Source organism: Cyanobium sp. ULC082 (assembly GCF_977927535.1).
In genome coordinates, this window is record NZ_OZ376398.1 from 216,219 (window position 1) to 271,407 (window position 55,189).

Consider the following 55,189-nt stretch of genomic DNA (forward strand, 5'->3'; position numbering starts at 1 on the left):
CACTGGCGCGGATCGTGGCGGTGCGGGAAGCCAACCTGCTCGACGATCCACTGCGGCTCCTGCGCGGCATCCGACTCGCCGCCGAGCTTGGTTTCGAGCTCGACGACCAGACGGGTGAGTGGATCCGGGCGCATCACCGCCAGATCACCGAGGTAGCACCGGAGCGGGTGCTGGTGGAGCTGGAAAAACTGGCCGCCTGCCCGGCAGGCCAGCGGGGTCTTGCCGTCGCCTTTGAATCCCGCTTGCTGGACCCATGGCTGAGCGGTCCAGGTCTCCTTGCCCCTCACCAGGCGGAGCCGAACCGGGCGGCCCAGCTGCTCAGCCTGCAGAGGCTCGATGCCGAGCAAACCGGCCGCCTGGGCCTCAGCCCGTCTGAAGCCGTCGCCGCCCTGGGGCTGGCCCGTCTGGCGGTGCTCTTCGACGCCGACGGCCTGGAGCGACTCCGCGCCAGCCGCCAGCTCCAACGGCGCTGCGGGCAGTTGCACCATTGGTGGAATCAGCTGCTCGCCCAGGGCCCCGGCGGGGTCGAGGGGCAACTGCAGACGTTGACGGAGACGCAGCGCCTGAGCCTCCACCAGCAACTGGCCGAGGATCTGCCTTCCCTGCTGCTGTTCTTCCCTCCGGCGGTGGCTCTGGCCTGGATGGAGCGCTGGCGCAACCCCGACGACCCCCTGTTCCATCCCCGCTCCCCCGTGGATGGCTGGACACTGCAGCAGACCCTCGGGCTGGGGCCCTCACGCCAGCTGGGCCAGCTGCTCGCCCACCTGAGCGCGGAGCTGGCCTTCGGCAGGATCAACAAACCTGAAGAAGCCTTGAAGGCTGCACGAATCTGGCTGGAGAGCAGGGGGCTGTGATTTACATTGAGCTGCATAGGCACGATCAGCTGCCTGCTTAGTGCCCGGCAGGTGTCGGTTAGTCATCAGACTTTCATCCATGGATCCAGCGGCCATCGTCATCGGCGATCTGGCTTTGTGATCCGTCTTTTTGATCCGGCGACGTGATCCAGCTTCGTGATCCAGCCCGTCGATCGATTGACCAGCGCCCTCGAGCCAGTTTTTCCAATTTCCCCCCCCCTCCCCATGAGTGTTCGTCTGTACGTCGGCAACCTGCCGCAGAGTTTTGATGCCAAAGAGCTGGACGCTCTGTTCACGGCGATCGGTGAAGGCGTGCGATTCAAAACGGTTCAAGACCGTGAAACGGGCGCCTGCCGTGGCTTCGGCTTTGCCAACGTCGACGACGAAAAGCTCGCTGACGCTGTGATCGAACAGCTCAACGGCCTCGCCTTCGGAGGTAACACCCTTCGCATCGAACGATCCGAGCGCAAGGAAACCCGCACCACCCCCACCGGCAGCGACCGTCGTCCGGCCGGTGCACCGGCGGCGGCCCGCAAGTCCACCAACAAGGTGGTCCACAGCGACACAATCACCGAAGGCGCTCCTGATCCCCGCTGGGCCGGTGAACTGGCCAAACTCAAGGCTCTGCTCGCCAACCAGACCGCAACCGTCTGATCCGGCGGCAGACAGCAGCCAACCAACGATCGCGTGGATGGGGAACAAGGGGTGAGTGCAGCTCTGCGGCCCATGGCTCCCCAGAGCCGGTTCTGGCCGTGGAATGGCCATTCCATCCACCTGCTGCAGGCCTGCCCTCCAGGCAACCCCACCGGGATTTCCACGGTGATCCTGGTCCACGGTTTCGGAGCCTGCTGCGGCCACTGGCGCCACAACCAACCGGCCCTGGCCGAGCACTTCAGGGTGTACGCCCTCGATCTGCTCGGCTTCGGCGCCAGCTCAAAACCCAGCTCCCGGTTGACCGGTGAGCCGGAGCGGCCCGGTTCGGTTCGTTACTGCTTCGACCTCTGGGCCACCCAGGTGGCTGATTTCGTCGAAAGCCTGGGGCCCCAGGAGCGGGATGGTCCGATCCAGCTGGTCGGCAATTCGATTGGTGGGCTCGTTGTTCTGCGGGCCAGCCAGCTGCTTCTGGAGCGCGCTCTGGCGCCGGTTCAGGTGATTCTGATCGACTGTGCCCAGCGCACCCTCGATGAAAAGCGCCGGGCGGAACTGCCGCCGCTCGAGCGGCTGTTCCGCCCGCTTGTGAAGCAACTGGTGCGGCAGCGAAGCATCGTGGCCCCACTGTTCAAGGTCTTCGCCAGGCCCGGATTCATCCGTCAGGTTCTGGCGAAGGCCTACCCCACCGGCGCCAACATCGACGCTGAGCTGGTGGCCATGCTCTACCGGCCCAGCACGGATCCAGGGGCCGCAGAAAGCTTTCGCGGCTTCATCAATCTGTTCGAGGATGTGCTGGCGACGGAGCTGCTGGCCGGACTCAGCCTGCCGGTCCGGATGATCTGGGGGGAGAAGGATCCATGGGAAAGTCCGGCGGAAGCCGAAAGCTGGCAGAGAACCTTTGCCTGCATCCTGGATTTGCGCATCCTGCCTGGCCTGGGCCATTGCCCCCAGGATGAGGCCCCCGATCTCGTTAATCCGATCCTGATCAACTGGCTTCAGCAAGCCGAAGCGGCCAGCGAGAATTAACGGGATTGGGCAATCAGATAGGAGCAGGGCAAGTCGAGAAGCTTTGACCCCCTTGGCACGAAAGCACGCCGATTGAACACATCATAATCCTGGCGCTCGATTGCATCAAGGATGCCGCGATACAGGCGCAGAGAAGCCCAGACTGGCCAGCGGGCATCGGCAGCAAGCCAGCGGACCCCTGCTTCCGAGCGACCGAACCAGTGGCGGGCCCTCTGGAGTTGAAAGGCCATCAGTTGCCGCCAGTTGTCGTTCACCGTTCCTGCCATCAGGTCGGCCTCTGAGTAATTGAAGCGCCGAAGATCCTCCTGGGGAAGGTAGATACGGCCACGGCTCCGGTCTTCACCCACATCCCGCAGGATGTTGGTGAGCTGGTTGGCGATTCCCAGGGCCACGGCAGCCTGGGATGTATCCGGTTTTTCACTCCAGGGGGCTGAGGTGTAAGCGGGATCGAGGCCCATCACCTCCTGGGTCATCAGACCCACGGTGCCGGCCACCCGGTAGCAGTAGAGCTCCAGCTCCTCGAAGCTGGCGTAACGCCGGCGCCGCAGATCCATGCGCTGGCCCTCGATCATGTCGAGATAGGGCTGCAGGGGCTGGGGGAAGCGCTCCAGTGTGTCTTCCATCACCAGATCGAGGCCATCCTCGATCTGACCGTTGAACAGGGCGCGGGTGCGTTCTTCCCAGCGATCCAGCCGCTCGGCCAGCCGGTCCTCGGGCAACGCCTGAGCCTGGGGGCTGTCCATCAACTCGTCGGTACGCCGGCACCAGACGTAGATCGCCCAGATCGCCCGCCGCTTGGCCCGGGGCATCAGCAGGGTGCCGAGATAGAAGGTTTTGGCCCACTGCGCCGTTTCCTGGCGGCAGGCCTCGTAGGCCTGGGCCAGGTTCAGCGGGGAGCGGAGAGCGGCCATCGGGTGGGCGACCAGCACGGTCACACCAGCACCGGCGCAGACTGGCGACTCACCACCTCGGCGCAGAGCTTGCCACTCAGCACAGCACCCTCCATCGAAGCGAGGTAGCGCTGCATGGTGAAATCGCCGGCCAGGAAGAAATTGGCAATCGGTGCATCCTGCGAGGGCCGGAGTTGCTGACAGCCCGGCACCGACTTATAGACCGACTGGGGGGTCTTGACCACCCTTGCCTTGCGCAGCTGGGCCTGGTCGTCACCGCTGAAGTGGACGGGGAACAGCCGTTGGAGTTCGGCCATGGTGGCCGCCACGATGTCCGCATCGCTGCGGCCGATCCAGGCGGCGGCGGGCGCAAAAACCAGTTCCAGCATCGATCGGTGGGGATCGGCATACTCCCGGCAGGTGTTGCTCATATCGGCGTACACGCTGAGCAGCTCGGAACGACTGAACAAAAGGTGGTCGATCGCGGTGAGTTTGCGGTCGAACCAGAGATGAATGTTGATGACCGGAACCCCCTTGAGGCCCTCCAGCTTCTGGAAGTAGGGCATCTGCTTCCAGGGCTCAGGGAGCAACAGCTTGAGCGGATCGACCGGCAGGGCGCTCACGAAGGCATCGGCTTCCACCTCCAGGGGCTCGTTGCCCTTCACCCCGCCGATCCGGAAAGAGGCGACGGAACCATCCGCGGCCAGCTGGATCTGCCGCAGGGGTCGGTTCAGGTGCACCTCCCCCCCCCGCTCACGGATCGAAGCCACGATCGGCTCACAGAGCCGCTGAGGAGGATTGCCATCCAGAAAGGCCATCTTCGAGCCGTTCTTCTCCTGCAGAAAGCGATTCAGAGCGGTAAGCAGGACCGTGCTGGAGATTTCATCGGGGTTAATGAAGTTCAGGGCCTTGCTCATGGCGATGAACACTTCATCATTGACCCGCTCCGGGATGTTGTGCAAGCGCAGCCATTCCGTCCAGGAATACTGATCACAACTTTCGACATAATCCTGGCCACGCAGCATCGCGGGGACCAAGCCAAGTCCAAACTGGATCTTCTCCGGCCATGTCAACATGTCGTTGTTTCCCAGGATGGCCGCCACGCCGTTGAGCGGGGCCGGAAGATCAGGAAAGTCGAAGCGGCTGTAGGTGCCCGGGTCGTCCTTCTGATTGAAGATCATCGCGTGATCTTTCCATTGCAGCCGATCTTCGATGCCAAGCTCCCCGAAGAGCTGAAGCATGTTCGGGTAGGCCCCGAAGAAAATGTGCAGGCCCGTCTCATACCAGTCGCCGTCCTCGTCCTGCCAGGCGGCCACCTTGCCGCCGAGGACGTCCCTGGCTTCGTAGATCACCGGGGTGTGGCCTGCGTCACAGAGGTACTTGGCGCAGGAAAGGCCGGCGAGACCTGCCCCGGCGATGGCGACGCGCATGGAAAATCAAAAACCAGGTCCAACCTTAAAAGGGTCAGGACAGCCAGCGCCGATCACCGGCTTCCTAAAGTCTTGGGGTGCGACCCGATCCGGCACGCCTGCCTCCCCATCCACCATGGCCGACGCTCTCCTGCTCAAGTCCACCACCCGGCATGTGCGGCTGTTCACCGCCCGGGTGGAAGACGATCAGCTCGTCGCGGATCCGTCCCAGCTGACCCTGGACCTTGATCCCGACAACGAGTTCCTCTGGCAGCCAGCCGTGCTCGAGACAGTGCGGCAACGCTTCCGCGACCTGGTGGACAGCTTCGCCGGAGCGGACCTCACCGAGTACAACCTGCGCCGGATCGGCTCGGAGCTGGAAGGCACGATCCGGCAGCTGCTGCAGGCCGGCGAACTCCGCTACAACCCGGATGCCCGGGTGCTGAACTATTCAATGGGCCTGCCCCGCAGCCCTGAAGCCTGATGAGCCGCCCCCCCTACGGCCGCAGTTCCTCCTCCCAGGACCGCGACCAGGATCGTGATGGTTACGCCTACCGATCGACCGCCTACGACGATCGGCCCAGGGGGCGACGGGAAGCGCCGCCCCGCAAAGCTGGTGCGGCGGGCCCAGGAGGGCCGGGCGGCGGCTCTGGCGATCCACCCTTCAAATTCAACGTGGCCACGGTGGCTGTGCTGGCCGGGGTGCTCGTGGTGGGCATCGGCATCGGCACCGCCCTCTCCAGCAACACCGTAGGTAACCAGGGCAACATCGCCAGCAGCCAGCAACTCGATCTGGCCGTTCCCGACCCCGAGTTCTGCAAACAGTGGGGAGCGAGCGCCTTCGTCAATGACATTGAGCTCTACACCACGATGAACCCGAGCAGCAGCTTTGTGACCCAGCCCACCCTGCAACCGGGCTGCGTGATCCGCCGCGAAAACTGGAGTGTGCTCCAGAAGGAAGGGGCGGTCACCGCTGAGCAGGTGCGCCAGTGCAAACAGCGGATGAATACCTTCGCCTACATCGGCTCGATCCGCGACAAGCCTGTGGTGCGCTGTGTCTACCAGACCGACATCGGTGGCAACAAGTTCCAGACCCGTGGCATCGCCGGGGCCGCCGATGACTCGGTGGGCATCACACCGGAAGGGGATCAGTTCTGAGCAGGCTCAGGCCGCCAGCGGGACCGGCTGCCGCAGGGGGCTGTCCGCGCTGGCGAAGACCGGCAGCACTTCACGCCGGAAAGCCTCCGCGGCGCGGGAGCAGTAGCGGGCCGGATGCGTGATCAGCTTCAGCTGACGACGCACCAACAGGTCGGCGATGCAGGCCCGGTGCAGATTGCCCGCCGCCAGCTCCCGCTCGATCGAAACCACCGGCAGAAACGCTGCCCCCAGCCCCGACTGGACGGCATTCTTGATCGCCTCGAAGGAGTTGAGCTCCATCTCGACCTTCAGGCGCTGCACCTCCAGCCCTGAGCGGGCCAGCAGATGATCCACCATCTTGCGGGTGGTGGACTGGGCATCGAGGCAGACGAAGCCCAGCCGGTAGAGATCCTCTTTATGGAGTTCCCCCAGCCGGGCCAGGGGATGCTTGATCGGCAGCACCAGGGCCAGCTCATCACTGGCATAGGGCACCACCTGCAGGAGGTCGTTGAGCTCGGTGGGGAGCTCACCGGCGATGATCGCCAGATCAACCTGTCCATTGGCCACACTCCAGCTGGTGCGCCGGGTGCTGTGCACCTGGAGCTGGACGGCCACATCGGGATACTTCTGCCGGAACAGGCCGATCATGCGTGGCATCAGATAGGTGCCGGTGGTCTGGCTGGCGCCGACGATCAGCGATCCACCCTTGAGATTGTGGAGGTCGTCGAGGGCGCGGCAGGCCTCCTGGCACTGGCCGAGGATGCGATCGCAGTAGCTGAGGAGCAGATGCCCCGCTTCGGTGAGCTGGGCCTTTCGCCCGCCCCGATCGAACAGGGAGACATCCAGCTGCTTCTCCAGGTTCTGGATCTGCAGGCTGACCGCAGGCTGGGTGACATAGAGGCTGTCGGCAGCTTTCTTGAAGCTGCCCTCGCTGGCAATGGCCCGCAGGATGCGCAGCTGATCGAGAGTGAAAGGCAGATCAGCCATCGAATGACCCGTGGGGCTTGCTCCGGCTGGAAGTGGCGACTCTAAGGCGAAAGCTTCGCAGCAGCTCCGGCCGCCGGCGGAGCCACCCTGCTGAAGGCCAGAATCAGCTGCTGCCGCCCCGCCTTTTTGCCGCTCGAACCGCACCGATCCAGCCTGGAGATGCTGGCCCTTCTGCTCGGCTTCGCCGTGCTGCACAGTGGCGGGGCGGCACTGCGGGTCTGGGGGGAGGAGCGGATCGGCGCCCGCGCCTGGCGCCTGCTGTTTGCGGCGATCAGCATTCCATCAGCCGTGCTGGTAGTGGGCTTCTTCCTCGCCCATCGCTACGAGGGGCTCCGGCTGTGGAACCTGCAGGGCACGCCTGGCCTGATTCCGGTGATCTGGCTGGGCACGGCGATCAGCTTCTTCTTTCTTTATCCAGCCACCTACAACCTGCTGGAGATTCCAGCGGTGCTCAAGCCCGAGCAACGGCTCTACGCCACGGGGATCATCCGGATCAGCCGCCATCCCCAGGCCATCGGTCAGGTGATCTGGTGCGCCACCCATCTCCTCTGGATCGGCAGCAGCTTCATGCTCGTCACCTGCTTCGGGCTGATCGCCCATCACCTCTTCGCCATCTGGCACGGTGACCGGCGTCTGGCCAGGCGCTTCGGGGCCTCCTTCGAACACCTGCGGCAGAACACCTCGGTCGTTCCCTTCCAGGCGGTGCTCGACGGTCGCCAGTCGCTAGTGCTGAGCGAATTCCTCAGGCCCTCCCAACTCGGCATCGCCGTGGCGATCGGCATCCTCTGGTGGAGCCATCGCTTCATCGGCCTCGCCTCGGTGGCCTTCCTGAACGGCCCGCTGGGCCGAGTGCTGGGTTAGACGATCCAGTGGGCTGATCGAAGTCCCACACACAGCCGGATCCAGCCGGGAGGCCTGCCTACACTGCCGTGGCCTGCCCAGAACCGGATGACGTCGGCCTCGGAACTTGCCTGGGTTATTCCGGTGCTTCCCCTGCTGGGGGCAGCCCTGGTCGGTCTGGGGCTGATCAGCTTCAATCGCACTATGAACCGGTTGCGAAAACCGGTTGCTCTCTTTCTGATCAGCTGCGTCGGAGCGGCCGCCGTGCTCAGCTTCGCCGTGCTGATCGAGCAGATCGCCGGCCCAGCCCCCACCGAGGTGCTGTTCGACTGGGCCAGCGCCGGCAGCTTCAACCTGCAGATGGGCTTCCGGGTTGATGCGCTCGGCGCCGTGATGCTGGCTCTGGTCACCACCATCGCCCTGCTGGTGATGGTGTATTCCGATGGCTACATGGCGCACGACAAGAGTTACGTGCGCTTTTTCACCTACCTCGCCCTGTTCAGCAGCTCGATGCTGGGCCTGGTGATCAGCCCCAACCTGCTCGAGATCTACGTGTTCTGGGAGCTGGTGGGCATGTGCTCCTACCTGTTGGTGGGCTTCTGGTACGACCGGGACGGCGCCGCCAATGCGGCCCAGAAAGCTTTCATCGTCAATCGTGTCGGCGACTTCGGACTCCTGCTGGGAATTCTTGGCCTGTTCTGGGCCACGGGCAGTTTCGGCTTCGAGGAGATTGGCGTTCGCCTCAGCGAAGCCCTCAGCAACGGCAGTGTGTCCCACACCGCGGCGGTGATTCTCTGTCTGCTCGTGTTCATGGGACCGATGGCCAAGTCGGCCCAGTTCCCCCTGCATGTCTGGCTGCCGGATGCCATGGAGGGACCAACCCCGATTTCCGCCTTGATCCATGCGGCCACCATGGTTGCCGCTGGTGTGTTCCTGGTGGCCCGCCTCCAGCCGATCTACATCCAGTTCGATGAAGTTCAGGCCTTCATCGCCGTGATCGGCACGATCACCTGCTTCCTGGGCGCGAGCATCGCCCTCACCCAGATGGATCTGAAGAAGGGGCTTGCCTACAGCACCGTTTCCCAGCTCGGCTACATGGTGCTGGCGATGGGCTGCGGTGCCCCGGTCGCCGGCATGTTCCACCTGGTCACCCATGCCTTCTTCAAGGCGATGCTTTTCCTGTGCTCCGGCTCGGTGATCCATGCCATGGAAGAGGTGGTGGGCCATGAACCGGTGCTGGCTCAGGACATGCGGCTGATGGGGGGACTCCGAAAGTTCATGCCGGTCACCGCCATCACCTTTCTGATCGGCTGCGTGGCGATCAGCGGCATCCCACCCCTGGCCGGCTTCTGGAGCAAGGACGAAATCCTCGGTCAGGCCTTCAACGCTTACCCGATCCTCTGGGGCGTCGGCTTCCTCACCGCCGGCATGACCGCCTTCTACATGTTCCGGCTCTACTTCCTCACCTTCGAGGGTCCGTTCAGGGGAACCGATGCGGCCCTCCAGGCCCGTCTGCTGGCCGCGGCGGGCAAAGGGGCTCCAGAGCAGGAAGGCCACGGCGAACTGGCCAGCCATCCCCATGAGTCCGGTTGGCAGATGGCCGCACCTCTGGCGATCCTGGCCGTGCCGTCGGTGCTGATCGGTTTGCTTGGAACCCCCTGGCACAGCCGTTTCGCCGAGCTGCTCGATCCCCATGAAGCCGTCGAGATGGCCGAGCAATTCAGCTGGGGGGGCTTTCTGCCCCTGGCCGGCGCCTCGGTGGCGATCTCGCTCACTGGCATCACCGTGGCGGTGCTTGCCTACGCGCTCCACAAGCTGGATCTGGCTGCGGCCGTGGCCTCCCGCTTTCCCAGGATCAATGCCTTTCTCGCCAACAAGTGGTATCTCGATGACATCAACGAGAGGATCTTCGTGAAGGGCAGCCGCAAGCTGGCCCGTCAGGTGCTTGAGGTCGACGCGAAGGTGGTGGATGGCGTGGTCAATCTCACCGGTCTGCTCACCCTCGGCAGCGGGGAAGGGCTCAAATACTTCGAGACCGGGCGCGCCCAGTTCTATGCCCTGATCGTGTTCGGCGGCGTGATCGCCCTCGTGGTGCTGTTCAGCAGCTTCTGAATCCGAGGGCCAACTGTGTGTGTCATCCCGTATCTGGGGGACTCCGGCCCTGTGACCATTTCTACACTCCGGCCAGAACCGCTGACCTGGACTGTGCCGCTCGATTTTGCCGATGCTCAGGGTGCCCTCGGGGTCCTGGGCACCGACCACACCGGGACCTTCCCCTGGCTGAGCGTCTCAATTCTGTTGCCGATCGCGGCAGCTCTGCTCATCCCGTTCATCCCCGATCCCGGCAACGGCAAAACGATCCGTTGGTATGCGCTGGGCGTGGCCTTGGTGACTTTTCTGGTGACCGTGGGGGCCTACCTGAACGGTTACGACCCCTCGGTGGCCGGGCTTCAGCTGATCGAGCGGGTGGAGTGGCTGCCTGATCTGGGCCTGGCCTGGTCGGTGGGAGCCGACGGGCTCTCGATGCCGCTGATCCTGCTGACCAGCTTCATCACCGCCCTGGCGGTGCTGGCCGCCTGGCCGGTCACCTTCAAGCCGCGGCTGTTCTTCTTCCTGATCCTGGCCATGGATGGCGGCCAGATCGCCGTGTTCGCCGTGCAGGACATGCTGCTGTTCTTCCTGGCCTGGGAGCTCGAACTGCTGCCTGTGTATCTGCTGCTGGCGATCTGGGGAGCGAAGAAGCGTCAGTACGCCGCCACCAAATTCATCCTCTACACCGCCGGCGGCTCGGTGTTCATCCTGCTGGCCGCGCTGGCGATGGGCTTCTTCGGGGGCGGCTCTCCGAGCTTCGAGTACACCGTGCTGGCGGCCAAGGAGTTTCCCGCCCGCTTCCAGTTGCTGGCCTACGCGGGCCTGCTGATCGCCTTCGGCGTGAAGCTGCCGATCGTGCCCCTGCACACCTGGCTTCCCGATGCCCATGGGGAGGCCACCGCCCCGGTGCACATGCTGCTGGCCGGCATTCTGCTGAAGATGGGGGGCTATGCCCTGCTGCGCTTCAACGTGCAGCTGCTGCCGGTGGCCCACGCCCAGTTCGCGCCGTTGCTGGTGGTGCTGGGGGTGGTGAACATCATCTATGCAGCGCTCACCTCCTTCGCCCAACGGAACCTCAAACGCAAGATCGCCTACAGCTCGATCAGCCACATGGGCTTCGTGCTGATCGGCATCGGCAGCTTCAGTGCCCTCGGCACCAGCGGCGCCATGCTGCAGATGGTGAGCCACGGCCTGATCGGCGCCAGCCTCTTCTTCCTGGTGGGCGCCACCTACGACCGCACCCACACCCTGCAGCTCGATGAGATGGGCGGCGTGGGCCAGAAGATGCGCAAGATGTTCGCGCTCTGGACGATCTGCTCGCTGGCCTCCCTGGCCCTGCCTGGCATGAGCGGCTTTGTGTCGGAGCTGATGGTGTTCGTGGGCTTCGTGAACAGCGAGGCCTACGCGCTCAGCTTCCGCATCGTGATGGCGGCCCTGGCAGCGGTGGGGGTGATCCTCACACCGATCTACCTGCTCTCGATGCTGCGGGAGATCTTCTTCGGCAAGGAGAACGCCGAGCTCGCCTCCCACTCCCAGCTGGTCGACGCTGAACCGCGTGAGATTTACGTGATCTCCTGCCTGCTGGTGCCGATCATCGGCATCGGCCTCTATCCCCGTCTGGTGACGGACAGCTACCGGGCTTCGATCGAAGCACTGGTGCTGCGGGAAGACGCCGCCATGGCGAGGGTGATCGGTCCGAATCCAACCGGGTTGATCCGCAACGCTCAGCGCGGCGACTGGCTGGCTCCTGCTTTGCTCCAGGCTCCGGCCGTTGGCTGAGCCGCCGAGGCCCCGCGGTTACGAAACCCTGCGGATGGCAGCGCTTGTCCCCACGGGCAGGGTGCCCTGCTTACGCTCCCTGCCACGCACCTTGAGCAGCTGAATCGAGTCATGCGACAGCTGAATTTTCTGCTGATCTTCAGCTTCGGGCTGGCCACGGTGATGTTCACCCTGGAGAACACGGCCGCCACCACCGTTCACTTTCTGCCCGGAGTGAGCACCACCCTGCCCCTGGCGGCGATGCTGCTCCTGGTTGGCGGCATCGGCGCCACGGCAGCCTGGGTGTTCGCCGTCTGGACCGGTGTGGTCAGGAAGGTGGAGCTGGTCTCAAGCCAGGGGGATCGGGAAGCCCAGCAGGTGAGGATCAGCGAACTGGAGGCGGACATCCAGCGTTACCGGGCCACGGTGGACGCCCAGCTCGCCCTGTTGCCGGCGGCCGGCGAGAGTTCGGCCCCTGCAGCCCCTGCCAGCGCTGCGGACTGAACCCGCGCTCCACACAGTCAGGCCAAACCGGTGGCTGGTTCGCCTGCTTGCCGGTACGTTGCTGCTAACGAGGCAAGGAGAGTGGCAGAAGCGGGCGCCAGGCTGGCCATTCGCCTGCTCCAGGATGCAGCCGAGCGGGGTGAGCTGGATCCCTGGGACGTGGATGTGATCGCGGTGGTGGACGGCTTCCTCGATCAGCTCCGCCAACGCATCGAGGTGCCGCGGCTGATCGCCGCGGCCCGGGCCGGCCAGGGGGGGAGCTACGAGCAGGATCTGGCCTCCTCCAGCGAGGCCTTTCTGGCGGCTTCGGTGCTGGTGGGGCTGAAGGCGGAGGTGCTGGAGCGCCAGACCTTTCCTCCGCCAGCCCTGAGCGAGGAGGCGTTCGACTTCGATCCCGACGGCGGCGACTGGGAGACCGCCTCGCCTTACGCCCTGCCGCTGCGGCCCGAGCGACACCTGTGGCGCCGTCCCGTGGCGCCTCCCCCCCTGCTGCGCCCGGTCAGCCTGGGGGAGCTGATCAGCCAGCTGGAGGACATCGCCGAGCGGCTGGAGCAGGGCAGCAGCCGCAGCCGCCCTTCACCCCGCAACCGGCCCTACAGCGAGCGGGCGGCGATCGAGCAGATTGCCGCCCTCGCCCATCGCGAAAAACTGCCTGAAACCACTGCAGCCCTGAGTCTCTTCCTGCAGCAATGGACCCAGGCTCTGGACTGGGTGAACTTCGAGCAACTGGTGGAAGCCTGGGCGGAGCAGGCCCCGGTTGATCTCGATTCTGACCGGGTGGGGGTGTTCTGGGCGCTGCTGTTCCTCTGCTCCCAGGGCCAGCTGGATCTGCAGCAGAGCGGCGGCCTGTTCGGACCGCTCCACCTGAAACGCCCCAGTGAGCTCCAGGCAAGCCACTTGTCAGAAGGGCCAGCTCTCGTGCCGGCTCGGCTACGGCTGGCAGCCTGACTTCTTTCTTAAGGTAGCCTCCGGATTCGACGCAGGCTGGCGCCCATGAAGGCGATGATCCTCGCAGCAGGAAAAGGTACAAGGGTGAGGCCGATCACCCACACCATTCCCAAGCCGATGATCCCGATCCTGCAGAAACCCGTCATGGAGTTTCTGCTTGAGCTGCTCAGGCAGCACGGCTTCAATGAAGTGATGGTGAATGTGTCTCACCTGGCTGAGGAAATTGAAAACTATTTCCGAGATGGCCAACGGTTCGGCGTCGAAATCGCCTATAGCTTCGAAGGCCGGGTGGAAGATGGTGCCCTGATCGGCGAAGCGCTCGGCTCAGCCGGAGGAATCAAGAAAATCCAATCCTTTCAGCGCTTCTTCGACGACACCTTTGTGGTGCTCTGCGGTGATGCGCTGATCGACCTCGACCTCACCGAAGCCGTCCGGCGCCATAAGGAGAAAGGAGCCGTGGCGAGCCTCGTCACCAAACGGGTCCCGAAAGATCAGGTCAGCAGTTACGGCGTTGTCGTCACCGACGAAGACTCCAGGGTGATCACATTTCAGGAAAAACCATCCGTTGAGGATGCCGCCAGTGACATGATCAACACCGGCATCTACATCTTTGAGCCTGAAGTTCTCGATCACATCCCCGAAGGTGTTCCCTTCGACATCGGCTCTGATCTGTTCCCGAGGTTGGCAGCGGCCGGTGCACCGTTTTATGCCCTTCCCATGGATTTTGAATGGGTGGACATCGGCAAGGTACCCGATTACTGGCAGGCCATTCGCAGTGTCCTGCTGGGGGACGTGCGTCAGGTCCAGATCCCAGGCAGGCAGGTGCGACCTGGCGTCTACGCCGGGCTGAATGTGGCAGCGGACTGGGATCAGATTGACATCCGCGGTCCGGTCTATGTGGGGGGAATGAGCAGAATTGAACCCGGAGTCACGATCATCGGGCCGGCCATGATCGGTCCGAGCTGCCATATCTGCGAGGGGGCCACCATCGACAACTCCATCATCTTTGAATATTCACGGATTGGTGCCGGAGTGCGTCTGGTTGAGAAGCTGGTCTTCGGTCGTTACTGCGTCGATCGCAACGGCGACCATTTCGACCTGCAGGAAGCGGCCCTTGACTGGCTGATCACCGATGTTCGTCGCCAGGATGTCGCCCAGCCCTCCCCCCATCAAAAAGCACTGGCCCAGCTGCTGGGCTCCGATTTCAGCCTGAGCCAGGGAGGTAGCTGAACCCTAGTCACAGCAGGGCTGGAGCTGACCAAAGCCTGCCTGTTCAAGAATCATCGGGATTCTCTCCTCCGCCTTGACCGCCATCAGGTGAACACCCTGCGCGATCCCGGCGTAGGCCTGCACCTGCTCGGCGGCGATCCTGATCCCTTCCGCCGCCGGATCGGCCGCTGCCGCCAGGCGATCGATCAGCGACTGGGGAATCATCGCCCCCGGCACCACCCGATTCACGAATGCCGCGTTACGGGCCGACTTCAGCAGGAACACCCCGGCCAGAACCGGCAAATCCAACGGTGCCGCAACCTCTCCGCAGAACCGCTTCAAGGCGTCGGTGTTCATCACCATCTGGGTCTGAATGAAGCGGGCGCCGGCAGCATGCTTGCGGCGAACCCGCGACTGCAGCCCACTCCAGCTGGCGGACTGGGGATCAGCCGCCGCACCGACGAACAGAGAGGTGGGACCGTCCGGCAGGGCCCCCTGAACCGGATCCTCACCCGCATTGAAGCGGCTCACCATCTGCAGGAGCCGAACCGCTTCGAGCTCGTTGACGGGACGGGCGGAAGGCTGGTCTCCTGCCCGCACCGGGTCACCGGTGAGACAGAGCAGATTGGGGATTCCCAGGGCATGGGCACCGAGCAGCTCTGCCTGCAGGGCGATCCGGTTGCGATCGCGGCAGGAAAGCTGCAGCACGGGCTCCAGGCCGATGTCGAGCAGGAGGCGGCAGAGGGCCAGGCTGCTCATTCGCATCACCGCCCTGCTTCCATCGGTGACGTTGACGGCATGGACCAGGCCCTTCAAGGTGGCCGCCACCGCCAGGGTGCGACCTGGATCCCCCCCCCGCGGCGGCATCACTTCTGCGGTGAGGGCGAACTGACCACGCTTGAGAGCCTGTTGCAGCAGCAAAATGGGGCGATTCAGCAGCCCACCATCATGGTGCAAGTGGTGGAGATCGCCAGGCCCGTCGGGCTGAACGGATCGCAGACCTCCCCTGCCTAGAGTGGCTGATGAGAGGTTGGGTGGAGGCCTTTGATGTCGGTTTCAGATGGTCTTGACCCGTTCCAGACCAACCTTTCCGGCCGCGAGCTGGAGATCATCGAGCTGGTTGCCACCGGACTGACCAATCAGGACATCGCCGCTCAATTGATGATCAGCAAACGCACGGTTGATAACCACGTCAGCAACATCTTCAGCAAAACAGGCGCCAAGAACCGTGTGGCCCTGCTGAACTGGGCGATGGATCACGGCAAGATCTGCCGCGATGGCTTCAACTGCTGCCATCTGCCCTCCAGCTGATCCCGGGCTACGGCAGCCGCCTCTGGGCACTGGCTTTGGGCAGGCTGGAACTGTGAGATGGCCGGGGGGCGGCAGTCCAGAGCCAGCTTCAAGCCAGCAGGCGCTGCTCAGCCGCTGTCCAGCTGCCAAAGGGCCGGGAAGCGAGCGCGGCATTGCTCCACTCACCAAGGCCGGTGACCTCCAGCCCACACCAGCCCGGCACATCCAGGGGCTGATCAGCTCTTGTCAACTCCACTTCGGCGAGCACGAGCGGCTCGTTCTCCGCCTCGAACACATCCAGCACCCAGTCCCCGCCCGGCAGATCCAGACCATGGCGGATCTTGCTGAGCCGATGGGGAGAGAGCGTGAACAACGATTCAGCCTCATCCAGCGGAATCGGGTACTCGAACTCATGACGAGCGATTCCGGCAGCTGCCGCCTTGAGGGTGATCCAGGCCTGGCTGTCGGCACTGATCCTGACCCGCACGGTGAACCCAGTCGCCGAAGCCGCCAGATAGCCCTGGCGAAAGCGCTGCTGCCAGCGGCTGTGGGCCATCCATTCACGTCCCCGCACCAGGAAGCGTCGTTCAATCTCCAGGGCCATCGGCACTCCAGCAACGGACACCCCCCATCCTGAAGCTCAGTTGTGGGAAGGCTCGGCGGCAGTGAGGTCACCGGCCCAGTGCAGCTTGTGGCTGAGGGTGCGGTAGTACGAAGGGCTCTGCTCCAACACCACCATCAGGGCGCCATGGTCGGAGCGGCGCACCACACAGCGATCACCTGGCTCGAGCACGGTGGCATGGGCACCATCTTTCCAGAGCTTGACCCGACGGCTGGTCTCCCCGAGGGGCCACACCGCCAGCACCGAGCGGGGGGGAATCACCACTGGCCGGCTCGAGAGGCTCATCGGACAGATCGGATTGACAACGATCGCCTCGATCCCTGGGTGGAGGATCGGTCCACCCGCCGCCATCGAATAGCCGGTGGATCCTGTCGGAGTGGCAATGATCAGGCCATCACCGCGGAACTGATCCACAACCTCCGCATCGATCTCAAGCTCCAGCAGGCAGGTGGGCGACACCTCTTCCAGGCAGGGGCGGAAGTAGAAATCATTCAGGGCGCAATGGACCGATTCATCGGCATCGACCACCCCATCCCCATGGTCGATGCCCGCCTCAAGCATCATGCGGCGCTCAAGAGCGAAGCGGTCATCCCGCAGGCGCTGCCAGAGATTGTCGTCAGAGGCATCCGAGAGCACCAGCAGCTTGCGCTCCTGGGTCAGGAAGCCGAGATGGCCGCCGACGTTGAAGCTGAGAATGGGCACATCCAGTGGAGCCAGATGCCTTGCCGCACCGAGAACCGTGCCATCACCACCGAGCACCACGGTCAGGTCGGGAAGCCGGGCTTCCGTGGCCAGAAGGCCTGGGAAAGGATTGGACCTGAGGCCACTGCTGGCCACGACGACCTGAACGCCCTGCCTTTCGAGATCTTCCCGGCAACGCCGTACCTGACGCTGGGCAGCCTGACTGTTGGCACGAACAATCAGCCATACCCGCTCAAGCTGCATAGGAATGGGTGGGAGTCACCAACGCAGCAGGTTGAAACGCTCCATATCAACAGTTTCACGGTTGCGATAGAGCGATAGCAGGATGGCCAGACCAACGGCGGCTTCAGCAGCTGCCACGGTGATCACAAAAATGGCAAACACCTGGCCACGGATCAATTGGCCATCGATGTAGCTGGAGAAGGCCATCAGGTTGATGTTCACCGCATTGAGCATCAACTCGATGCTCATCAGCACACGAACGGCGTTCCTGCTGTTGATCAGGCCCCAGACCCCTGTGCAAAACAGAATGGCTGCAAGAACCAGATAGGCCTGCAGGGGAACATCAACGGGAATGGAGAGGTTCATCGGGTTGTTTCGAGGGCGGGATTCCGATCGGAAGCCGTTTCCACCAGGAGGGGAGTTCTGATTTTTTCAATCAGGGCCTGGTCAGCATTCTCTCCGGTGATCACATCAACGGTATAGACATCTCTGCGTGCCAGCACGATCGCCCCGATCATGGCCATCAACAGCAGGACCGAAGCGAGCTCAAAGGGCAACAGATAATCGGAGAACAGGTGCATGCCGATCTTGATGGTGGCGTCATCCCCGGCGGGACTGGGACCGGGGACGGCCCAAGGGGTGGTGATGTCAACGCGCAGCAACAACAGAAACAAGCCTGCACAGACACCACCGGAGAGCAACCGGCGCAAAGGCAGCCCGGGAATCTCAGCGAGGGTTTCCTTCTTGTTGACCAGCATGATCGCGAAGAGGATCAGCACATTCACCGCGCCGACGTAGACCAGCACCTGGGCTGCCGCGACGAAGCTGGCATTGAGCATCAGGTAGAGCCCGGCCACCGAAAGAAAGACCCCGCCGAGCAGGAACGCTGAATAAACGATGTTGGGCAACAGCACCACGCCAAGCGAGCCGAGCACAACAGCAGCCGAGAGAGCCAGGAAGCAGATCCACTGGGTGAAGGAGGCGATCGTCATGAGCCGGTGCCTCCGTTGGATTCAGCCTTGAGATCGGCCAGCACCTGTTCGGGCAGCTTGCCTGCCCTCGGACTGGTGGCTGGAACAACGTGGGGATCAAGCTCGCCCTTCGGAAGATAGGCAAGCTCCCGGAGCGGAACAACGGCGGGGTCACTGGTGACGCTGGTCGGCAGGCGGCCCAGGGCCACGTTGTCGAAATTGAGGCTGTGCCGATCAAAGGCAGCCAGTTCATACTCCTCGGTCATGGAGAGGCAATTGGTGGGGCAATACTCCACACAGTTGCCACAGAAAATACAAACTCCAAAATCGATCGAGTAGTTGCTGAGTTCCTTCTTCTTGGTCTGCTTGTTCATCGTCCAGTCGACCACCGGGAGGTTGATCGGACAGACACGCACACACACTTCGCAGGCGATGCACTTGTCGAATTCGAAGTGAATCCTGCCCCGGTAGCGCTCTGAAGGGATCAACTTCTCGTAGGGATACTGCACCGTGATCGGTCGACGACTGAGGTGATCGAAGGTGACCGAGAGACCCTGGGTGATGTAGGAGGCGGCGCTCACCGCATCCTTGGTGTAGTCACCGACCTTCTGAAGAAACCCGAACATGATCAGCGTTGGAGGTGGGGGGACTGGACGAACAGAGGGATCGAAGCTGTGGCCCATCATGGCCGTATCAGGCATCAGCCGCCGAAAAAGGCGGGAAAAGCCAGCTTTAGGCCGGCCGTGACAAGCAGATTGACCAGGGCGATCGGCAGCAGGAACTTCCAACCGAGGTCGAGAAGTTGATCGATGCGAACCCTGGGGAGTGTCCAGCGCAGCAGGATCGCGATGAAGACCAGAAGGTAGGCCTTCAGAACCGTCATCACGATGCCGAGCGAACCGGTGATCACCTGCACCAGGGGAGCATCGACGGACTGGCCGATCGCACCCGCCAGCCACTCGACCGGGATCGGGAAGCCCCAGCCACCCAGGTAGAGCACCGCAACAAGCAGGGCCGAGAGCACAAGATTGATGTAGCTGCCCAGATAGAACAGGGCAAACTTCATGCCGGCGTACTCGGTTTGATACCCGGCCACCAACTCTTCCTCGGCTTCAGGAAGATCAAAGGGAAGCCGTTCACATTCAGCCAGGGCGCAGATCCAGAAGATCAGAAAGCCAACGGGCTGGCGCCAGATGTTCCAGCTGAGGATGCCGGCACCATTCTGCTGATTGACGATGTCGATGGTGCTGAGCGAGTTGCTCATCATCACCACCGCCAGCACGGCCAGGGCCAGGGGGATCTCGTAGCTGATCGACTGGGCCGCCGCCCGCAGGCCGCCCAGCAACGAGTATTTGTTGTTGCTGGCGTAGCCGCTCATCAGCAGGCCGATCGGCTGAATGCTGCTCAGGGCGATCCAGAGGAACACGCCGATGCCCACATCGCTGATCAGCAGGTGCTGGCCGAAAGGCACCACCAGCCAGGAGAGGATCACCGGGATCAGCACCAGAACCGGGCCGAGGGTGAACAGCAGGCCATCGGCGCGGGCCGGAATGATGTCTTCCTTGAAAAGCAGTTTGAGGCCGTCGGCGAGGGGCTGAAGCACGCCGAGGGCTCCGGCGTACTCGGGGCCGATCCGCTGCTGGACGGCAGCCGAGATCTTGCGCTCCAGCCAGACGTTGACCAGCACCCCCACCACCGCGGCGACCAGCACCAGCAACATCGGCAGAGGCAGCCAGAGCAGATGGGCCGTGGCCGGGGTCAGCCCATAGCCTTCCAGGGTCGTGGTGAAGCTGCTCTGAAGGTCAAGCCCTGAACTGACAGCCGCCAGCGGGGCTCTCAGGGCTGTCATGGACTCTGGCGCCGTCATCATCACCACGGTGTGAGCTCACGAATCGGGACCGGTGCAAGCAAGTTAACCGCCGGAGGCGTCATTTCGGGCATCCAGGGGCACCCAGTCGCGGCCGGTGCTGCCCGTGTAGATCTGGGTGGGCCTGTAGATCCGGTTGGCACCGAGCTGCTCCTTCCAGTGGGCCAACCAGCCGGCCACCCGGGCGATCGCGAAGATCGGTGTGAACAGGTCGCGGGGGATGCCGAGTTTCCGGTACACGAGCCCGGAATAAAAATCCACATTGGGGTAAATGCCCTTCGGCCCGAGCCGCACGGCGGCGGCGGCCTCCAGGCTCCGGGCCAGGTCGTACATCGAGTCATGGCCAAAGCGATCAAAGAGTTGCTCAGCCAGGTCCTGAAGGATCACGGCCCGGGGATCCTTCACCTTGTATTCCCGGTGCCCGAAGCCCATGATCTTCTGTTTTCCGGCGATGGCCCGATCCAGATAGGGCTCCACCTGATCCTCGCTGCCGATCTCCTCGAGCATGGCCAGCACATCTTCGTTGGCACCGCCGTGCAGGGGGCCCGCCAGGGTGCCCACCGCCGAAGCCACCACGGCATAGGGATCCGTGAGGGTGCTGGCGGTGACGCGGGCGCTGAAGGTGCTGGCGTTGAGACTGTGTTCGGCGTGCAGGATCAGGCAGGCGTCCAGGATCCTGGCGGCCAGCGGATCGGGGACCCGCTCGGTGATCATGTAGAGGAAGTTGGCCGAATAAGGCAGATCGTCCCGGGGCTGGATCGGGTCCTGTCCCTTGCGGATCAGCTGAAACGCCGCCACCATCGTTGGGATCTTGGCGATCAGGCGCATCACCGCATCGACGATGTACTCGGGATCGTCGAGGGCACGGCGCGAATAGAACAAGCCAAGCGAGGCAGCGCTTGACTGGAGCGCATCCATCGGATGGCCATCGGCCGGGAAGCACTTCATCATGTCGCGGATGCGAAAGCTCACCCGCCTGTGCATCTGCACATCGTTCTCGAAGGCCCTCAACTGATCCGGGCTGGGCAGGTCCCCCCAGATCAGCAGGTAGGCGGTTTCCAGAAAGCTGCTGTTCGCCGCTAGGGCATCGACGCCATAGCCGCGGTAGGTGAGTCGCCCCTTCTGACCATCGATGTCGCAGATCGCCGACTGGGTGGCCGGCACCCCCTCCAGGCCTGGGCGGAAAGCCGGGGTCACCGGAGTTCCGGCTGCCGCTGTCTGCGTTGTTTCCACCACCATGCTGTGCGGCCCGACTGATCTGGGAATTTAGGTCCCGCCCTTCAGGGACGGCGTAGCGCCCCCGACAGGCTGAGGGGTGTGAGCAGCTGGATCAGGCAAGCGCCCGTCAGCGGGGCACCGGACCGTTCGCAGGCGGCCGGCAGCTCGAGCACGGCCACGCCGGCCTTCCTGAGCCGCAGAAAACCGGCCGGGGCTCCGCAGAGACGGCCCGCCAGGAGACTCAGATCAGGCTCGTGGCCCACCAGGCAAAGCCGTTTCCAGCCCGGCTCAGGGGCTGAGGGTCCCAGCCAGCTTGCCAGCAGGGCCAGGGGATCAGCCTCGGGCGCCAGCTCGTCGGCCAGGAGCATCCGCGGCGCCAGGCCGCCGGCAAGGGCGATTTCCGCGGTCTGCAGGGCGCGCGGCAGGGGGCTGGAGAGAATCCAGTCACAGTCGAGCTGCAGGTCAACCAGCCTCTCCACCACCGCGGCGGTGCGTTGCCGTCCCTTTGCCGTCAGGGCCCGCTCCCGCTCCGGCAGACCCTGGGCTGCGGCCAAGCTCCTCTCCTGGGCGATTCCATGGCGCAACAGCAGCAGCTCAACGGCGGGCATCGGCTCAGCCCAGCTCCAGGCGGCCATGGAGCCGCAGAGCCGGCGCAACGCCTGAATCCCGCTCAGGCTCCAGGCTGCAGCCAAAACCCTGAACGCTGTCCCTGAGCGGGCTGCCGGCCAGACCCATCAGCAGGCGCCAGGGCTGCCAGCGGGAGAGCAGCCGCCTCCCAGGCTGGTCTGCCACGGCCACCTGCAGGGCGGCACCCGGGGCCTCCAGCGCCGCCAGCTGGCTGAGCAGTTGACGGGGCGGCCGCCCACCCTCCAGCTGTTCATCGAGAACGGCTAGACCCTCGCCCCACCAGGCGACATCGTTCCGCTCCAAACGGGTCCCAGCCACCCTGGCCAGCAGCTGGTCGGCATCGCGCCTGCCGGCCCGGGCCTCGAGCCGGGTCCAGACCTGAAGCGGCACGCCGGCCCTGCTGAGCGGCGCGGCGATCAGCCCATCCCTGGCCAGGGCAGGCTGGATCTGACTGACACTGGGCGCCCCGGGCGAGGTCCCGAGCAGCCAGCCGCCAGACTCCTGTGCCCAGATCAGCGGACCGGTGGCGTTGGCACCCACCAGGACGGGCAGGGGGCCAGCCAGCCCAGCCAGGGCCTGCCGCAGCGGTGGTCCCAGCAGGCGCTGCCAGGCCTCGGCGGCCACGGTCGTGGTCTCGCTCAGAAGTGCTGCGGGGTTCTGGACCACCACCAGGGAAGAGGCCGGAGCGCTCAATTCCGCCAGCAAGGGTGGCGCGGCAGCCAGGGCGAGGGGCGGGAGGTCCTCTGTCAGGTCGAGGTCAGCCTCCAGCCGCAGGGCTCCCCCACTGGGGGAAAGCGCGGCGACCAGACCCACCACCGCAGGATCCGTGGCGATCTCCGCAGGGATTCCAAGCCAGTCGACGAGGGCCTCCGGCCGGGCGGTGAGCAGAGCCACGCCGTCGCCAAGCCTGACCAGATCAGCCGCCAGGCGAGGGTTCGCCGCCTGATTGAGCTCATCGATCTGGGAAACATCGAGAGCCTGCTCGAGGATGCCGCGACCGGATGCAATCAGCACCATTCGGTCGTTGATCAAGGCCGTGGCCAGGGGCCTGACGGACTGGTCGGCCAGGGCACCGCGACCACTGATCAATCCCATGCCTCGATAACTGCTGATCTGCAGTTCCGCTCCAGCAAGGCTGCGGGTCTGCCAGAAATGCTGCAGGAAGCGGCGGGCTCCCTCCTCATCCCGGCTGCGCAGAGCCAGAAACCAACCCGTGGGCCCGTCTGTTCCTTCGGGAGCCAGCACAGCCAGGCTGACTTCATCCCCCAGCCAATCGGCCAGCTCGCTGGAGTAATCGAGGCCCGCCGTGGCGAAGGCCCCATCGCGAAGGGCTTCGACGGCTGCCACCGCCTGGCGCCGCTTGCCCGGCGCGGAAACGGCCCTGGCATAGGACGCAAGCCGGTCGGGACTGACCAGCAGATGCAGGCTGAGCGGAGCGCTGCGGGGGACGAACCGCGCCTCTTCCGGCATCGAGAGGCTGCGATGCTGCAGGCTGAGCGGGCTCTGCCGCAACACCAGCCACCAGCCCCCCAGGCCCAGGGCCAGCAGCACCAGGGAGAAGCTGAGCACCAGCACCAGGAAGGGGCGCGCCTTCATGCCTTGAACCCAGCGACCCCATCATCTTTATCCATACAGCTTCCTTTCCACCATTCCTGCTTCAACTCCTGCTTCACCGAACCCAGCTGTGATGACCACCCCAACCCCTCAGCCCCCGGGCACACTCACCGCCACCGATCTGCAGGAGCGTCTCGGCCGGGGGGAGCCGTTGCAACTGGTGGATGTGCGCGAAGCGGCTGAGCTGGAGCTGGCCCGACTGGCCCAGCCGGTGCTGCATCTGCCCCTGAGCCGCTCCGCCGAATGGGTTGAGCGGATCGACGAGCTTCTGGACCGGCAGAGAGAGGTGGTGGTGCTGTGCCATGCGGGCATTCGCAGCTGGCAATTCGCCTGCTGGCTGATCGAAACCCAGGGCTTTGATCGGGTCTGGAACCTGCAGGGAGGCATCGATTCCTGGAGCGTGCAGGTGGATCGATCGGTGCCGCGCTACTGAGCCAGGGGCCCGGGGAACTGCTCAGCCCCGGGGGTGCTTGGGTGGATTCGGTGGCCGCATCGGCCGCGGTGCCGGCGGGGTGCCGCCCCAGAACTTCTGCCACAGGGAGGGTTGAGCGGAGCCACGCGGCGGGGCGGGCCTTGGCGGCTGGGGAGGTCGCCTCGCCGGCTTGTTCGGGTCTGGGCGAAAGAGATTGGCGAACCATCCCGTGGACACCTCGGATCCAGGCAGCTGTTCGGGGCGGCGCGGACCAACGACACGAACCGGCTCAAACAGATGCGCCATGAAATAGGGCTTCAGTGCCAGGTTGTAGTAGCCGACCCGACGCAAGTTCTGCTGGCGGAACAACTGCAGGAAGGCAGCTGTGATCAAGGCAAGCAGGACCGTGACAATCGTGCGCTGCAACAAACCAACCCGGGCACCACTGAGTTGATCCCCCTGTCTGTTCTCCAGGGTGACAACAGCCTGATCAAGAGAATCAAACAGGGATTTCTTGATGGATTCGAGCGGTTGAGATGGATTGATGGCAGAGCGGATCTGGGGGAATCTCTGCAGAACCCGGGCGAGCTCGACCGGCGTTGATACGGGCTTGACCGCATCAACGACCTGCCGGCGGAATTGACGGGCCTGCTGCAATTGAACGGTCCCCTGCTCATCAGCACCTCGGTAGGCGCGCAAGGCATCGGTGACCACCAGGGGGGCCAGCAGGGCGTAGCCGAGGGCCAGCGGCAACAGCAGCCGCTGCAGGACCACCAGCAACTCCACCTCCGGCCGGCGCCTGAAGGCATTCCCACCGGCAAAGATCAGACCCAGGCCAAGCAGGAGGAAAGGGGCCGCCTCGGTGAGCGATGAGGCCAGGCCAAGCCTTTGAACCGGAACGGTGAGCGCGGGCCAGGAGAAACCGGAGGCCAGCTTGATGGCGAGCAACAGAATCAGGGCATAGCCGGCCAGGCGCAAGGAATCAGGAACCGCTGTCTGTCTCGCCGGCGGGGAAGTGGGCTCAGGGGTGGCGGGAGCCGGGGGCACCTCGCTGAAATCAATCGGTCCGCGTGACGTCAACTCGGCAGTGTCATCGTTGGAAGCAACCATCGGGCCAAACAGAGATTTCACGCACAGGGATGAAGAATTCAGCAGGACCTGGGCCCAGGGCTGCCACGCCCTGCTGAATGGCTTAAACTTGGTTTGAAATGGCATCATACGCTGCCAAAGTGTTGCCAAAGTGCTCCCAAGCTATTGCCAAAAAGCCTTTCCAACCTGTGTTGCCAGAACTGACTCGGCGGGATCAACAAGTGTTGCGGGCAACCGTTCAGCACTACGTCGACACGGTTGAGCCCGTTGGCAGTCAGACCCTGGTGAAACGATTCGGATTTCCTGCCAGTCCGGCCACGGTGCGCACGGCGATGGGGGTGCTGGAGCAGAGAGGCTTGCTGGTTCAACCCCATCCGTCGGCAGGTCGCGTGCCCAGCCAGCAGGGCTATCGGCTGTTCGTGGATGATCTGCTGCCAGCCCCCGGTGCTGGTGCCCTGCAACTGGAAAAGGAGCTGCTGGCCCTGAGTCTTCAGTGGGCGGCCCTGGACGACCTGCTGCTGCATCTGGCCCGCCGCCTGGCTGACCTGACCGGCCTGCTCAGCCTGATCACCCGACCGCAACGACCGCAATCAACGCTGCAGGCGGTTCGGCTGGTTCCCAGCCAGGGACGTCTGCTGATTTTCCTGGTGGAAGCCGCCGGAGCAGCCAGCAGCCTGAACGTGCGGCTGCCGCCGGGGGCTGAGGTGGAACTGACCACACTGGAGTGCTGGGTGGTTCAACAGCTCGAAAGCAGCCTCAACGGCACCATTCACTGGCAGGAGCTGCCGTCCCAACTGGAATGCAGCGGCCGCGTGGTGCGCCAGGCCCTGAGCAGCCACCGCCTGGCACGCTCGGCGGCCAATCCCGAGGGAGCTGTGGCGCTGGGGCTGAGCGGACTCCTGGCCCAGCCCGAGTTCAGCCAGACGGCCATGCTCCGCCCCCTCGTCAAGCTGGTGGAGGAGGAGCCACAACGGCTGTTGCGGCGCAAGGGCCCCGAGTCCGCCTGGGCGAGCGATCCACCGGATGCGAACGATGCGGCGAACCCCGGCGACGGCGTGTGGATCGGAGCGGAACACCCCCACCCCGCCCTGCGGGCCTGCTCCGTGGTTCAGGCCTCCTACCGGACCGGCGATGGCAGCCGCGGCCAGGTGGCCCTGGTGGGACCGATGCGAATGGCCTACGCCACGGCCAGGGCCGCGGTCCGAACGGTGGCCACTAGCCTGCAGCGACTGCTGAGCTGAGGCTCGACCGGTGACCTATTGCGTTGGTTTCCTCCTGGAGGACGGGCTGGTGATGGCCTCCGACTCCCGAACCAATGCAGGGGTGGACTACATCTCCAGCTATCGCAAGCTGCATGTCTTCCAGCCCAGCGCCGATCGCCTGTTCCTGCTGCTGGCGGCCGGCAATCTGGCCACCACCCAGGCGATCCTGAACTGGATCAACCGCGACCTCAACCGGGCCCGGCGCGAGGGGAGCACCCATCTCCAGGACGGCCCGGAATCCCTGGCTGACGCACCGTCCGATCACGACACCCCACCCCATGCCGACCTGCTGACCGCCCGCTATCTGTTCGAAGCCGCCGACTACATCGGCAGGTTGAGCGTGGCGGTGCAGAAGGAAACCCATTCGGCCCTGCGCCAGGTGGGTGCCAGCGGAGCCGCCTCCTTCATCCTGGGGGGCCAGATTGCCGGCCAGCCCCACGGCCTGTTCCAGATCTATGCGCAGGGCAACGCGATCATGGCCACACCGGAAACACCTTTCCTGCAGATCGGGGAAAGCAAATACGGCAAGCCACCTCTCGACGGCGTCGGCCATCACCGGCTTTCGCTCAATGATGCCGCCCGGCTCTGCCTGATGTCCCAGGTGATCACGCGACGCTCCAACCTCACCGTCGGCCCGCCGTTCGAAGTGGCGCTCTACCCACGCGACAGCCTGGCCATCTCGCAGCAACTCAAACTGGAGCGTGGGGCCGCCGAGCTCGACACCATGGTTGACGTCTGGAATGAGAGCCAACGCCAGGCCCTGGAGCGGATGCCCCGCTTCCCCTGGGAAGAGCAGGGCTGAGGGCATGGGGAATGCCAGCCAGAACCATGGCTCCAGCTGGGTGTCCACCGGTCACCTGCCGGACCCGGCGATCGTCCAGGCGCTGATCCGCGAGGCCCACCAGCGTTTCGGCACGATCGGTGATGGCCGTGTCGCCGATTACATCCCCGCCCTTGCCAGCGCCAACCCCGACAGCTTCGCGATCGCCGTGGCGGACACCAACGGCGACCTTTTCGCAGTAGGCGATGCAAGCCAGCCATTCAGCATCCAGAGCCTTTCCAAGCCCTTCATGTTCGCCCTCGTCTGCCAGGCGATCGGCGAGCAGGACGCCCGCCTGAAGCTGGGAGTCAACAGCACGGGCCTGCCGTTCAACTCGGTGCTGGCGGCGGAGCGCTCGGTGGAGGGACTCAGCAATCCGATGGTGAATGCCGGAGCGATCGCCGCCACCAGCCTGGCGCCGGGCAGCACGGCTGAAGCGAAATGGGCCTTCATCAGCGAGGGCTTCTCCCGCTTCGCCGGCCGGGAGCTGCAGATCGATGCCGAGGTCTACGCCTCCGAAGCCGCCAGCAACCAGCGAAATTCCGGCATCGCCAGCCTGCTGGGCAGCCATGAGCGGATCTACTTCGATCCCGAAGCCGCCACCGACCTCTACACACGCCAGTGCTCCCTGGCCGTGACCAGCGGGGATCTGGCAGTGATGGCAGCCACGATGGCGAACGGCGGCCGCAACCCGCTCAGCGGCGAGCAGGTGATCGAAGCGATCCATTGCCAGCATGTGCTGGCAGTGATGGTGACTGCAGGGCTCTACGAGAACTCCGGCGACTGGCTCTATGCGATCGGCCTGCCGGGCAAGAGCGGTGTGGCCGGCGGCATGATCACGGTGGCACCCGGCAAGGGCGGACTGGCCACCTATTCGCCGCCGCTCGATGAGGCAGGCAACAGCGTGCGCGGTCAGCTCACCGCCCGGTTTCTCTCCGAGCAACTGGGCCTCAACCTGTTCGCCTCAAGGCCAGGCTGCAGCAGCTGATTGCCCGGCCCCTGCGGAGCCCTCAGCCCGCCATCGTGTCGCCGAGCCGCTCGGCCACGGTGTTCACATCCTTGTCGCCGCGGCCGGAAAGGTTGATCACCAGCTCGGTGCCCGGCGCCAGGGTGGGGCAGAGCTGCTCCAGCCAGGCGAAGGCATGGGCGGTTTCCAGGGCAGGGATGATCCCCTCCAGCCGGCTGACCCGCTGCAGGGCATCAAGGGCCTGCTGATCGGTGACGGCGACATACTCGGCGCGGCCCAGCTCCTTGAGGTAGCTGTGCTCCGGACCGACACCGGGATAATCCAGGCCGGCGCTGATCGAATGGGCCTCCTGCACCTGACCCTCGGCGTCCTGGAGCAGCAGGCTCATCGCCCCGTGCAGCACACCGATCCTGCCTTCGGTGATCGTGGCGGCATGGCGGCCGCTGGCCACCCCTTCACCGGCGGCTTCCACACCGATCAGGCGTACGGCGGTGTCAGCCACGAAAGGATGAAAGAGGCCCATGGCATTGGAGCCGCCGCCGACGCAGGCCAGCAGCACATCCGGCAGGCGGCCGAAGGCTTCAGCGCACTGGCGTCTGGCCTCCTGGCCGATCACCGCATGGAAATCACGTACCAGCATCGGGTAGGGATGGGGGCCGGCCACCGAGCCGAGGATGTAGTGAGTGCCCTCCACGTTGGTCACCCAGTCGCGGATCGCTTCGCTGGTGGCATCCTTCAAGGTGGCTGAGCCGGCGGTGACGGGTTGCACGGTGGCCCCCAGCAGCCGCATCCGGAACACGTTGAGGGCCTGACGGCGCATGTCCTCAGCGCCCATGTAGATCACGCACTCCAGGCCGAAACGGGCACACACCGTGGCTGTGGCGACCCCATGCTGGCCGGCACCGGTTTCGGCGATGATCCTTTTCTTGCCCATGCGCAGAGCCAGCAGCGCCTGGCCCAGGGCGTTGTTGATCTTGTGGGCGCCGGTGTGGTTGAGGTCTTCCCGCTTCAGCCAGATGCGCGGCCCACCCTCGGGACGCCGGTAGTGATCGCTGAGCCTCTCAGCCTCGTACAACGGCGTCGGCCGGCCCACATAGGTGCGCAACAGGTGATCCAGGCGGCTGGTGAAGGCTGGATCCGCCCAGGCCTCGGCGGCGGCGTCCTCCAGCTCGGCCAGGGCGGGCATCAGGGTTTCCGGCACGTACTGGCCGCCGAAACGGCCGAAGCGGCCCAGGGCATTGGGGCGCACCGAAGGCTCCAGGGTGGCGGGATCCGGCTGGGGGAAAGGGAGCGTGCTGGTCACCGGTAGCTGGGCGCGAGGCGATCAGCCTAGGAAGAAGCCCGCTTCAGCTTCGCCCGGCGCACCAACAGGGGGAACGCTGCGCTTTGATCGCTCAGGCAGGTAAGCGGATCGGATGGGCAAGGGAGGCTGGCAGGAATTCAGCGGGGCGGACAGCCTTGAGCGGCCCTCCTCTCCAGCCGCGCCACCCCCGGCCCGCGCCCTGCAACGGGTGCGGGTGCAGCGCACCAGAGCGGGCAAGGGGGGGAAGCTGGTGACGGCGATCACCGGTCTGGAGATCGCCGAAGCCGAGGCCAGGGCCCTGCTGAAGCTGCTCAAGGCGAAAGCCGGCACGGGCGGCAGCTTCAAAGACGGGGTGATCGAGCTGCAGGGGGATCAGCTGGCAACTGCGCTGGAGGCACTGGAGGCGGCCGGCTTCCGGCCGAAGCAGGCGGGGGGTTGACGGCCTGGCTGGCAGCTAACCATCGAGCGGGGCTGCAGCGGCTGGGGCCCTGGGCGCCTCCCCAGGGGGCTCAGGTAGCTCCAGTCGCCGGGCCAGTTCATCGAGGAAGGTTTTCAGGCAGCTCGCCACCGGCACCGCCAGCAACAGGCCGAGCAGATCGCCCATCCCCAGCAGGCTGCCCACCCGGGCGCCGATCGGCAGGCTGACCAGCAGCCAGGCGGGCTGCAGCCCGACGATCTGGCCCATCAGCCGCGGCTGGATCACCTGGTCCACCACCTGTCCCACCGTGATCGCCACCGCCAGCACCTCCAGGCCGGTGCGGGGATTCTCGAGGGCCAGCAGGGCGCTCACCAGGATGATCGTCAGGGCGCTGGCATAGGGAATCAGGGTGGTGAAACCGATCGCCACCGCAAACAGCACGCCATAGGGAATGCCCAGCAGCGTGAACACCAGGATCTGGGCACCGCTGAGAATCAGAGCCAGCACCACCTGTCCGGCGAAGTAGCCGCGAAAGGTGCGGTACACCGTGCTCAGCACCAGCTGCCTCCAGCTCGATGGCAGCCAGCGACCCAGGCCCCGGCTGATCGATTCGCCCCCGGCCAGCAGGAACACCGCCAGCACCACCACGATCACGCTGTTGATGGTGAGGGTGAGCGTGGCCCCGAGCAGGCTGAGCAACTGCTGGCTGAGCTGGCTGGCCAGTTTGGTGGAGCGGCTGAGCAGCTCACTGCTCAGGTCGCCGAAGTCAGCGGGCAGCCCATGGGCCGTGGCCCAGTCCTGGGCCTGGTTGAGCAGGATTTCCCCCTGAACCAGCCAGCCTGGCAAGGCATGAAGCAGGTCGCTCAGCTGCTGCACCAAGCGCGGCAGCAGCCACAGGGCCACCAGCACCAGCAGCCCGAGGCCGGCGCCCATCACCAGCAGGAAGGACAGCCGTCGCGGCACGCCATGGCCGGTCAGCCAGCGGGTCGGGATGTCGAGCAGGAAAGCGATCAGGGCCGCTGTGAGAAACAGGGCCGGGAAAGGCGCCAGGGGAACGAGCAGCTGACGCAGCACAAACAGGTTGAGCACCAGAAGCGGCAGGGTCAGGCCTACGCGCATCGGCAGCGACGACGGGAAGGCAGGGGGCGCGTCGGGAACCATCAGCCGTCCTGCCGTTCGATGTCCCGGCCGTAGCCGGCCACCCCCAGCCTCAGCAGACGCTCGTCCTTGCTTCGCACCTGGTCGTGCAGTTCGGCTCGATGCTGAACCAGCCGCTCGGCCAGGGCGGCATCCGCCGTGGCCAGGATCTGCGCCGCCAGCAGGCCGGCGTTGAGTCCGTTACCGATCGCCACGGTGGCGACGGGAATGCCTGCCGGCATCTGCACGATCGAAAGCAGTGAATCCAGTCCGGAGAGGGCCCGGCTCTGCACCGGCACCCCGATCACGGGCAGGGGCGTCAGCGCCGCCACCATGCCGGGCAGATGGGCCGCCCCGCCGGCCCCGGCGATGATCACCTTGAGGCCACGCTCGGCCGCCCCACGGGCAAAGGCCACCATCTCCAGTGGTGTGCGGTGGGCGGAGAGCACCCGCACCTCCACGGCAATCCCGAACTGCTCCAACACGGCCACCGCCGGCTCCAGGGTGGGCAGGTCCGAATCACTGCCCATCACCACCGCCACCCGGATGGGGTCGGGCAGGGCTGAAGGGTTGGCGGCGGCAGCCAGGGGCGGATCAACCACGGAGAGAAACCATGGAGCATGGGCAGCGAGGATGGCATTCTCCCGCTCACGGCGCCCCGGTGCCCATCACCATGCGCTGGCTCAGCAACGTTCGGCTTCCCCAGTCCGGCCCCTGCATCCACAGGCGGGACCGGCGCTGGCGGATCGGGGTCGACCCCCAGGGCCAGATCGCCAGCGTCACGTTGCTGGCAAGCGGCAGCCAGGCCGCCGGTCACGACTGGCGCGGCGACTGGCTGAGCCCGGCCGGCGTGGACCTCCAGATCAACGGTGGGCTTGGCCTGGCCTTCCCGGAACTCGAACCGGCTGATCTGCCGCGCCTGCTGGAGCTGCTGGAGCTGCTCTGGCGCGATGGAGTCGAAGCGATCTGCCCCACCCTGGTGACCTGCGCCATCGAGCCGCTGCGCCAGGCTCTGACGGTGCTCGGCGAAGCCCGAGCCCAGCACCGTTCCGGCCGCTGCCAGCTGCTGGGAGCACACCTGGAGGGCCCCTTCCTGGCCCACGCCCGCCGCGGCGCCCACCCCGAACAACATCTCTGCGTCCCGAGCAGCGCCGCCCTGGCCGAACGCATCGAAGGCTTCGAGGACGCCATCGACCTGGTGACCCTGGCGCCGGAACTGGAGGGGGCCGACGCCGTGATCGACGCCCTGCGCCGCCAGGGAATCGTGGTGAGCCTGGGCCACAGCGCCGCCAGCGAAACCGAAGCCACGGCCGCCTTTGCCGCCGGAGTGGGCATGGTGACGCATGCCTTCAACGCCATGCCTGGCCTGCACCATCGCGCACCGGGGCCGGTGGGGGCTGCCGTCCAGCGGGGGGATGTCGCCCTCGGCCTGATCGCCGATGGCGTTCACGTGGCTCCCACCATGGCGGTGCTGCTGCAGAGGCTGGCCCCCCAGCAGGTGGTGCTGGTCAGCGACGCCCTCGGCCCCTACGGACTCGCGGCCGGTCGCCACAGCTGGGACGAACGTCTCCTGCTGGTGGAGGACGGCAGCTGCCGCCTGGAGGACGGCACCCTGGCCGGAGCCACCTTGCCGCTGCTGGAGGGGGTGGTGCGGCTGGCCCGCTGGAGTGGCGAACCGGGTCGGGCGATCGCCGCCGCCACGGTGCTGCCCCGCCGGGTGCTGGGTGAGGACCGGCCGGTGGAGGAGATTCTGGTGGGACTGCCCCTGGCCGAAACCCTGCGCTGGAGCCAGAGCAGCGAGGGACAGCTGGGGTGGTCAAGGAGCAGCTCCTGAGCCCTCCTTAGGATTCGGCGGGAACGGCTTCGAGCAACACCCCGCACCATGTCCACCACCCCAGCCGAAACAGGCGTCATCGCCGACGAGAAGGCGGAGGTTCAGGCCTACTTCAACAACACCGGCTTCGAACGCTGGAACCGCATCTACAGCGAGAGCGACGACGTCAACAGGGTGCAGCGGAACATCCGGCTCGGCCACCAGAAGACCGTTGATCAGGTGCTGGCCTGGTTGCAGGAGGAGGGGGATCTGGCATCGCGCAGCTTCTGCGACGCCGGTTGCGGAGTGGGAAGCCTCAGCCTGCCCCTGGCGGCGCTGGGTGCCGGCTCGATCGAGGCCAGCGACCTGTCGGAAGCGATGGTGACGGAGGCGCGGCGACGCGCCGAGGCGGCCGGGATCGAGGCCGGGCGCCTTCAGTTCACCGCTTCGGATCTGGAGAGCCTGGGCGGCAGCTACGACACGGTGATCTGCCTGGATGTGTTCATCCACTATCCCCAGGAGCCGGCCGAGCAGATGGTGAACCACCTCGCTTCCCTGACCAGCCGGAAGCTGATCGTGAGCTTCGCGCCTTACACCCCCCTGCTCGCCGCCCTGAAGCGGGTGGGCGATTTTTTCCCGGGCCCGAGCAAGGCCACCCGCGCCTACACCTTGCGGGAGGACGGCATTGTGGCGGCGGCCCAGAGGAGTGGCTTTCGCGCTCAGCGCCGCAGCCTCAACAAGGCACCGTTCTACTTTTCGAGGCTGATCGAATTCGAGCGGATCTGAAGCAGTCTGGGTTTTCTCGAATCCAGGAATACTCTGGCCATGATGGCCACCAGGTTGGCTGGAGAGCAGTGCTCCCTTGATTGATCAACGACACTGTGTCGATTGGGCCCGCTCGATGCGGGAGCCGGAGGCCTTTGCCAGTGAGCAAGCCGCACTGGGTCAGGTCTGGACGCTGCTGGGCCTGACGACCGACATCCCGAACGACAACGACTGGATCCGCTGCAGCCTGGGCGGCGGATCGGTGTTTGTTCAGCGCTTCGGGGCATCGATCAAGGGATTTGAGAATGTCTGTCGCCATCGCTTTCATCCGATTCGCACGGCAGCGAAAGGATCCGGCCTGGTCCGCTGCGCCTTCCATCATTGGGTCTACAACCAGGAAGGGGAAGCGGTGGGCATCCCCCAGTGCAAGAAACTGTTCGGAAGGTCCCCCAAGGAGCTGGGGGCACGGCTGAGGAACGTTGAGATCGCCTGCTGCGGTGTGCTCATCTTTGGACGCTTTGCCCATCAGGTCTCGATGAGAACAGATTCCACCGCGGGCGAAGCGACTTCATCCGAGTGGACCACAGCAGATCCTTCGACTACCAACCAGGACAAGAGTCTTGAGGAGTTTCTTGGTGATGGATGGCCCATTCTGCGGGCGATGTGCCGAGAAGGGATTCGGCCTGGTTACAGCTCCACCGTAGTTCAGGCAAATTGGAAACTGCTTGTTGAGATCACGCTTGAGGAGTATCACGCGTTTGCCGTTCACCCCACCAGCTTTGGAAAGGGAGGCTGGCTCGATCCCGATGAAGCCTATTATCCCAGATTCGATCCACACAGTGCATTCTTCTACGGCGGGCAACAAGGTGACTTGTCGTCCATGACGGCAGATTGCCAGGCTGGAAACTATCAACCCGAAGAGTACCGAATCCTGAACATTTTCCCAAACTTCCTAGTTAATCACAACCTAGCTCTTCACGCATGGTATGTAACGATAACACAGTCAGTCCCTATAGATCATCACTCGACCACGGTTCGGAGCTGGTTTTTCCAAGCCCCTTTCAAGAGGCCTCAAGCCTCATGGTTCAGACTTCAGGTTGAGCAATTCATCAATCTCTGGCTGCCATTCTTTGTTGGAATCTTCAACAGGAAGATCACCCATGAAGATCATGTGATCTGCGAGGCCATGCAGGTCCCTGCGAGTTCAATCAATGAGTCCCCCATACTCGGGCGTGAAGAAAATCGGATCGCCTGGTTCAGGGAGGCCTATTGGAAGGCATTGGCCCAGTCAAGTCGGTAGACAACATTTCAGCCCGGCTGTTTGATTTGCTGGGTCAGAATCTTGGGCCTATTCTCCTAAACATCTGCTGCGATACCAAACGAAAGCTGATCGTGAGCTTCGCGCCCTGCGCCCCCCTGCTCGCCGAGTTGAAGCGCTCTGGTGTTGTCTCCCCGGGTCCCAGCAAAGCCACCGGCGCCTTCACCTTGCGGAAAGAGGGCATCATGGCTGCGGCCAAACGGGGATCTGAGGCCTTCAGGATTCGCCCCGAATTCGTACATACTCCTGATCGTGGTGGCCTTCAGGTTCAATGGCAAGCAGAACCTCCCCCCTGGATTGGCAACAGCGGTGTGACTGGGCTCGCTCGATGCGGGACCCTGAGGCCTTTGCCAACGAGCAGGCCGCCCTGGGCCAGACCTGGACATTGTTGGGGCTAAGCACCGACATCCCCAACGACAACGATTGGATCCGCTGCAGCCTGGGCGGAGTATCGGTGTTTGTTCAGCGCTTCGGGGTATCGATCAAAGGCTTCGAAAATGTCTGTCAGCACCGCTTTCATCCGATTCGCACATCGCCGAGAGGATCAGGCCTGATCCGTTGCGCCTTCCACCACTGGGTGTACAACCAGAAAGGGGAGGCGGTGGGCATCCCCCAGTGCAGGAATCTGTTCGGAGTTTCGCCAAAGGAATTGGGCGCAAAGCTCAGGAAGGTGGAGATCGCCACCTGTGGCGTGCTGATCTTCGGCCGGTTTCCTGCTCAGGCTCCGGCGAAATCGGCTCCAGCCAGCGCAGCAGATCGATCCGGCCCCGGGCTGAACGAAAGTCTTGAGGAGTTTCTCGGCGAAGCCTGGCCGATTTTAAAGGCGATGTGCAGACATGGCATTAAACCCACATTGTTTACCAAGGAGGTCAGAGCGAATTGGAAACTACTGTATGAAATCTCACTGGAGGATTACCACACATTTGCCGTCCATCCCAATAGTCTTGGGAAAAATGGATATCTTGATCTGGATGAAGTTCATTATACGAGATTCGGTCCGCATAGCGGATTTTTTCACAATGGAAAACCTGGCGACTTGTCAGCCATCTCGAAGAGTTGCAGAAGTGAGAATTACCATCCTGAAGGGTATAAAGTTCTACAAATTTTTCCCAACTTAGAAATTGCGCACCATCAGATTACTGATTCAATCTGGTATGTTTTTATCTTGCATTACATCCCAAAAGCGTATGATTGCACAATTTTATGGAGTTGCTATTTCCAGGCGCCATTAAAGCGGGTTCAGGCTTCCCGGCGTGGCCTCATGTTCCGGAAATTGACAAACCTCTTTCTGCCTTTCTTTGTTGGTACTCACCTGAAGCGGATCAACCAGGAAGATCACGTCATCTGCGAAGCCATGCAGACCACGGCGGGCTCAGTCACTGAGGCACCCTTGCTCGGGCTTGAGGAGCAGAGGATCGGCTGGTTCAGAGAGGCCTACCGCGATGCCCTGGCCCGCTCGAACCGGCCGAAAAACTCCAAGGACGACCAGGGATAACGGAACTGCGGCCAGCCAGCCGCCCGGCCATCATCCAACAAGAGCTCCGAGGATGGCAAAGCTGTCCACTCCATCGTTCTGCACCCGCCGTCGAGATCACTTCAAACCGGGCTTTCTGGCAGATTGAAAACAGCCTTCGGCGATTCGATCGGTCGACATCATCGAGAGTGAGATGGAAATCCACTCCACAGATACCTTGCCAATGATAGGGTTGAATCATTGCTCGATCTGCAAGGCGTATCCTGAAGCCAGCTGAAATCGGCGACGCTTATAACAGAATCGCCGGCTGGTGGGAGGCCGAGCTACAGGCCTCAACCCGTGGGCTTGCCTATGTGGAGCGGGCGATTGGCCTCTGCACCGCAAGACAGAAGGCTCTGGATGTGGGGTGTGGAACCGGCGGCCGAATCCTGAGCGCCCTGGAGAAAGCAGGATTTGAGCTGACCGGCCTGGATGTGTCGCAGGAGATGCTGCGCATCGCCAGGGATCATCACCCCACGGTTGCATTCATGTGGGCCGATGTGTGCACATGGGAGCCAGCCGGGCCCTTTGACCTCATCACCGCCTGGGACAGCCTGATCCATGTGCCGCTGGCGCTGCAGGGCAGTGTGCTTGAAAAGCTCTGCCATGCCTTGAACCCCCACGGCGTGATCCTGATCACCGTTGGCGGCAGCAAGGGCGAGCTGACAAGCCGCATGCAGGGCTTGAGCTTTTATCACAGCTCCCTGGATGATCACCACTATCTCGAAGTGATCAAAGCCGCCGGATGCCGGTGCCTTCTGCTGGAGTGCGATCAGTTCCCCGAGGAGCACATGGTGCTGATTGCTGTTAAAGAGTGATGCCGCCCCCCAAGCAGCACAGTGCTGAAGCGCTCCTGAAGATTTCAGTCCTGGGCGGCACTTTCCTGGCTGATCTTGAACCGCCGGCAGCATCCACCGACAGGCCACGAAGATCCTGCCTGTTGTTTCCATTGGCGCTGTGCTTGTTGCCGCCCTGTTGGATGGGGTGCCAAGCAGCGCACTGAACCCCGAGCAGGGTTCTGGCCGGCCCCCTCACACAATCGCCAACGACGTGAGCGCACCACTGAAGCCGGTGATCTCCACGATTGAATCGTTGGCGGCCTGGAAGCCGGCCAGCCCATCATTGAGCGCCAGGAAGGTGCGGGTGCCACCAGTGGCGCCGAGGCTGAAGCTGGCCGCACCGTTGGCCACGAAGCTGCTCGGGGTGAGCACCGCCGCCAGCGCCGTGGCGCTGAGGTCGGTCGCCCGGCCCAGCTCACGCAGATTGGCGGCGGACACGGCCTGTGGGCCGTCGATGCGGTCGCTGCCGATCGCCAGATCGGTGATCTGATCGCGGGCATTGAGCAGCGAATCGCGCAGGCTGGTGAGGCGGAAGGTGTCGGCGCCGCCCAGGCCGGTGAGCAGGTCAGCCGTGGCGCTGCTGCTGAGCAGGTTGGCGGCGGCATTGCCGGTTCGGAAGCTGGGGCTGGGGTCGCTGAAGCCGAGCCGGCCGCTGCCGCCGAACAGGGCCGCGGCCGTGAGCGATCCGCTGCCCCCCAGCGCTCGCCCCTGGCTGGCGTTGAAGCCCACGTTCACGCTGCCGCCGGGCTGAATCGCGCTGGCCCAGGCATCACCGCTCACCGTGTGGCGCCACAGGCCGCCCGCCAGCGCCGTGCTGCTGATCCGCACCCCCCAGGGGGTGCCGCTGGGCCGGTGCGGGCTGTCGAAGCTGAAGTTCCAGCCATTCAGCGGTGCCGTGCCCGTATTGGTGAGCTTGAGCTGCACCGTCATGCCGCCGGTCCAGATCGACCCCCCCACCGACACCGCCAGGTCTGGGCTGGAGGTGATCGGAATGCCGTTGAGCGTCTGGGGCAACGGTGTGCCGGGCTGGGGGTTGGGGTGGGCGTTGGAGTTGGAGTTGGGGTTGGCGTGGGTGTGGGCGTAGGGGTCGGAGTGGGAGTGGGCGTAGGTGTGGGAGTGAGGATCGGCGTCACCGGTGTGCCACTGCCAGGGCGTACGGACATGCCCGGCAGGGCATCGAGCTGGGCATCGGTGAGCGCCCGACCGCCCCGCCGCTCCACGCTGCGGGCGAAGGCACCGGCCAGGCCGGCGTTGTAGTCGATCGCCACCTCGTTGGCCACGAAGTCGTCGCGGAGGTCCTGGTAGGAGAAGTCGTTGGAGCTGCTCGGGCCACCCACCAACGCTCCATAAAGGATGTGCGTGTTGGGCAGGCCATTGCGGAAGCCATCCCAGCCCACCCCCGAAGCCGCCCGGTGATGCGGCTGGCGCGGCGCATTGGCCCCGAAGCCCACCACGTAGCTCGAGTTGCGCGGATTGGCCCCGAGGACATAATCCACCGTGCCCTGGGACAGGCGGCCGTAGGCCCCACCGGGGTCACGCACGTTGTCGGCATAGACATCCGCCAGGAAGGCGGTGTTGGCGGCATAGCGCAGCGAGCCCCACTGGCTGATGTGGCGCAGACCACCGGCGCTGATCGACACGCCGTTGCCGCCGTTCACCCAGTTGTTCAACCAGAGTTCCACGTCCTGCTGAACGCGAACCGAACCTGTGTCTTCCGCCAGGATCACCGCCGTTGCATAAGAAGCGTCGTCCCAGTTGCCCGTCCAGCCGCGCGAGAGGCCGCCGATGTTGTTGGTGTAGATCGACAGCGCCTTGTCGCGGTAGGCCGTGCCGTTGCCGCCAGCGGCGGTCACCGCCCGCGACAGCCAGGCCGCGCCATAGGCCAGCTCATCGTTGAAGCCACTCCAGGAGTTGTAGTAGTTGCGCACCTCCGGTATCGAATCGGAGTAGCGGCCCCGGTAGCGATCCGCGAAGTCGTAGAGCGAAACGGCCCGGCTCAGCAGCACATCGGCGTAGGCCGCCTGGCCGTTCTGGCGGAACAGCACCGACGCCGAAGCCAGCGCCGCCGCCGAACCAGCGGCCACATCGGAGCCGGGCTTGCTCGGCGTCACCGCCATCGCCGGCCGGGCGATCGTCTGGCTTTCCGGGGAGCTCCAGAGGGAATGATCCGCCCCCACATTGCCCACCTGCGCCACGAAGTACCGCGTGGTGCCGGCCGCATCCACACCGTGGGCTTTCAGCAGATAGTCGGTGCCCCAGCGCACGGCGTCGAGCAGTTCATCGGTCTGGCCGGAGAGGGCATAGCCATCGGAGAACTCGATCCCGCCCCACGAGAGGGTGGCGAGCGTGGAGGCCAGCGGCAGGCCGAACTTGGAATGGTCGCCGGCATCGTGATAGCCGCCGGTGAGGTCGAGCGTCAGCCCGGGCTGGAGGTTGGCGGCGGTTTGCCCACCGAAGTACACCCCATCGGCGCCATCCCGCAGGCCGGAATCGCCGCGCCAGTCGATCCGCTTGGTGGCTTCATTGAGATTGCCGGAGCGCTGCGCTTCATAGAAGAGAAAGTTCTTCTGCAGCGCCTCCGCGTAGTTGAACGTCACCCCGGTCAACGGATCAACAGTGGCCATCGCGCAGATCAGATCGCTGCCATGGTCTTAGGCCGGATTCCCCCGCCGGGGCGACCCCCATCGGAGGGTGGTTCGCCGCTCAGGCGGGGGTGAGCACCGGCGTTGCTACGCCCCCCCCCTCGCCGGTGGCCTCAGCGCAGCCGGATCAGCCCCTGACGCAGCGCGATCACCAGGGCCTGCAGGCGGTTACGCGCCCCCATGTTCTGGAGCAGCCGCTTGGTGTACGACTTCGCCGTGCTCGGGCTGATCATCAGCCGCTCGGCGATCTCCCGGTCGGTGAGCCCATCGGCGAGCCCCTCCAGGATCTGGTAATCGCGCGGGCTCAGTTCGCTCACCGGCGCCGGCATCGGTTGCTTCCGCATCGAGGCACTGCGGAAATGGCAGCCGCCGAGTGCCGCCAGCACCGCCGCCTGCAGGGCGCCGCTGTGGAAGGTCATGTCGCGTTCCGCCACCAGCCCATCGATCCAGGCGGCCCGCACCAGGGCCGGGTCGGGATCGGTCCCCGTGCTGATCACGATCACCTTCAGGGCCGGATGCCGCTCCTTCGCCGTGGCGGTGAGAGCCAGCACGTCGCCGCTCTCGAGGCTGTCGGAGCACACCAGCAGCCCGTGGGGCTGCTCGGCCAGACGGCTCAGGCAGCTGCCGGCATCGGTGACCGCACAACCGATCAGCCCGTAACCGAACAGACCGATCGTGTAGCGCAGCAGCAACGGCTCGTTGCCCATCGCCAACGCCACCCGTGGCGGGATCGCCGTGGAGAGCAGCGCCCGGCGCATCACCGTTCGCCGGATCTGCACAACGGGGAGATCGGCGGTGAAATCCAAGGGGGGCGCAAACGGGGTCAGAGCAAGGGCAGGCTATGGCGACAGGAAGGCAAGGCCTTCAGCCCAGCCCCTCAATCCTCCGGTAGGCGACCCAGAACCGCTCCATCTGCTCGGTGGTGCCCAGGCTCACCCGCAGAGCGCCATCGATCAGCGGTTTGCCCGCCATCGAGCGCACCAGGATGCCCGCCGCCCGCAGCTCGCTCTCCACATCGGCCGCTGCTCGACCGGGCCAGAGCAGCAGGTAATTGCCGCCGGCGGCGTGATGGCCTACCCCGGCGGACGCCAGCTGCGCCAGCAGCCAGGCCCGCGCCCGCAACACCTCGGCCACGTAGGCGTCGGTGTAGGCCTGATCGGCCAGGGCCGCATGGGCGGCGGTGACGGCGAAGCTGTTGACGTCGTAGGGACCGCCCACCCGGCTGACCCGGTCGATGAGCGCCGGCGCACCGACCGCGAAGCCGAAGCGCAGGCCGGCCAGACCGGCGGTTTTCGCCAGCGAACGCAGCACCAGCAGGTTCGGGCAGGAGGCGAAGGGATCGGCGTTCCCGGCCGCGGCCAGCAGCGGTGGCAGCACGCTGTCACCGGTGAAGGCCTCGTAGAGCTCATCCACCACCACCAGGGTGCCAGGGGCAGCGGCCGCCAGCTCCAGGATCCGCTGCGGCGCCAGGCGAGTGCCGGTGGGGTTGTTGGGGTTGCAGATCAACAGCAGGCGCGGGGCGGCGGTGTTCCCTGCCACTGGGGTGGCTGAGGTGGCAAGCGCCGCCTGGATCTCTTCGAACGGGAAGGCGAAATCGGGCAGCCGGTAGGGGATCGCCTCGATCGCCATCCCCTGCATGCCGGCGCAGGGGGCGTAGTAGCCGAAGGTGGGGCTTGTGGTGAGCAACCGCTCACCGGGGGCGCCGTAGGCATGAAACACGGCGTGCAGCGCCGCATCGACGCCGTTGAACAGGCCGATGTGGGCGGGGGTGAGGGTTCCTGGGGCGGCGGACGCTTCGGGGACGGGCGCGGCGACCACGAGCGAGCGCACCACCGCTTCACGCAGGCCGTCGTATTCGGGATAGATCGCGTAGTGCTCAGCCGGGAGGGCGCGGATCGCCGCCACCACCTTCGGGCTGGGCCCCACCGTGTTTTCGTTGAAATCAAGCCGCAGCAGGCCGCGGCGCCCCTCCAGCGGCGCGCTGTAGGCCGTGAGGCTCTCCACCTCCGGGCGGGCCGGGGGACCGGAGCGGAACACTGGATTTTCGCCGGGGGTCGGGCTGGTCACAAGGCCAGGATCACGCCGCTTTGAAAGCCATCCTCCCCGGCCACCGGACGGATCGGCTCGCGCCAGGGGCGATCAGTCGACCTTCAAGCCGAATCAACGGCGGCAGGAAGTGAAAAACGATCCTGAATCGGCACTTGCCAACCCGGCGGGAAGCCTCGAAAAGGACGAACAAACCACCCCGCCTGGAGGCTGAATCAGCTTGGCGATCCGCAGACGGCCGATCACCTGTGCGATCGGTCTTAGCTTACGGACACTGACGTCCGGCATCCCATGGAGAAAGCCGAATTGGCTCTGAGGGCACTGGAGCGTGGTGATCTGAGATTCATTCACGATCAGGTGAACAACCGGAGCGTGATGGCCTATTGGTTCGAGGAACCCTATGAATCGTTCGATGAACTGGAAGATCTCTACAACCGACACATCCATGACAATGCCGAGCGACGCTTTGTCGTGGAAACCAAAGACAAGCAACTGATCGGCCTGGTGGAGCTGATCGAAATCGACTACATCCACCGCCGGGCTGAATTCCAGATCATCATTGCACCTCAGCATCAAGGCAAAGGCTTTGCTCGAGTCTGCATCAATAAAGCCCTGGATTATTCTTTTGCCATTCTGAATCTGCACAAAATCTATCTTTCAGTGGCCGTCGAGAACAAGAAGGCGTTGCACTTGTATCACCAGTGCGGCTTCACCGAAGAAGGCCATCTGGTGGACGAATTTTTCATCGAAGGTCGCTATCGCGATGTCAAACGCATGTTCATTCTCCAGGAGAATTATCTCGCCAGTGCCTCATAGCCCCGGCAGGCAATCACCCTCCCTGCCTTGATGCCCTCGTCCTCGCTCCCGCGAACCCATCACATCCGCTCAAGGGTGGGAATGCCGAGCAGACCCAGCCCCAGCTTCAAGGTGGCTGCCGTGAAACGGCTGAGCGCCAGTCGGGAGGAACGGGCCGGTTCATCGGCCTTCAGCACCGGCACCTGGTCGTAGAAGCGGTTGAACACCTGGCTGAGCTCGAACAGGTAGCTGCACAGCCGATTGGGCAACAACTCCTCCTCCACCTCGGCGATCACGGCATCGAATTTCAGCAGTTCGCGCACCAGGGCCCACTCCTGCGGCTCGCTGAAGTGGAGCACCCCCGGCAGCTCCTCCGGCAGCGCCGGGCCTGATGCCCCGGCGGCAGGATCAAGCTGGGCACCCCCCTTGCGGACGATGCCGGCGATGCGCACCACCGCATAGAGCAGATAGGGGGCCGTGTTGCCATTCAGGGCCAGCATGCGATCGAAGCTGAACTGATAGTTGGTGCTCCGGTTGGTGCTGAGGTCGGCGTACTTCACTGCGGCGATGCCCACCGTGGTGGCCGCATGGCGAATGAAGGATTCAGCTTCGGTGCGCTCCTCCTCCGCCAGCCGGCGGCGCAGATCCGCCTCGGCCCGCTCCACCGCTTCATCGAGCAGGTCCTTGAGCCGCACGGTGTCGCCGGAGCGGGTCTTGAGCTTCTTGCCGTCGTCTCCCTGCACCAGGCCGAACGGGACGTGCTCCAGCCGCCGCCCCACCGGCACCCAGCCGGCGCGGCGGGCCACCTGGAACACGGCGGCGAAATGGCTGGCCTGGCCGGCGTCGGTCACATAGATGAGCCGCCCGGCGCCATCGCCTGCGGGCGGAGCGGCAAAGCGGTAACGCAGGGCCGCCAGGTCGGTGGTGGCGTAGTTGAAGCCGCCGTCGCTCTTCCGCACGATCAGCGGCAAAGGCTGGCCGTCCTTGCCCTTCACCCCTTCCAGGAAGACGCAACCGGCGCCGTCATCAGTGACCAGCAGCCCCAGCCCCTCCAGATCGGCCACCACCCCCTCCAGCAGGGGGTTGTAGAACGACTCACCCCGCTCGCTCAGGCGGATGTCGAGGCGATCGTAGATCTGCTGAAACTCACGGCGACTCTGCTCGCACAGCAGCTGCCAGGCCCGGCGGCTGATCGGATCGCCGCTCTGCAGCTTCACCACCTCCTCGCGCGCGGTGGCCTGGAAAGCGGCATCGGCGTCGAAGCGGGCCTTGGCCTGGCGGTAGAAGGCCACCAGATCGCCCAGATCGATGGCATCGGCGGTGGTCAGCGCTTCGGGGGCCACCTGCTTGAGGTGGGTGATCAGCATGCCGAACTGGGTGCCCCAGTCACCCACGTGGTTGAGCCGCAGCACCGGATGGCCGCGGAACTCCAGCACTCGGGCCAGGGCGTCGCCGATGATCGTGGAGCGCAGGTGCCCCACATGCATCTCCTTGGCGATGTTGGGGCTGGAGAAATCCACCACCACCGGCGCCGGCGCCGAGTTGCCGCTCGGCCCGGGCACCGTCGGCACCCCCAGACGCGGATCGGCGAGGCGCCTCGCCACCTCACCGGCCAGCCGCTCGGGTCGCAGGGTGAGGTTGATGAAGCCAGGCCCGGCGATCTGGGGCGGTTCGCAGAGCTCGCCAAAGGCTGGATCATCGGCCAGCTGCTCGACGATGGCCTTGGCAATGGTCCGGGGGGGCAGACCCAGGGGCCTGGCCAGGGCCAGGGCTCCGTTGGCCTGGAAATCACCGAATTCCGACTGGCTGGCCGGCACCAGCTGAGGATCAAGCAGCGCTCCGCTCACCTGGGCCGCCGCCGCCGCATCAGGGAAGGCTCGCTCCAAAGCCGCACGCAGCTGGGCGTTGAGGGCGTGGGCGAGGCGAAGCATGGGCAGCGGTGGCGGCTGGGCGGCCGCCAGGGGGAAACGATCCAGCCCCGATCATCCCTCTCCGGGCGGACTCAGCTGACGTTCAAGCGCCTGCGCAACTCCTGGAGCGTCCCTGCCTCCACACCGAAGCCCTCCAGCGAAACGATCACCGCTTCGAGTTGCTCCCCCTTCGGTCGGTCCCCCAGAGAGGCGAGCACGGTGGCCGCGATCGGTCCGATGAGCTCCACCAGCACCTTCTCGAGATCCGGAGCCGAAGCCGCCGCTTCCGAACCGATCTCAGTTGCCAAGGGGGTGGCGGGCGGGCGGGCTGCAGGAACCGTCAGGACCGGCGAGAGACGAAGGGACTCGGCCTGGGAGAGGAGCTCATCCACCACATCTGGAGGCACGGCCGACTGCAGCAGCAAACGGCGGGCCTCGGGCGGATCAGCGGCGATCGCCGCTCGCAAGGGCTCATCGAAAAGCACATCGGCGATCGGTCCGATGCGTTGGCGCAGCATCGGGACCAGGCTGTCCTGCCACGACCCTGCCGGGAGCACGGCCGGCTGCGGCTCCGTGCCGTGCCCCGCGGTCTCCTGAGCCTCACGGAATGCCGCGTCGACGTCCGTCAGAGAGAGGCCTGCCCCCACCAGCCGCTGACGCAGCGCTTCCACATCCGATCGCGAGACGGTGGATGACGAGCTCTCCAGCAACAGCTCCACCACGGGGCCATAGGTGGCCGTGAGTGTCCGTTGAAGCACAGCCTTGCGAAGGGGACTGAGCTGATCCGACAGCGGCGGCAGGCCGCCCTCATCCGCCCTCGCCCGTGGAGAAGACACCCCGGCCAGTGCGTTAGGCCGATCAAGACGCTGGAGAGCGTCGCCAGCACTCAGCAGGCGCCGGGAAGGAGACTCCGCCAGCAAAGGAGTCAGCCAGTCGATCAGTTCGGGATCCACCAGATCCTCAAGCAGCCAACGTTCCTCGCTCCGGTGATACAGGTCGGAGAGGTTCTGCCCTGTGTAGAGACTGAGGGCCATCACTCCAAGGGCGTAAAGATCCCCCTGAGGGGTGAGACTGCCGAAGCGTGTCCGCTCCGGGGGGCTGTAGAAGGGGCGACAACTGAGAGGTTCGCCTGCAGGAGTGGCACCGGTCGAGCGGGCCTTGAGCAGTCCAAAGTCGACCAGGAACGGTGAACCACCCGTTTCGGCGGGAATCAGGTTCGCGGGATGAAGATCGCCATGGACGATGCCTGCGGAATGGATGGCATCCAGCATCCCCAGCGCCTGACGCAACAGCTCTGCCAGCCTCTGTTTGCGGCGCAGGATGTCGAGCGAACCCTGTAGCGAAACGCCGGGAATGTACTCCTGCAGAAACAGAAAGGAACCACGATGCTCGAATGCATCAACGAACCTGGGCAGGCTGGGGTGGCGTAGACGCTCGAAACAAGCCGCCTCCACCTGAAGAGCATCCAGGTTGGTGGCATCACAGGGGATCAGCTTGAGTACAGCTCGACGATTGCGACTCTGTTCCCGCACCAGATAGGTTCCCCCGCCAGGGGCTGCGCTCAGGGGCCGCTCGAGGCGGTATGGAGTGTCCACCAGCAGAGCTTCGAGGCCGTGTTCCGCCAGGGCCGCACCGGCCTGCTCGCCGATCAGTGCCTCGGCTTCGATGGCATAACAGATCACAGCATTGGGCAGGCCCTTGAGCTCCACGGGTCCCATGGGCACGCATCGCCGCTGGAAGCGGGGGTCGACCAACTCATAGGTGGACTGCACAAAGGCCACGCCGTTGACCGGAGCCGTGGTCTGGAGACGGGAGGCCAGATGCACTCCCCGGCCGATGATGTCGTCGCCATTGACATAGATTTCGCCGGTGTGCAACCCGAAGCGGTGCTGCAGCGATTGGCTGCCGCGACGGGTGATTCGCAGGACCACATACTCCACGAATTCCAGGGCCTGGGTCGGAGCGTCAAAAGTGGCCAGGATTCCATCACCAAGGCTCTTCACCAGGCAGCCTCCATGGCGCTGCACAGCATCACGGATCATCGCCAGATCCTCCTTGATTCGCTGAATGGCAATCAATTCATCGGCGAAGATCTGCGCCGATGAATCCACTACATCACTGAACACAATCACCTTGAGATGGCGTGTCTGGGAAGGATGCATGCTCATCTCGCCACCTTGGCTCCATACACCCGATAGGGCTGCCCATCGAGGGGAAGCTTCCAGGATTCCACGCTCTCCACAATTGCTCTGAGCGGCTGGATCGCCTGTTGCTCCGGCAGCACACCGGCAGCGTACCCAAGGCCGACCGGCATCTGGGAAGCATTGGCATCGAGGGCTCGTAGAAAAGGGATGTAGTCGGAGCTGGCCAGGGAATCGCTCAGCACCAGCGCCCCCTGCGGCAGGGAATGCTCATCCAAGTGCAGACGCCGCAACACTGGGGATGGGACAGCCAGAGCCTCATCCCAGGCGATCGCGTCAACCTCTCCACGCTCCAGCAGGGAGAGGAGAGATGCATGATTGAGAGCATAGCTGACGCGCGAGAGATTCAGTCCATGCAAGTTGTAAAGAGGCAGATAGAAACCCGTGAGTGATCCACGTGGCAGCAAACCGATTCTGGCCTGATGCAGATCCTGGAGACCACGGAATCGGCTCGACTGCTGCACCAGGATCGCTGAACGGGAGTGGCGACTGGAGGCAAGAGATCGCACTGATTTGTAGCCCGCTGACGGGCCGAGGGCAACGGCAGTGAGCCCAGGAGGAAGAAAGGCCAGATCCCAGTGACGTTCGTTCAGACGGGTGCGGGCCCGATCAACACTGGTCAGTGGCTCCAATTCAACATCGCAGCGGCTGGCCTGCAGCAGCAAAGACTTGAGCGCCTGCAGATCGGCGTCGCGAAACTGAGGAGCCGTGCTGGTGCTGCCCTCACTCGGAGCCAGCAGCCCCACCCTGAGCACGCCCGAGGGGCCGCAGAGGACAGAACCCGAACCAGGACTGGAGGCACAGGCGCCGAGGACAAAGGCGAACAGAATCAACACCGATCCTGCTCCCCTGCTCCTCCATCGCTTGAACCGGCGCTGCCAGCGGCCAGTCATCAGGGCTTCTGTCGATCCTTGAGCATCTGCATCGAAATCGCCAGGCTCTGTTTCATCCTGTCGAAGCTTCTGGCCAGGAGACCGATCTCGTCGGCGCGGCTCTTCTCAGCGAAGCTGACACTGACCGGGGTGACGCTCGCCTCCTCGGCCTTCTGGCTGATCAGGCGCATGGGCCTGAGGATCAACCGATTGAGAACGGAATTGGCCGCCAGACCGACAACCACGAACACAAGAGCCAACAGCAGAGCCGTGGTGAGCAGCGACTGCCGCTTCGCCTTGAAGACGGCATCCTGGGGCACAGTGACGATCTGGGCGCCGACCACCTCGTGGAGCTGCCATCCAAAACCGTTGCTGTCGCCATAGGCCAGCAACTGGCTGCGAGGCGCACGCTCGGGCGTGGAATGGCAGACCAGACAACTGCCCTTGGAAATCTTGATCGGTCGAGCCAGATAGTGAAAGCGTCCCAGGGGCGTGGCCTTCTCTCCACTGAGGGAGGCCGTGTTTGGCGCCTCCCTTAACGCCTGGATGATCGAAGTCTCAAATGTGTCGGCCTTGTCCTTGAGGTTGGTGGGGTTGAGCGCGGCTTCTCGATAGGAATATTGCTTGTATTCTGGCTTGGCTTGCTTGAGATATTCGAATACGGAGGTGGCTGAGTAGCTGGGGACAGCTTCCGGCCGGAACTCACCGGGGCCCTCATTGAGAGGCGCCACAATCGGATTGACGTCCTTGCTGGTGTACTCCCTAACAGCCAGCATGCTGTCCATGAAAAATCCTGAGCGCTGATCAATCAGCCCCCTGGCCTGCCATGCGAACAACTGATCAAGCAACAGCACCGCCACCAGGATCGATGCAGTGAACACCACAGCCAGAGTGATCGCCAACTGTTGCTTCAGGGGCCTGCTGCCATCTCCACCGAGCAGACCCAGAATCTGTGGAACCTTCAAAGCCCGATCGCAACCAAACCCGAGCCAGGTTACGGACAATCGACTTTTCTGCCCACAGCCCGTGATGAACGCAATACGGGCGACCAAGGCAAACTCTCCGTCCGATCAGGCACCCACGTGGTTGAGCCGCAGCGCCGGCTGGCTGCGGAACGCCAGCACCCGGGCCAGGGGGGCAGATCAAGGGGCCTGGCCAGGGCCAGGGCTCCGTTTCCGTTGGCCTGGAAATCACTGAAGTCCGGCCTGGAGGCAGACGCCAGCTGGCCCACCTCGGGGAAAACCCTCTCCATGGCTGCGCGCAGCTGCGGCAGGCACTGCCCCTGATCATCCCTCCCCAGCGCACACCATGACGGCCCCAAACGCGCCGTCCGTCGAGGTGGCTCTGTTCCTGGAGGCAACGGAAGCCGCCTTCGCGGCGGGGTGGGCATCGACATTGATATCGCCCTGCTGGGGGGCTACCAGGGTGTGGTGGTGGCCAGCGACTGGTGGCTGCACACCCACGGCGATCAGGCCCCTGCCGTGATCAGGAGCCTGCTGGGGGCAATCCGCTGGGGACTGAATCCGGCCCACCGCGAGGCGCTGATCCCGATGCTGCAGCGCTGCGTGACAGGAGCCGAAGATCCGGAGCTGGCCAGCCGGATCGCCACGGGCCTGTTCGGCCCCGTCAGCCAGTAGCTCAGCGATGGAACCATGGCTGCCAGCGATCTCGCCGTGGTGCTGGGCCTGTACAACGAAGCCCATGGCACCCAGCTGAACCTGGAAGAGATGCAGGACTGGAGCAGCACCGCCTACCTACCCAACTGAGGGTGGGGAGGATCAATTCCAGCCAGCACAGCCAGCCACACCCGACCCCCCAAAGGCCGCTCGAACCAGCCCGGCAGCCCAGAGCTGACGAACAACGCTTGAATGGGCGGGCGCGGCGCGACCGTTGATGCTGCAACCCTTCCCGCCCCCGCTGGCACGCACCCTGGTGGGCGGGCTGCGCGATCTGATCGCCGTGGAGGGGGGCGCCACCCCTGAGCAGGCGCGGTTGCTGCGCAGCCTGGCGGTGCACCTGCTCGGGCTCATCCCCGACGAACTCACAGCCATCGCGCCGCTGCCACCGCCTGCCCTGGCCCTGCAGCTCACCGGCGAGGAGAGCCGCCGCCGCTTCCTGCAGCTGGCGATCATGCTTGAGCTCTGCCGGCACCCCCGCAGCGAGGCTCAGCTGCAGCGGCTGGAGGCCTTCAGCAACGCGCTCGGCCTGCAGGGCGTGGAGCTGCGCCTTGTGCAGGACCTCTTCCATCGCACGGCGGCGGACGCCACCGCCGACTTCGTGCGTTGCTACGCCGCCTTCCTGCCGGAGCTCTCCTCACGCCACGGCGCGGCTGCGGGCACGGATCTGGGCGATGCCTTCTTCGCGCAGGTGCAGGGGCTGCGCGATTGCCCCCACGGCAGTCTCGGCTGGGCCTTCGCGCAGTTCTATGCCCGCAACGGCCTGCCGCTGCCCAGCCGCGACACGCCCAACCCCGCCTACTACGTGACCCATGACATGAACCATGTGATCACCGGCTACGAGCCCACGGGGCCGGGCGAGATCGCCCTGGGCGCCTTCAAGCTGGCGCTGCGCAACGACGACGCCAACTGGATGGCCTCGCTCGCCAACTTCCTGATCCACGAGGTGGGCCTGTTCGTGCACGGCGACAACAACCAGTTCGAGCCCTACGGCGGCGACGGTGAGCCCTACAACGGCCTGAACGGCAAACGGGGCGCGCTTGATCTGCCGGGTGCGCCCGAGCTGCTGGCGGAAGCCTGGCGCCGCGGCGCCGCCTGCAGCGGCGATTTCAGCCGGCTCGACCACCTGGCCTTCGCCACTGAGCCCCTGCTGGAGATCCGCCGCCGCTTCCACGTGCTGCCGCTGGAGCGGCCCATGCTCGATCAGCCGGAGTTCTGGCCTTCGGGTGCCTGATTGTGCCGCGCCCGAAGGCTCGACTCAGCCGGTGAGCTCCAGTTCCCGCTCCAGGCCCGCCATCACCACATCGGCGCTGAGCTTGATGCGGTAGCGGCAGGCCTGGGTTTCACTGCAGTCGAAGGTGCCGCGCTCCCAGTATTTGTTGCTGCCGGCGCCGCCGCCGCAGAGGCCGAAGTAGTCGCACTCGGCGCGGCAGCGGGCCACACCGGCGCGGATCTCAGCGAGCACCCGCTGGAACTTGGCGCTCTCCACCACCGAGGCCAGGCTGTCGGTGCTCACGTTGCCGAAGGCGAAGTCGCCGTAGGCGGCGGTGGCCACCGACAGCAGCTCGGGGTCGAAGGTGGAGAAGTTGCCACGCGCATCCACGTTCACGATCGCGAACGGATGGTTCATGTCGGTGCGTGCCAGGCGCTGATCGCCGCAGGCCAGGCCGGCGATCTCCTCGAACTCCCGCAGGCGCAGGGCACCGGGCTGGGCCCGCAGCCGCTCCCAGAAACGCTCCAGAAACGCCTGGTAGCGCGCCTCCGAGCGTGGCCGCGAGAGGGTGGAGCTGAGGTTCTCCCCTTCGGTTTCCTCCATGTTGAAGGCCAGGTTGTCGATGCCTTCGCCGACGAAGAAGTCGAACAGGGTGTCGGCGTGATCGAGGGCGTCGTCGGTGAGCACGGCGATCACCTGGAAGGGGATGCCACGGCGCTGCAGCCAGCCGATGCCCCGCAGGCTGGCGGCGTGGCTGGGCAGGCCGGTGCGGGTGCGGCGGTGGGCGTCGTGCAGGAAGGCGGGGCCATCGAGGCTCACGCCCACATGGATGTCGTTGCGCTCGAAGCAGTCGCACCAGGCGGCGTCGATCGTCATGGCGTTGGTCTGCAGCGACTGCTCGATCCGCAGCGGCGGCCCCTGCCGACGCGCCAGCACCTGGCCGATCAGGGCCGTGGCCTCGTCGTAGAAGGCGATCGGCATGGTGAGCGGCTCACCGGCATGCCAGAGCAGGGTGAAATCACCGGTGGCGTAAGGGCTCTCCAGCACCCGCTCCAGGGTGCGCTCCAGCAGCTCCAGCGGCAGGCGGCTGCGATCGTCGCGGCTGGGCAGATAGCAGTAGTCGCAGTCGAGGTTGCAGAACGGGGTGGGCTGCACCACCAGCAACCGCAGCGGGCCGAACGTTTCGGGGTTCAACGGCTCACCAGAAGTTGCGGAAGCCACCGCCATTGCGGAAGCCACCATTGCCGAAGCCGCCGTTGCGCCAGCCGCCGCCGTTGCGGAAGCCCCCGTTCCAGAACCCGCCATTGCGGAAGCCACCGTTGTAGAAGCCGCCGTTGCGCCAGCCCACCCGCGGCCCGTTCACGAACACGTAGGCCAGCACATCGTCGGGGATGGCCCTGGCTGCAGCTGATCCGGTTTCCCGCTCGCGAACAGCCCCGGCGATGCGGCGCAGGCGGCCCTCCACGCCGAGGCTGTCCAGATCGGGGCCGTCATGGCGAGAGCTGGCGGCGGCGGACGCCAGGGCCTCGGCGGCGGGAATCAGCGGCAGGATCGCCAGGAAAAGCAGAAAGCCGAACAGCCTGAGACGTGGTAAGGAAGCCATCGGAGGTGAAACCTGGAGAACGAAAAAGCGGAAGGCGGAAAGCGGTGGTCCGGGGAAGCCTGGAAGTGAACGGTGGGTCGTGAGCAGGAAGCTTCAGGGAGAGGCTGGCGTGGCAGACGCCGCGGCGGGGCCCTGGGGGCGGATCGCCTCGTGATTCAGCAGCACCGATTCGAAGTAGGTGCGAATCCGCTCGGACGGCACCCCCAGCACCCCTTTGGGCCCCACCCAGCGGTCCACGCTGGCCACCGCTGCGGGATCGCCGTCCACATAGCCCTGCAGCAACCGGGCGATCGCCAGGTTGGTGAGGTCGCGGAAGGCTGAATCGTTCTCAGGAACGATGCAACCCACCGCATAGCGCTCATAGGGCTGCTCCGGCATCACCACCAGACCGGTGGCACCCAGGCTGTTGGCCTGGCCGGTGAGCAGGTTGGTGTCGCCCATCACGCCATCCAGCCGGCCGGCCTTCAGCGCGACCACCGCCTCAGCCAGGTTGGCGAAAGGAACCAGGCGGGCCTGGGGCTGAATGCCCTTCAGCACCGCCTCGCCAAGGGAGCCCGGCACCGCGCCGATGCTGCGGCCCAGCAGGGAGGCGGGGGAGCCGTCGATCTTGCCCGCCGGAGCCAGCACCCGGATGCCGGAGAGCCCGATCGGCAGGGTGTAATCCACCTGGGCATCGCGGGCCCAGGAGAAGGGCACGCCGCAGGCGAGGGCCAATTCTCCCTTGCCCACCCGTCGCACCAGTTCGGCGGGCTCGCTCACCGCTTCGAAGCGCACGGTGATCGGCCGGCCCAGAGCAGCGGCCAGCTCAGCCTGGACGCGGCGCACCACCTCCACCCCGTAGCCGGCCGGCTGGCCGCTGCTGTCACGGAAGCTCAGGGGGGGCAGGAGGGGTTCGCTGCCCACCACCAGCTCGCCAGTGCTGGCAACGCGTTGCAGCACCGACCCGGCCCGGGCCTCGGCGGCCGGCAACACGGCCGCGAGCAGGGCAAGGGTCACTGAGCTGATCCGCAGGCTCCGGCTCAAGAAGCGGCAGAACGGCATGGCAAGCAGCGTCGAAAACCCTCCGACACTCTGCTGCCAAGGGGCGCGCAACGCCACAGGCCCACAAGCAAAGGCACAAAGCCACCGATCCCTCCCATCCAGGGCGCCCGGAACCAGCACCACGGCCGCGTTCAGCGGCCGGGCGGAAGGTGGCGCATGCTCAGATCCAGCCAGCGGCTGCGGGTGACCGGCGCACTGGTGGAGATCAGATCGATGCCGGTGGTGGCGTAGGCCCGCAGCTGCTCGGGTTGCACCCCCGACGCTTCCAGCACCACCGCCCGCCCCTGCGCCACCGCCAGCTGCCGCAGCTGCGGCACCAGCGCCTGCAGGGCCTCCGGGGTGAATTCATCAAGCAACACCGCGTCGGCGCCGGCGGCCACGGCAGCTTCCGCCTCGGCGGCCGTTTCCGCCTCCACAATCAGCCGCGCCGGCCAGGGCGCCGCCGCCCGCACCGCCGCGATCGCCGGGCCCACCCCACCGCTCCAGGCCAGGTGGTTCTCCTTGAGCATGGCCGCGTCATCGAGGCCGAAGCGGTGGTTCAGCCCGCCACCGCAGCGCACGGCGTACTTCTCCAGCAGCCGCAGCCCGGGCGTGGTCTTGCGGGTGTCGGCCAGGGCCACGCCCGTGCCCGCCAGCTCGGCCACCAGCAAGGCGGTGGCGGTGGCGATGCCGCTCAGGCGCATGGCCAGGTTGAGGGCGGTGCGCTCCGCCGCCACCAGGGCGTCAGCCGCCCCCTCCAGTTCCAGCAGCCGCTGACCGCTCGCCACCGGCTCCCCATCGGCCACCTGCACCCGCACGGCCAAGGCGGGATCCAGCAGCCGGAACAGAGGCTCCACCAGCACGCCGCCGCAGAACACCCCATCGGCCTTGGCGATCCAGTGGGCCCGGCCCCGGGCGCCCGCCAGGGCGGGGGCGGTGAGGTCGCCGCGGCCGAGATCTTCGGCCAGCCAGCTGCGCAGCTGCTGCTCAAGGGCAGGGCTGAAGGGCAGCAGCGGCGGCGGGGCAGGCAAGGGGCAGGCGGGGGAAGGGAGCAGCAGGCGGCGGCAGGCGCGACGGATCAGCCCATGATCGGCGCCGGCCATTCCGGCTCACGGCCACGGGGCAGCACATTGAAGCGGCGGCGCACCTCCTCCAGCGGCTCGGCGAAGTGGTCCCAGGGGTCGATGGCGGCGATCAGATCCACCGACACCTGGGCGCCATGGGCCATGCCGGCGAACAGGCGCTCCACATCGAGCGCATCGCGTTCGCCCGGGATGAACGGCGTGGCGCCGATGCCCAGCTCGAACTCCGCCAGGCCGAACATCAGCACATAGAACGGATCCACCCGCTCAAAGCCCGCCTGGAAGCCGAGCACGGCCCCCTCTTCGGCGGCGGTGGTGCCGTAACCGCCGAGCACATGGCAGCAGTCGTGGTGCATCACCGGCGGCGGTGGGCCGCCGATCTCTCCGGGGAAGCCGAAGTGGTTGCGGTCGATGAAGGCGGCATAGGCCAGCCCGAAACTGCCGGCGGGGTAGTGGCGCAGGGCGCGGTAGCGCTCGGCCATGGCCGGATCCTCCTGCCGCAGCAGCACCCGCGCCACCCCCAGGGCACCGCGCAGCCCTTCCTGCTCCAGCGTGGCCCGTGCCGCCGAGGCGATGAAGCCGCGCCGGCCGATATCGAAGCGCACCAGGGCCAGCCGCTGCTCCATCACCTGCCGGAAGGTGCGCACCGGCGCCGGGTCCACCGCCAGGGCGGCAGCCGCCTGCTCCAGCAACTGCTGCTGCGCCGGGGTGGGCTCACCATCGAACAGGGCCACCAGGGTCATGCCGCGCAGGATGCGCTCCCGCCACTGGGGATCGGGGTTCACCGCCCGCACCCGTTCGGCGAGCTGGGCCGGCGTGATCGGCGGCAGGGAATCGAGATCGCAATCAATCCGCAGCAGGTGATCACGCACACCGCCGATAGCGGCGAGGGCTTTGGCCGACGGCGCGCCATTGCAGCGAGCCACCGTGAGCAGGGCGGCCAGGCCGGCGGCGCCGATGGCCTGGCGCTGCTCCACAGGAAGCTGGGCCCTGGGATCGATCACCGCTCAGCCGCGCACGCAGACCTCATTGTGGC

At 65.2% G+C, this 55,189-nt stretch carries 56 protein-coding genes (1 of these 56 running past the window's edge); 26 read left to right on the plus strand and 30 right to left on the minus strand.

Annotated elements, in window-relative coordinates; all coding sequences use genetic code 11:
- From ACXMDY_RS10510 to ACXMDY_RS10520, 3 genes are all read left to right on the plus strand, one after another.
- A protein-coding gene (locus ACXMDY_RS10510; RefSeq protein ID WP_259701164.1) for a CCA tRNA nucleotidyltransferase crosses the window boundary here: on the plus strand, positions 1 to 854 show its 3' portion. The gene continues 472 nt to the left of window position 1, outside the view; 854 of the gene's 1,326 nt are visible here — the last part of the coding sequence; its start codon lies beyond the left edge, outside the window; the stop codon is at positions 852 to 854.
- A gap of 225 nt (positions 855 to 1,079) precedes the next feature.
- Complete coding sequence (locus ACXMDY_RS10515; protein ID WP_259701165.1) at positions 1,080 to 1,508, plus strand: RNA recognition motif domain-containing protein; 429 nt, start codon at positions 1,080 to 1,082, stop codon at positions 1,506 to 1,508.
- Positions 1,509 to 1,580: 72 nt separating this feature from the next.
- Positions 1,581 to 2,531: an alpha/beta fold hydrolase gene (locus ACXMDY_RS10520; RefSeq protein WP_259701166.1), complete on the plus strand. Its 951-nt coding sequence runs from the start codon at positions 1,581 to 1,583 to the stop codon at positions 2,529 to 2,531.
- On the opposite strand, the gene ACXMDY_RS10525 is transcribed toward ACXMDY_RS10520, so the two are convergent.
- The gene (locus tag ACXMDY_RS10525) at positions 2,528 to 3,442 is read right to left on the minus strand and encodes a phytoene synthase (protein ID WP_259701219.1); all 915 of its coding nucleotides are present in this window, start codon (positions 3,440 to 3,442) and stop codon (positions 2,528 to 2,530) included. The genes ACXMDY_RS10520 and ACXMDY_RS10525 overlap by 4 nt on opposite strands.
- A gap of 20 nt (positions 3,443 to 3,462) precedes the next feature.
- The gene (gene pds / locus ACXMDY_RS10530) at positions 3,463 to 4,851 is read right to left on the minus strand and encodes a 15-cis-phytoene desaturase (RefSeq protein ID WP_259701167.1); all 1,389 of its coding nucleotides are present in this window, start codon (positions 4,849 to 4,851) and stop codon (positions 3,463 to 3,465) included.
- Between the two features lie 115 nt (positions 4,852 to 4,966).
- On the opposite strand from pds, the gene ACXMDY_RS10535 reads away from it, so the two are divergent.
- On the plus strand, positions 4,967 to 5,314 hold the full coding sequence (locus ACXMDY_RS10535; RefSeq protein WP_259701168.1) for an NAD(P)H-quinone oxidoreductase subunit M: 348 nt from the start codon (positions 4,967 to 4,969) through the stop codon (positions 5,312 to 5,314).
- The gene (locus ACXMDY_RS10540) at positions 5,314 to 5,988 is read left to right on the plus strand and encodes a DUF3172 domain-containing protein (protein ID WP_457767607.1); all 675 of its coding nucleotides are present in this window, start codon (positions 5,314 to 5,316) and stop codon (positions 5,986 to 5,988) included. The genes ACXMDY_RS10535 and ACXMDY_RS10540 overlap by 1 nt, the downstream gene beginning before the upstream one ends.
- Positions 5,989 to 5,994: 6 nt before the next feature.
- Here ACXMDY_RS10540 and ACXMDY_RS10545 read toward each other — a convergent pair whose 3' ends face one another.
- Complete coding sequence (locus ACXMDY_RS10545) at positions 5,995 to 6,954, minus strand: LysR family transcriptional regulator (RefSeq protein WP_259701170.1); 960 nt, start codon at positions 6,952 to 6,954, stop codon at positions 5,995 to 5,997.
- Between the two features lie 159 nt (positions 6,955 to 7,113).
- Between ACXMDY_RS10545 and ACXMDY_RS10550 the strand changes: the two genes are divergently transcribed.
- From ACXMDY_RS10550 to ACXMDY_RS10575, 6 genes are all read left to right on the plus strand, one after another.
- Positions 7,114 to 7,815 carry an NnrU family protein gene (locus tag ACXMDY_RS10550; RefSeq protein ID WP_259701171.1) on the plus strand — a complete coding sequence of 234 codons (702 nt, stop codon included), beginning with the start codon at positions 7,114 to 7,116 and terminating at the stop codon, positions 7,813 to 7,815.
- 87 nt (positions 7,816 to 7,902) lie between these two features.
- Positions 7,903 to 9,906, plus strand: a complete 2,004-nt coding sequence (locus ACXMDY_RS10555) for an NAD(P)H-quinone oxidoreductase subunit 5 (RefSeq protein WP_259701172.1) — start codon at positions 7,903 to 7,905, stop codon at positions 9,904 to 9,906.
- A gap of 135 nt (positions 9,907 to 10,041) precedes the next feature.
- Entirely contained in the window at positions 10,042 to 11,664 is a 1,623-nt protein-coding gene (locus ACXMDY_RS10560; RefSeq protein WP_259701220.1) for an NAD(P)H-quinone oxidoreductase subunit 4, read from the plus strand.
- A gap of 111 nt (positions 11,665 to 11,775) precedes the next feature.
- Positions 11,776 to 12,147 carry a LapA family protein gene (locus ACXMDY_RS10565; RefSeq protein WP_259701173.1) on the plus strand — a complete coding sequence of 124 codons (372 nt, stop codon included), beginning with the start codon at positions 11,776 to 11,778 and terminating at the stop codon, positions 12,145 to 12,147.
- Between the two features lie 81 nt (positions 12,148 to 12,228).
- Positions 12,229 to 13,095, plus strand: coding sequence for a segregation/condensation protein A (locus ACXMDY_RS10570; protein ID WP_259701174.1), 867 nt, complete (start codon positions 12,229 to 12,231; stop codon positions 13,093 to 13,095).
- A 45-nt stretch (positions 13,096 to 13,140) separates the two neighbouring features.
- Positions 13,141 to 14,325: a nucleotidyltransferase family protein gene (locus tag ACXMDY_RS10575; RefSeq protein ID WP_259701175.1), complete on the plus strand. Its 1,185-nt coding sequence runs from the start codon at positions 13,141 to 13,143 to the stop codon at positions 14,323 to 14,325.
- A gap of 3 nt (positions 14,326 to 14,328) precedes the next feature.
- Here ACXMDY_RS10575 and ACXMDY_RS10580 read toward each other — a convergent pair whose 3' ends face one another.
- Positions 14,329 to 15,225: a methylenetetrahydrofolate reductase gene (locus tag ACXMDY_RS10580; RefSeq protein ID WP_259701176.1), complete on the minus strand. Its 897-nt coding sequence runs from the start codon at positions 15,223 to 15,225 to the stop codon at positions 14,329 to 14,331.
- 126 nt (positions 15,226 to 15,351) lie between these two features.
- Between ACXMDY_RS10580 and pedR the strand changes: the two genes are divergently transcribed.
- On the plus strand, positions 15,352 to 15,615 hold the full coding sequence (pedR, locus tag ACXMDY_RS10585; RefSeq protein WP_259701177.1) for a photosynthetic electron transport-dependent transcriptional regulator PedR: 264 nt from the start codon (positions 15,352 to 15,354) through the stop codon (positions 15,613 to 15,615).
- Between the two features lie 88 nt (positions 15,616 to 15,703).
- Here the strand turns inward: pedR and ACXMDY_RS10590 are convergent, their stop codons facing one another.
- The 9 genes from ACXMDY_RS10590 to ACXMDY_RS10630 all read right to left on the minus strand — a co-directional run bounded on the left by ACXMDY_RS10590 (position 15,704) and on the right by ACXMDY_RS10630 (position 23,419).
- Positions 15,704 to 16,198: a CYTH domain-containing protein gene (locus tag ACXMDY_RS10590; protein WP_259701178.1), complete on the minus strand. Its 495-nt coding sequence runs from the start codon at positions 16,196 to 16,198 to the stop codon at positions 15,704 to 15,706.
- 36 nt (positions 16,199 to 16,234) lie between these two features.
- Complete coding sequence (locus ACXMDY_RS10595) at positions 16,235 to 17,161, minus strand: NAD(+) kinase (protein WP_259701179.1); 927 nt, start codon at positions 17,159 to 17,161, stop codon at positions 16,235 to 16,237.
- Positions 17,162 to 17,176: 15 nt separating this feature from the next.
- A complete protein-coding gene (nuoK, locus tag ACXMDY_RS10600) occupies positions 17,177 to 17,506 on the minus strand; it encodes an NADH-quinone oxidoreductase subunit NuoK (protein WP_259701180.1) in 330 nt (109 codons plus the stop codon).
- Positions 17,503 to 18,132, minus strand: a complete 630-nt coding sequence (locus ACXMDY_RS10605) for an NADH-quinone oxidoreductase subunit J (RefSeq protein WP_259701181.1) — start codon at positions 18,130 to 18,132, stop codon at positions 17,503 to 17,505. Before ACXMDY_RS10605 ends, nuoK begins: the two co-directional genes overlap by 4 nt.
- A complete protein-coding gene (gene ndhI / locus ACXMDY_RS10610) occupies positions 18,129 to 18,737 on the minus strand; it encodes an NAD(P)H-quinone oxidoreductase subunit I (protein ID WP_259701182.1) in 609 nt (202 codons plus the stop codon). Before ndhI ends, ACXMDY_RS10605 begins: the two co-directional genes overlap by 4 nt.
- A 74-nt stretch (positions 18,738 to 18,811) precedes the next feature.
- Positions 18,812 to 19,960, minus strand: a complete 1,149-nt coding sequence (nuoH, locus tag ACXMDY_RS10615) for an NADH-quinone oxidoreductase subunit NuoH (RefSeq protein ID WP_259701183.1) — start codon at positions 19,958 to 19,960, stop codon at positions 18,812 to 18,814.
- 63 nt (positions 19,961 to 20,023) lie between these two features.
- On the minus strand, positions 20,024 to 21,217 hold the full coding sequence (locus tag ACXMDY_RS10620) for a citrate synthase (RefSeq protein ID WP_259701184.1): 1,194 nt from the start codon (positions 21,215 to 21,217) through the stop codon (positions 20,024 to 20,026).
- A gap of 41 nt (positions 21,218 to 21,258) precedes the next feature.
- Positions 21,259 to 21,831, minus strand: a complete 573-nt coding sequence (locus ACXMDY_RS10625; protein WP_259701185.1) for a SixA phosphatase family protein — start codon at positions 21,829 to 21,831, stop codon at positions 21,259 to 21,261.
- Entirely contained in the window at positions 21,809 to 23,419 is a 1,611-nt protein-coding gene (locus tag ACXMDY_RS10630) for a DUF3352 domain-containing protein (RefSeq protein ID WP_259701186.1), read from the minus strand. Before ACXMDY_RS10630 ends, ACXMDY_RS10625 begins: the two co-directional genes overlap by 23 nt.
- Before the next feature lie 91 nt (positions 23,420 to 23,510).
- Between ACXMDY_RS10630 and ACXMDY_RS10635 the strand changes: the two genes are divergently transcribed.
- Positions 23,511 to 23,870: a rhodanese-like domain-containing protein gene (locus tag ACXMDY_RS10635; protein WP_259701187.1), complete on the plus strand. Its 360-nt coding sequence runs from the start codon at positions 23,511 to 23,513 to the stop codon at positions 23,868 to 23,870.
- Positions 23,871 to 23,891: 21 nt separating this feature from the next.
- On the opposite strand, the gene ACXMDY_RS10640 is transcribed toward ACXMDY_RS10635, so the two are convergent.
- Positions 23,892 to 24,959, minus strand: coding sequence for a hypothetical protein (locus ACXMDY_RS10640; RefSeq protein ID WP_259701188.1), 1,068 nt, complete (start codon positions 24,957 to 24,959; stop codon positions 23,892 to 23,894).
- A 98-nt stretch (positions 24,960 to 25,057) separates the two neighbouring features.
- On the opposite strand from ACXMDY_RS10640, the gene ACXMDY_RS10645 reads away from it, so the two are divergent.
- From ACXMDY_RS10645 to glsA, 3 genes are read left to right on the plus strand one after another with little or no spacing between them, the layout of a single operon-like run.
- A complete protein-coding gene (locus tag ACXMDY_RS10645; protein WP_399241660.1) occupies positions 25,058 to 26,179 on the plus strand; it encodes an HrcA family transcriptional regulator in 1,122 nt (373 codons plus the stop codon).
- A 10-nt stretch (positions 26,180 to 26,189) separates the two neighbouring features.
- Positions 26,190 to 27,002, plus strand: a complete 813-nt coding sequence (locus ACXMDY_RS10650; RefSeq protein WP_259701190.1) for a 20S proteasome subunit A/B — start codon at positions 26,190 to 26,192, stop codon at positions 27,000 to 27,002.
- A gap of 4 nt (positions 27,003 to 27,006) precedes the next feature.
- The gene (gene glsA / locus ACXMDY_RS10655) at positions 27,007 to 28,008 is read left to right on the plus strand and encodes a glutaminase A (protein WP_259701191.1); all 1,002 of its coding nucleotides are present in this window, start codon (positions 27,007 to 27,009) and stop codon (positions 28,006 to 28,008) included.
- Positions 28,009 to 28,030: 22 nt separating this feature from the next.
- On the opposite strand, the gene trpB is transcribed toward glsA, so the two are convergent.
- A complete protein-coding gene (gene trpB / locus ACXMDY_RS10660) occupies positions 28,031 to 29,290 on the minus strand; it encodes a tryptophan synthase subunit beta (protein WP_259701192.1) in 1,260 nt (419 codons plus the stop codon).
- A 112-nt stretch (positions 29,291 to 29,402) separates the two neighbouring features.
- Here trpB and ACXMDY_RS10665 point away from each other — a divergent pair, with 112 nt between their 5' ends.
- Positions 29,403 to 29,729, plus strand: coding sequence for an SUI1 family translation initiation factor (locus ACXMDY_RS10665; RefSeq protein ID WP_259701193.1), 327 nt, complete (start codon positions 29,403 to 29,405; stop codon positions 29,727 to 29,729).
- Positions 29,730 to 29,744: 15 nt separating this feature from the next.
- Here the strand turns inward: ACXMDY_RS10665 and ACXMDY_RS10670 are convergent, their stop codons facing one another.
- Positions 29,745 to 30,869, minus strand: a complete 1,125-nt coding sequence (locus ACXMDY_RS10670; protein WP_259701194.1) for an AI-2E family transporter — start codon at positions 30,867 to 30,869, stop codon at positions 29,745 to 29,747.
- Positions 30,869 to 31,375, minus strand: a complete 507-nt coding sequence (gene purE, locus ACXMDY_RS10675; RefSeq protein ID WP_259701221.1) for a 5-(carboxyamino)imidazole ribonucleotide mutase — start codon at positions 31,373 to 31,375, stop codon at positions 30,869 to 30,871. Before purE ends, ACXMDY_RS10670 begins: the two co-directional genes overlap by 1 nt.
- A gap of 143 nt (positions 31,376 to 31,518) precedes the next feature.
- Between purE and ACXMDY_RS10680 the strand changes: the two genes are divergently transcribed.
- From ACXMDY_RS10680 to ACXMDY_RS10705, 6 genes are all read left to right on the plus strand, one after another.
- The gene (locus tag ACXMDY_RS10680; RefSeq protein WP_259701222.1) at positions 31,519 to 32,679 is read left to right on the plus strand and encodes an N-acetylglucosamine-6-phosphate deacetylase; all 1,161 of its coding nucleotides are present in this window, start codon (positions 31,519 to 31,521) and stop codon (positions 32,677 to 32,679) included.
- A gap of 48 nt (positions 32,680 to 32,727) precedes the next feature.
- Complete coding sequence (bchM, locus tag ACXMDY_RS10685; RefSeq protein ID WP_259701195.1) at positions 32,728 to 33,444, plus strand: magnesium protoporphyrin IX methyltransferase; 717 nt, start codon at positions 32,728 to 32,730, stop codon at positions 33,442 to 33,444.
- A 115-nt stretch (positions 33,445 to 33,559) separates the two neighbouring features.
- Positions 33,560 to 34,723 carry an aromatic ring-hydroxylating oxygenase subunit alpha gene (locus ACXMDY_RS10690; protein WP_457767608.1) on the plus strand — a complete coding sequence of 388 codons (1,164 nt, stop codon included), beginning with the start codon at positions 33,560 to 33,562 and terminating at the stop codon, positions 34,721 to 34,723.
- A 26-nt stretch (positions 34,724 to 34,749) separates the two neighbouring features.
- A complete protein-coding gene (locus ACXMDY_RS10695) occupies positions 34,750 to 35,139 on the plus strand; it encodes a class I SAM-dependent methyltransferase (RefSeq protein WP_259701223.1) in 390 nt (129 codons plus the stop codon).
- Complete coding sequence (locus ACXMDY_RS10700) at positions 35,070 to 36,236, plus strand: aromatic ring-hydroxylating oxygenase subunit alpha (RefSeq protein WP_259701197.1); 1,167 nt, start codon at positions 35,070 to 35,072, stop codon at positions 36,234 to 36,236. The genes ACXMDY_RS10695 and ACXMDY_RS10700 overlap by 70 nt, the downstream gene beginning before the upstream one ends.
- Positions 36,237 to 36,568: 332 nt before the next feature.
- On the plus strand, positions 36,569 to 37,072 hold the full coding sequence (locus ACXMDY_RS10705; protein ID WP_259701198.1) for a class I SAM-dependent methyltransferase: 504 nt from the start codon (positions 36,569 to 36,571) through the stop codon (positions 37,070 to 37,072).
- Between the two features lie 213 nt (positions 37,073 to 37,285).
- On the opposite strand, the gene ACXMDY_RS10710 is transcribed toward ACXMDY_RS10705, so the two are convergent.
- The 4 genes from ACXMDY_RS10710 to ACXMDY_RS10725 form a co-directional block, all read right to left on the minus strand.
- Positions 37,286 to 38,107 carry a bluetail domain-containing putative surface protein gene (locus ACXMDY_RS10710; RefSeq protein WP_457767609.1) on the minus strand — a complete coding sequence of 274 codons (822 nt, stop codon included), beginning with the start codon at positions 38,105 to 38,107 and terminating at the stop codon, positions 37,286 to 37,288.
- Entirely contained in the window at positions 38,020 to 39,690 is a 1,671-nt protein-coding gene (locus tag ACXMDY_RS10715) for a glycoside hydrolase family 9 protein (protein ID WP_457767610.1), read from the minus strand. Before ACXMDY_RS10715 ends, ACXMDY_RS10710 begins: the two co-directional genes overlap by 88 nt.
- Positions 39,691 to 39,848: 158 nt before the next feature.
- Positions 39,849 to 40,541 (minus strand): helix-turn-helix transcriptional regulator, encoded by a 693-nt coding sequence (locus ACXMDY_RS10720; protein WP_259701200.1) that lies wholly within the window; start codon positions 40,539 to 40,541, stop codon positions 39,849 to 39,851.
- 58 nt (positions 40,542 to 40,599) lie between these two features.
- Positions 40,600 to 41,802, minus strand: a complete 1,203-nt coding sequence (locus tag ACXMDY_RS10725; protein WP_259701201.1) for a pyridoxal phosphate-dependent aminotransferase — start codon at positions 41,800 to 41,802, stop codon at positions 40,600 to 40,602.
- Between the two features lie 270 nt (positions 41,803 to 42,072).
- Here ACXMDY_RS10725 and speG point away from each other — a divergent pair, with 270 nt between their 5' ends.
- The gene (speG, locus tag ACXMDY_RS10730; RefSeq protein ID WP_259701202.1) at positions 42,073 to 42,597 is read left to right on the plus strand and encodes a spermidine N1-acetyltransferase; all 525 of its coding nucleotides are present in this window, start codon (positions 42,073 to 42,075) and stop codon (positions 42,595 to 42,597) included.
- A 59-nt stretch (positions 42,598 to 42,656) separates the two neighbouring features.
- Here speG and argS read toward each other — a convergent pair whose 3' ends face one another.
- The 4 genes from argS to ACXMDY_RS10750 form a co-directional block, all read right to left on the minus strand.
- Positions 42,657 to 44,507, minus strand: coding sequence for an arginine--tRNA ligase (argS, locus tag ACXMDY_RS10735; RefSeq protein WP_259701203.1), 1,851 nt, complete (start codon positions 44,505 to 44,507; stop codon positions 42,657 to 42,659).
- 71 nt (positions 44,508 to 44,578) lie between these two features.
- Entirely contained in the window at positions 44,579 to 46,648 is a 2,070-nt protein-coding gene (locus ACXMDY_RS10740) for a protein kinase domain-containing protein (protein ID WP_259701204.1), read from the minus strand.
- A 2-nt stretch (positions 46,649 to 46,650) separates the two neighbouring features.
- Positions 46,651 to 47,523, minus strand: coding sequence for a PhnD/SsuA/transferrin family substrate-binding protein (locus ACXMDY_RS10745; protein ID WP_259701205.1), 873 nt, complete (start codon positions 47,521 to 47,523; stop codon positions 46,651 to 46,653).
- Between the two features lie 56 nt (positions 47,524 to 47,579).
- Positions 47,580 to 48,524 carry a c-type heme family protein gene (locus ACXMDY_RS10750; protein WP_259701206.1) on the minus strand — a complete coding sequence of 315 codons (945 nt, stop codon included), beginning with the start codon at positions 48,522 to 48,524 and terminating at the stop codon, positions 47,580 to 47,582.
- 417 nt (positions 48,525 to 48,941) lie between these two features.
- Between ACXMDY_RS10750 and ACXMDY_RS10755 the strand changes: the two genes are divergently transcribed.
- Together ACXMDY_RS10755 and ACXMDY_RS10760 are read left to right on the plus strand one after the other, a co-directional pair.
- Positions 48,942 to 49,196, plus strand: coding sequence for a hypothetical protein (locus tag ACXMDY_RS10755; RefSeq protein WP_259701207.1), 255 nt, complete (start codon positions 48,942 to 48,944; stop codon positions 49,194 to 49,196).
- Positions 49,197 to 49,452: 256 nt separating this feature from the next.
- Positions 49,453 to 50,469 (plus strand): hypothetical protein, encoded by a 1,017-nt coding sequence (locus tag ACXMDY_RS10760; RefSeq protein ID WP_259701208.1) that lies wholly within the window; start codon positions 49,453 to 49,455, stop codon positions 50,467 to 50,469.
- Positions 50,470 to 50,493: 24 nt separating this feature from the next.
- Here the strand turns inward: ACXMDY_RS10760 and grrM are convergent, their stop codons facing one another.
- The 5 genes from grrM to ACXMDY_RS10785 form a co-directional block, all read right to left on the minus strand.
- Entirely contained in the window at positions 50,494 to 51,642 is a 1,149-nt protein-coding gene (gene grrM / locus ACXMDY_RS10765) for a cyclophane-forming radical SAM/SPASM peptide maturase GrrM/OscB (RefSeq protein ID WP_259701209.1), read from the minus strand.
- A 4-nt stretch (positions 51,643 to 51,646) separates the two neighbouring features.
- On the minus strand, positions 51,647 to 52,051 hold the full coding sequence (gene grrA / locus ACXMDY_RS10770; protein ID WP_259701210.1) for a GrrA/OscA1 family cyclophane-containing rSAM-modified RiPP: 405 nt from the start codon (positions 52,049 to 52,051) through the stop codon (positions 51,647 to 51,649).
- Positions 52,052 to 52,144: 93 nt separating this feature from the next.
- Entirely contained in the window at positions 52,145 to 53,047 is a 903-nt protein-coding gene (gene grrP, locus ACXMDY_RS10775) for an extracellular substrate binding-like orphan protein GrrP (RefSeq protein WP_457767612.1), read from the minus strand.
- Between the two features lie 176 nt (positions 53,048 to 53,223).
- Positions 53,224 to 54,174 carry a carboxylating nicotinate-nucleotide diphosphorylase gene (gene nadC, locus ACXMDY_RS10780; protein ID WP_259701212.1) on the minus strand — a complete coding sequence of 317 codons (951 nt, stop codon included), beginning with the start codon at positions 54,172 to 54,174 and terminating at the stop codon, positions 53,224 to 53,226.
- Entirely contained in the window at positions 54,150 to 55,157 is a 1,008-nt protein-coding gene (locus ACXMDY_RS10785; protein ID WP_259701213.1) for a TerB family tellurite resistance protein, read from the minus strand. The genes nadC and ACXMDY_RS10785 overlap by 25 nt, the downstream gene beginning before the upstream one ends.
- Between the last annotated feature and the right edge of the window lie 32 nt (positions 55,158 to 55,189).

What these genes read in the sequence shown, in the direction of transcription:
- ACXMDY_RS10515 (WP_259701165.1), top strand. Translation starts at nt 1,080, where the DNA reads ATGAGTGTTCGTCTGTACGTCGGCAACCTGCCGCAGAGTTTTGATGCC.
- ACXMDY_RS10520 (WP_259701166.1), top strand. Translation starts at nt 1,581, where the DNA reads ATGGCTCCCCAGAGCCGGTTCTGGCCGTGGAATGGCCATTCCATCCAC.
- ACXMDY_RS10525 (WP_259701219.1), bottom strand. Translation starts at nt 3,442, where the DNA reads ATGGCCGCTCTCCGCTCCCCGCTGAACCTGGCCCAGGCCTACGAGGCC.
- pds (WP_259701167.1), bottom strand. Translation starts at nt 4,851, where the DNA reads ATGCGCGTCGCCATCGCCGGGGCAGGTCTCGCCGGCCTTTCCTGCGCC.
- ACXMDY_RS10535 (WP_259701168.1), top strand. Translation starts at nt 4,967, where the DNA reads ATGGCCGACGCTCTCCTGCTCAAGTCCACCACCCGGCATGTGCGGCTG.
- ACXMDY_RS10540 (WP_457767607.1), top strand. Translation starts at nt 5,314, where the DNA reads ATGAGCCGCCCCCCCTACGGCCGCAGTTCCTCCTCCCAGGACCGCGAC.
- ACXMDY_RS10545 (WP_259701170.1), bottom strand. Translation starts at nt 6,954, where the DNA reads ATGGCTGATCTGCCTTTCACTCTCGATCAGCTGCGCATCCTGCGGGCC.
- ACXMDY_RS10550 (WP_259701171.1), top strand. Translation starts at nt 7,114, where the DNA reads ATGCTGGCCCTTCTGCTCGGCTTCGCCGTGCTGCACAGTGGCGGGGCG.
- ACXMDY_RS10555 (WP_259701172.1), top strand. Translation starts at nt 7,903, where the DNA reads ATGACGTCGGCCTCGGAACTTGCCTGGGTTATTCCGGTGCTTCCCCTG.
- ACXMDY_RS10565 (WP_259701173.1), top strand. Translation starts at nt 11,776, where the DNA reads ATGCGACAGCTGAATTTTCTGCTGATCTTCAGCTTCGGGCTGGCCACG.
- ACXMDY_RS10575 (WP_259701175.1), top strand. Translation starts at nt 13,141, where the DNA reads ATGAAGGCGATGATCCTCGCAGCAGGAAAAGGTACAAGGGTGAGGCCG.
- pedR (WP_259701177.1), top strand. Translation starts at nt 15,352, where the DNA reads ATGTCGGTTTCAGATGGTCTTGACCCGTTCCAGACCAACCTTTCCGGC.
- ACXMDY_RS10590 (WP_259701178.1), bottom strand. Translation starts at nt 16,198, where the DNA reads ATGGCCCTGGAGATTGAACGACGCTTCCTGGTGCGGGGACGTGAATGG.
- ACXMDY_RS10595 (WP_259701179.1), bottom strand. Translation starts at nt 17,161, where the DNA reads ATGCAGCTTGAGCGGGTATGGCTGATTGTTCGTGCCAACAGTCAGGCT.
- nuoK (WP_259701180.1), bottom strand. Translation starts at nt 17,506, where the DNA reads ATGAACCTCTCCATTCCCGTTGATGTTCCCCTGCAGGCCTATCTGGTT.
- ACXMDY_RS10605 (WP_259701181.1), bottom strand. Translation starts at nt 18,132, where the DNA reads ATGACGATCGCCTCCTTCACCCAGTGGATCTGCTTCCTGGCTCTCTCG.
- ndhI (WP_259701182.1), bottom strand. Translation starts at nt 18,737, where the DNA reads ATGTTCGGGTTTCTTCAGAAGGTCGGTGACTACACCAAGGATGCGGTG.
- nuoH (WP_259701183.1), bottom strand. Translation starts at nt 19,960, where the DNA reads ATGACAGCCCTGAGAGCCCCGCTGGCGGCTGTCAGTTCAGGGCTTGAC.
- ACXMDY_RS10620 (WP_259701184.1), bottom strand. Translation starts at nt 21,217, where the DNA reads ATGGTGGTGGAAACAACGCAGACAGCGGCAGCCGGAACTCCGGTGACC.
- ACXMDY_RS10625 (WP_259701185.1), bottom strand. Translation starts at nt 21,831, where the DNA reads ATGGCCGCCTGGAGCTGGGCTGAGCCGATGCCCGCCGTTGAGCTGCTG.
- ACXMDY_RS10630 (WP_259701186.1), bottom strand. Translation starts at nt 23,419, where the DNA reads ATGAAGGCGCGCCCCTTCCTGGTGCTGGTGCTCAGCTTCTCCCTGGTG.
- ACXMDY_RS10635 (WP_259701187.1), top strand. Translation starts at nt 23,511, where the DNA reads ATGACCACCCCAACCCCTCAGCCCCCGGGCACACTCACCGCCACCGAT.
- ACXMDY_RS10640 (WP_259701188.1), bottom strand. Translation starts at nt 24,959, where the DNA reads ATGGTTGCTTCCAACGATGACACTGCCGAGTTGACGTCACGCGGACCG.
- ACXMDY_RS10645 (WP_399241660.1), top strand. Translation starts at nt 25,058, where the DNA reads ATGGCATCATACGCTGCCAAAGTGTTGCCAAAGTGCTCCCAAGCTATT.
- glsA (WP_259701191.1), top strand. Translation starts at nt 27,007, where the DNA reads ATGGGGAATGCCAGCCAGAACCATGGCTCCAGCTGGGTGTCCACCGGT.
- ACXMDY_RS10665 (WP_259701193.1), top strand. Translation starts at nt 29,403, where the DNA reads ATGGGCAAGGGAGGCTGGCAGGAATTCAGCGGGGCGGACAGCCTTGAG.
- ACXMDY_RS10670 (WP_259701194.1), bottom strand. Translation starts at nt 30,869, where the DNA reads ATGGTTCCCGACGCGCCCCCTGCCTTCCCGTCGTCGCTGCCGATGCGC.
- purE (WP_259701221.1), bottom strand. Translation starts at nt 31,375, where the DNA reads ATGGGCAGTGATTCGGACCTGCCCACCCTGGAGCCGGCGGTGGCCGTG.
- ACXMDY_RS10680 (WP_259701222.1), top strand. Translation starts at nt 31,519, where the DNA reads ATGCGCTGGCTCAGCAACGTTCGGCTTCCCCAGTCCGGCCCCTGCATC.
- bchM (WP_259701195.1), top strand. Translation starts at nt 32,728, where the DNA reads ATGTCCACCACCCCAGCCGAAACAGGCGTCATCGCCGACGAGAAGGCG.
- ACXMDY_RS10690 (WP_457767608.1), top strand. Translation starts at nt 33,560, where the DNA reads ATGCGGGAGCCGGAGGCCTTTGCCAGTGAGCAAGCCGCACTGGGTCAG.
- ACXMDY_RS10700 (WP_259701197.1), top strand. Translation starts at nt 35,070, where the DNA reads ATGCGGGACCCTGAGGCCTTTGCCAACGAGCAGGCCGCCCTGGGCCAG.
- speG (WP_259701202.1), top strand. Translation starts at nt 42,073, where the DNA reads ATGGAGAAAGCCGAATTGGCTCTGAGGGCACTGGAGCGTGGTGATCTG.
- argS (WP_259701203.1), bottom strand. Translation starts at nt 44,507, where the DNA reads ATGCTTCGCCTCGCCCACGCCCTCAACGCCCAGCTGCGTGCGGCTTTG.
- ACXMDY_RS10740 (WP_259701204.1), bottom strand. Translation starts at nt 46,648, where the DNA reads ATGCATCCTTCCCAGACACGCCATCTCAAGGTGATTGTGTTCAGTGAT.
- ACXMDY_RS10760 (WP_259701208.1), top strand. Translation starts at nt 49,453, where the DNA reads ATGCTGCAACCCTTCCCGCCCCCGCTGGCACGCACCCTGGTGGGCGGG.
- grrA (WP_259701210.1), bottom strand. Translation starts at nt 52,051, where the DNA reads ATGGCTTCCTTACCACGTCTCAGGCTGTTCGGCTTTCTGCTTTTCCTG.
- nadC (WP_259701212.1), bottom strand. Translation starts at nt 54,174, where the DNA reads ATGGCCGGCGCCGATCATGGGCTGATCCGTCGCGCCTGCCGCCGCCTG.